Raw genomic sequence first — 57,671 nt, 5'->3', positions numbered from 1 at the left:
TACCTAATTCTATATTCTGTTCTTGACTTCCCTTGAATCTGCTGAGATATGTCGCCCCTAAATCATTATGAATAAAAGCCCATAATTCAGGAAATTCTTCTTGATTACAAATTTGTAGAGCAGTTTGATAACACTCAATCGCTTTCTCAATATTGTCAGCACGATTTTCTATTTTTTGACGGTAAGAATCTCCCATACAAAATTGGATCGTACTCGATTGTTCGGGGAAATCTTCAGGAATATAAACAGTTAAAGCTGCTTGATAACACTCAATTGCTTTTTGGAGATTGTCGTCTCGATTCTCTTCAATTGTAATATAAACATTACCTAAGCTCTCTTGAGTTTCTGCCCACTGTATGGGAAAATCCGTATAAGTACGAACTTCTAAGGCATTGTGAAAAGCGGCGATAGCCCTTTCAATGTTATCTAATTTTTCCCCTTGAATACGATTGTAATAAGCTAGACCCAAATTATTTTGAATTCTTGCCCAATCTGTAGGATTATCCTCTTTTGGATAAACAGCCAAAGCAGCTTGATAATATTTAATTCCTATTTCTATATTTTCCGATTCATCTCCCTTAACACGGTGGAGATAAGCCAAACCTAAATCATGCTGAATTTCCGCCCATTTTAAGGGAGACTCTTGACAATTCCACACTTTCAATGCTAATTCAAAAGCAGATATCGCCATCTCCAGATTTTCTTCTAAATCACCTTCAACTCTGTCAAAATAAACTAAACCTAAGCGATGTTGAATTAAACTCCATAATTCCGGTTCATCGGTATCATTACAACATTGTAAAGCTAATTCATAACACTCAATTGCCCTTTCTAAATTCCTGCTACGGTTCCCAGCAAGGCGAATTTGATAAGCAAACCCCAAATGGTTTTGAGTAATCAACAAATCCTCGTGGTAATCTTCCCGATCGATCGCAGTCGCTACTTGTTGATATCCCGCGATCGCAATTTCAATATTGTTTACACAATCGCCCAGAGTAAATTCTTGAATAAGGCTACTAAAAGTTCTAATTACAGTGGCTATATCGTAAGCTTCTTCAGACTCTAATTTAGCTAAAACGTCAGTTGCCCAACTTCGCAAAAACCAATCAAAATTATCATCTAATTTATCTAGATTTTTCTCTAAAATAGGATACACAACTTCGGCATCTCCTTCACTTGCTTCGATTGCTTCCAAAACATCTAGAAAAAAAATTAATAAGTCTTCAGAATCAGCTAATTCCGACCGAATTTTAATTAAGTCTTTTATCTTCGCGGTAGCACTCCGCAGCCAGTCAGATCCCTCTTCATTTTTATCAATTAATAACTCGTCTGCTACCTCCTCCATCACCTCTAATAAACCTTCATCAAGGAGGTATGAATAGTCATTCAAAACATCTCGTTCTTCCCCATCTGGACAGGTACGTAGTATTTCAATTAGGTGACGATAAGCAGAGTTTAGCTGTTCTTTCATGTTACATTTTTTGGGTTAATATCAGTTTTGTTTTACATCAATTTCGGTTGCACCAGCGACATGATATAGAGGAGACAGCAATCCCGTTTCCCTACCCGGATTAATTTTCGGGAGACGGGGTACTGCGCCGTGTCGAAAGCTGTGGGTAATATTAATTCCGAGGGTAGGGGATTTGAGATCACAGGATTGCAAGTATGTGTATCGTTACAAATATATAGGCAAGCGAGCATGATACTCGCATTCCTAAAAATGCTTTTTACAACATGGGGATGTTCTCAGTTTTTTGAAAAAATATTTAAGCTCTTGTTTCAATATCCCAAATTCCTGCTAGTTTCTTTAGCAGTTTTTGGGCTAATTGTTGGCGGTGTAAATCTGCGGAGATAACTTTTTCTTCTCGACCAATTTCTCCACTCAAAGCCTGTTGTTCAGGAGAATACTCAAGTATTTGATGATGAGGATTAATAGGAATACTAGCGACTAATACATCTGCTCCTGCATACCGCCATTTAATGGGCTTAGTATTTCGGTAAATGCGCTCTAGTTGAGCGATAATTTGTGAAAAATTTTGTGTTTCTAAGAGTTGTCGCACTTCTACGGCTACTGGATCGTCACTTCTCAAAAACTGATTTCCTAATTCCAGACGATAGAGATGATCGATCAGATCATCTAAGTTTTGGAGTTCGGCAATCTGGATCTGGCTGGGAAACGGAGAATTATCCAGTGATGGGGTAAATCCTAGCAGTTTTCCTGAGTCTAATTTTTCCCCAAATTCAACTATTACATAGCCGATTCTGTCTTCTATGGCTGCTGGTGGAACTACGATCGCACTTTCTCCAAACCAAACCGGGCGGCATTCTAATTTACCCATCCCTGGTAACACTAAATCAGCAATATCCCACTGGGCACGGACGACTGGATGCCAACTATCGCCTTGAATTAAATCGGGTTCGTAAGCTTGCCATTTGAGGTAACTATAGACAACATAAACTGCTAAAGTATTCACATAAACTCGTTTGGCAGCCTCATGCTTTGTCAATTCAGGAGCGAGTTGCAGAGTTTCGGCAGCAAATTTTCGAGCGGTGCGGTGAGCATCAGTACCTAGTGGAACTGTCAATAGCGTTGGGTTTGTGCTTTGCATAATTTAATCCTCTCTTGTGTATCCTAGCTCTAATGCGATCGCTTGGAGCAAGGGACGACAGTTCCTTTCCCAGTGTGATTTTAGAGTTTGGTAGTTGATGTTAAATTCTTTGGCGATCGCAGTAAACTTGTCAGGGGTGGTTTTAAACACCACCTTTAATGTGAGAACTTGACAGTTACACTCTGGATGATTTTTAGGATGACAGGAGCGCAATTTCCCATCGGGGTCTTCTTGGACGTATTGTTCTAGCTGTTGAATAATATTATGATAATTTTCTTGCTCTAAAAGTGCGATATAGCCATCCAAACCACTGCGGGTAGGAGTAGAAAAACTTGTTTCTGAAAGCAAATCCAGCAACGCGGTTTCAGTATCTGAGCTTCCTATGGGGGCATCTAAACTGTAGGTGGGCGGTTCAGAAGGTAACTTCAAATCCTTAATTCGCCACTTTAGGTAACTATTTATCCATTGTCGTAGTCGTGTTGAAACATTCGGATCGCTAAGCTTGAAGTTCGAGCAAATGCTTTTGTTCACCCATTGCCAGGTTTTATTTAAGGCTTCTAAATAATCGGGATGTGCAGATCGCAGTAGTCCGGGAAGTTCCTGTAGTTCGGCGAGCAATCGATTCATCGCTTTGCGCCTTTGGGAGCTGTTTAGGGGATACTCGCATACCTCCTCAATTAGTTGGCGCAGCATTTGATCCATAGGTGTTAAATTAATTATTTGAGTTCTAAAATCATTGTTGCACCGCTTGGAGATTCTCTGCTAACCAGAGGATGCTCTGTGTTCTGCGTAGGCCCAAAAGTTAGATTTATATCGTGTCCGGTTGCACTCCTCATGACTGTTAACTGTTAACTGTTGACTGTTGACTGTTGACTGTTGACGGGCGGGTCGAAAAACTGAATGATGGTTGAGTATTGAATATTGACTCGATTGTACGCCCGACGATGAAGCGCGAATATCACAGATTTCAGATTAATTCAAGTGTCGATCGATCGTCACAATCGAAACCGGCCGCAGCGCATCAAAACGAGTTGAATTCCCCCCAGCCACAGAACGCGATAACTGCACTTGCATGATTCGGTAACTCCAGTGCGGTTCCCGGCGCACCCGATCGCCCATCCAGCTCAAAACAGTAGCAATATCCTCAAAAGCATCCACAGCCAACACGATCGAGCCTCCAGGAAGCAGCCGCAGCGCGCAAACGCCCAAAATTTTAGTCAACCCTCCCCCACTACCGCCAATAAAAATCCGGTGCGGAGGACGCAAGCGGTGCAAGATTTCCGGGGCGGTTCCGTTAATCGAAAACACATTTTGCAACCCAAAACGGCCGTAGTTAAACTCGATCGCAGAAGTACCAGAAACCGTTTTTTCGATCGCGTAAACCTCAGATTGCGGGAATAAACGAGCAACTTCGATCGACACAGAACCATTACCAGCACCCACATCCCAGACAACTTGTCCCGATTGCAAAGCCAATTGTGCCAAAACCAAAACCCGCACTTCCCGTTCAACCGTCAAACCAGGCTTGTCGCCACAACCGATAAAAGCTGCATCCGGTATTCCCAACAAAGGCAACTTTTCCAAATCCAAAGGTTCTGCCCTCGGCGGAGGTTCCCGCAGCATCACAACCACGCTCAGCGGTGCAAAAGACTCTCTCAGCAAAGCTTCCAGAGACTTGGGGCTTACCCGTTCCTCGGCCGCCCCCAAATTTTCGCAAACCCAAAACTTATAGCGTGTCGGCAAATCTAGAGCTTTCACCAAACTTGCCAGTACAGCCGGAGTGTGAGCTTCGTCCGCCAGCACCGCAATCTTCTCCACACCGAGCTTCAGCTTCGCCGTCAGCTCCTCAAAATAGCGTCCTTGAGACCCTACACAATGAGCATCTTGCCAAGGGATTCTCAAGCGATTAAAAGCCAACTGCACAGAACTGACATGGGGGTGAAAAGTTAATTTTTCTGGCGGCAATTGGGCAATTAACAACTTTCCCCAGCCGTAGAACAGCGGGTCGCCGGCCACTAAAATTACAATGAGTTGAGAGGAGGGGGTAGAGGGGGGCGAAAAATTCTCTGTATCTGGCTCTAAATTCGCATCAGTCGCCAACCAGCGCTTAATTTCTAGAATTGCCGCCGTCAAATCTGCCAGCACCCAGCGCTCGCAGGAGAGCTGTGGAAAATAGCTCAAATGTCGATCGCTCCCTATTAGCAGAGCGGCCATTTCTACAACCTGCCGCGCCGATTCGCTCAGCCCTGCAGCTCCATCTAAACCTATACCAACAACGTGTACTGCCACTTTTTCAGCAAAGCTGTTTTTTTCTGATTTTTCATAAGTTTTTTGCTTGACTTTGTTGCCAAGCCCAAATAATTAAAGCATTTAATAGGCAATATTCTGAGTGTTGTCACAGGGGAGAGGGGGAGAGGGGGCGAGAGAGTTGGAGAGTGGGAGATGGGGAGAGTCAGATAGGGGAAAAAATCTTCCTTCTTCCCTCTTTTTACCCTGAGCGAAGCCGAAGGGCTTTCTTCCTTCTTCCCTCTTCCTTCTTCCCTCTTCCTTCTTCCCTCTTCGTTCGTTAAAACTCAAAAACAGGCCAGTCCGGTTGCCGGAGGTAGGTGGCCATGTCCTCAAACTTCCGCAGTTCCACTCGGTGTACGGACTGTTCTTGCGGCGTGTCCAGCCATTGCTCGTTTAACTCAGACAGCAAAGTGCACAAGCGATCGCGGTCTAAGTTCGGCCCGGTGTCCCCAAAATAAGCCAGAGTAATGTGTGCCGTAAAATGATATTGCTGTTCGATTCCCAAAGCAATTAAATCGGGATTTTGATAGATCGATCGGCGAAACTCAAGAATTTGCTTGTAAGAGTTTTCGTCCGTCGGTGCCAAACAAACACCCACAGCTCTAGTCATCACCATCAACCCCAGCACTATCCAGCGAATGGGACCGCCGCCCGCCAAGGGTTTGCAGGCGGCAAAACGATCGGCCATGCGCGAGCGCAGTTGCTCCTCAAATTCTGGATTTTTATCAGAGGCATCTCGAAAAGCGCTGCTCCAAATCAAATCGGCTACGGTTAAATGGAAACTATCAGGAGGCAGTGCCACGAGCGCACCCTCCGCTATTTCCTGCAATAGCCGTTGTTGGATCGAGTGCAAATTACTATAAAGTGCAGCATTTTCTGCATCTTCCCCCGCAGGCGGCGTAATCACCGAATAACCCGGAAAAGGTACAGGATATCTGTGACCGGCTTCGTCGGGCTTAAATTTTGGAGATTCCTGAATGTGTTCCACCTGGGACTTGTAGGAGTCCAGCAGCGTCATTCGCGCCACCCGATTTACGTAAGCTTGATAAGTATCATCCAATCTTGATTTCCTCGCGGTGACAAACTCCCACACCAAATTTTATATTATGCTGCGGGCATCCAACAGTCCAATTCAGGATATGTTGGACTTGCGGAACGCGCAACTCTGATTTTTTTGGCTACTGAGCGTTTTTGATGCCAATTTACCTGTTTTGGGGGGAAGACGACTTTGCGATGGCGCAGGCTGTGACAAGTTTGCGCCAAACTGTCCTCGACCCCAACTGGGCTAGTTTTAACTATGACAAGGTTATTGCCGATTCCGCCTTCGCTGTGGTCGAAGGGCTCGATCGAGCCTTAACGCCCCCCTTCGGTACCGGCAGCCGTTTGGTCTGGCTGGCAAATACGACTGTAACGCAGCAGTGTTCTCCAGAACTGTTAGCGCAATTTGAACGGACGCTGCCGGTGATTCCCCCTACCACCGTGTTGCTGCTGACATCGGTCAAAAAACCCGACAGCCGGCTCAAGTCTACCAAGTTAATTTCCCAGTCCGCCGCCGAAGTCCGCGAATTTTCGCCGATTCCGCCTTGGAATGACAAAGAATTAGTCCAGCGGGTGCGCCAAGTCGCGGGCGAAATGAACGTAAAATTGACCGCCACAGCGATCGAACTTTTGGCCGAATCCATTGGCAGCGATACCCGCGGGCTATACAGCGAACTCGAAAAATTGCTGCTGTTTGCGGGCAACCGCAGCCAACCTCTGAACCCGGAGGAAGTTGCCGCACTGGTGCACTGTCACGCCCAGAATACCTTCCAGCTAGCCGATGCGATTCGGGAGGGCAATACCTCCGCCGCTTTGGATTTATTGGCAGGCTTAACTGGCCGCAGCGAGCCTGGTTTGAGGATTGTGGCTGGCTTGACTGGTAAGTTTCGGACTTGGCTTTGGGTAAAGGCGATGATCCAAGCGGGCGATCGCGATGATAAAATAGCTCAAGCTCTAGACCTCGGCAATCCCAAACGAGTATACTACTTTCGCCAAGAAGTCAAGAACGCCAGCTTAGAAAAACTGCAAAAAAGTTTGCCTTTGCTGCTAGACTTAGAAGCTTCTTTAAAGCGGGGCAGGGAAGAAATCTCAACCCTGCAAACCAAAGTTATAGAACTTTCTAGCTTGTTTCGCTGATGTCCGACAGCGCAGCGGGATGGGGTCGTCACTGTAAATTTTTACAACAAATTTCGAGCGCTGGTATGTGCTTGATGCCCGATCGGCGGCCAAAAGGTCTTGAATAGATAGTGACATCCTCCCTCGCCAAATTCGTCACGGCCCTAGCTTTCATCCACGCGCGGAATCGAAGATTATGGTGTGGGGTCTCCCTCCGAGTTAGCTAGAAATACTCTCAGAATGCGACAGTAGAAGTTAATGTGGTAAATACATATTGTCCGCCGCCGAACGCCGATCGGTTAATATTATTTGCCGGCTCTCCACCCCCCCCCAAAAGAGCGCTACCCATGACACAACAGAACCTGCGGGAACTTCTCAAGCAGGGCGATCCAAAAGCGATCGCATCTAGCATCAACCGTACACTCAAACCCAAAGGCATCAACGCCGATGTGACGCGGGACAACGGCTGCCTCCACATAATTCTGGAGTCAGACAAAGTACCGAGTCAAATGGCATTGGTCGATTTCATCCGCAGCGGGATGACGAATTTGGGAGTCGAATCAATTCACACTGTAAAGGTTTACGGGCGTCGAACAGGTGACGGCTCGCCTGCGTGGGAAGATGAAATCGATCTGATGCCCGCAGAGCAAAGGCTTTACGCCTCCGAGAGTGGAATGCCTGACGACTCTGTAGGTTTAGATGATGTCGAGCCCGAAGGCGAAGACTATTATCAAGAAGGAGAATTCGATCGAGATGAGGAAGAGGAAGAGGAAGAGGAAGAGGAAACCCCGCCTCCGAAAAAACAATTCCCCAAATGGGTAATACCTGTGGGTATCTTAGTGCCTCTGGCGGCGATCGCAGGGCTTTTCTTTACTGGCAATTTCCCCTTCGGCTCGAACCCAGAACCGACGGCCCCCGAAGCTGCTTCCCCCTCCCCGAAAGCCCCATCTCCCGCGTCTAAAGCGACCCCATCCTCTCCGGGCGCATCTCCCGCTACCCCACAGGCCGCCTCTGGGGTTCCCGCAGCTACTCCCAATGCTGCAGTACCCGCAAGCCCAGCTCCGGGGACATCTCCAGCACCCAAAGCTGCACCGGCATCTGGGCCGCCCAAGCCAGCCTCTCCTGCACCAAAAGCGGCCGCGCCTAAGCCTGACTCTTGGAGGGAAGCCGTGAACAAAGCTCAGAATGCAGCAATTTTAGCCCAGACGGCTCAGTCTCAAAATGAGTGGATTGCAGTAGCAAGCGAGTGGCAGAAAGCGGTTGGGCTCATGAGAGCAGTGCCGTCAACTAGCCCGAACTATCAAAAGGCTCAGCAAAAAGCGGCAGAGTATCAGGCTAATCTGATTGTTGCCAACCGCAGGGCGGCGGCAGCGCCTTAAGAGTCGGACTTAAGTGCCAAATAGTTTGTTAAACTTATCCACAGTTAGTTACCGAGAGGAGGTTTTATTGTGTTTGCCGTCAAGCGAGCGCTCAAATTGAATAATAGAGAAGCGACCTTGATGGCAAAACACGCAGGATTTCGGCGTGTAGTATTTAACATGGGTTTGAGCTTGCGAGTCCAAATGTACGGTGCAGGTGAGTTTTCCGACTCAAAAGTCATCAACTCCGTCAAGAAAGTTCTTACCAATCACGTCAAGAAACAGCCTGAATGCGCTTGGATGAACCAGTTGTCCAGTCGAGTTTACCAAAACGCTTTGATTGACTTGAAAGAAGCGTTCAGTCGGTATCGCTTGGGGAAAGCAGGCCATCCAAAATTTGCCAGCCGCCGAGACGGGCAATCATTCACGGTTGATTCTTCTAATGGGAAAGTTCTACTAAAAGCTGGCAATACTATCAAGATTCCCACTCTGGGAAATTTTCGGCTTTGCGAACCACTCCCGCACGGGTTTGCATCTCAAACTTTTACCATTTCCAAAGAAGGAAATCGTTGGTTCGTCTCTTTCTGCGTTGATGCCCAACGTTTACCGATTCAACAACCTGAAAGTTCTGTAGGAATTGACGTAGGTATTAAGTCTTTTGTCACCCTATCAAACCGTCAAGTGTTTGATGCGCCGCATCCCTTAAAGCAAGCGAAAACCAAGCTGGCACGGTTGCAGCGCCAGGCGTCAAGGCAAATAAAAGGCTCAAACAATCAGCGCAAAACTTACAACAAGATCGGCAGGCTTCACGCACGGATAGCCTGCATTCGTAAAGACTTCCTTCACAAGTTAACGACTTATTTAGCGAAAACTTTCAATCTAATTAAGATTGAAGACTTGAATGTTAAAGGATTGCTGGCAAATCACAAGTTGGCAGGGGCAATATCGGACTTAGGGTTTTACGAATTCAGGCGACATCTAGAGTATAAGTGCAAAATGTATGGAGCGAGCTTAGTGCTGGTAGATCGATGGTTCCCCAGTTCTAAGATTTGTGCCAATTGCGAGCATAAAAAAGATATGCCTTTGCAAGTGAGGATTTATGATTGTCCTGCTTGCGGCGTGTCAATAGATCGAGATCTCAATGCCAGTTTAAATATTTTGAATTGGGAACCCAAGGCTATTGGGGGATAGCCTGCTTATCTTGGGATGGCCGACCACCCAACAGCGCAGGAAGTGAGTTCTGAATTAGAGCTAAAGATGACTTTAGTTAAGTTTGGGTAAGTTTTACGAAGCAGTTTTGAGTTGAATACTCGATATGTAAAAAGTCAAAAGTAAAAAGTAAAAAATCTTGTTTTTACTGACACCTTTCTTACTTTTGACTTTTTACAAAATTACTAAAAATTTCAAATAATTTAGCGGGTGTCCCGTAGCATCGTTCTTATATGAATAACATTGATTGAAAATCCGTGGCTGACATTCCTGGGAGTGAAAATATCCCCGGTGTCCACTTTACTCCTGCAGGACAGCTCGTAACTACTCCATATGCACAAATATGGGAATAAGTCAAGCGCTTGTGGGAGACGGCAAATTAGTATTGGGTATAGAAAAATCCACAGGAAGCAGCGGAGTGACTGTCCCGTTCGGCTTGCCAGAAGCAGGGTCGGGCTGGTAAAGTTGGATACGATCGCGCCCGAGTCGTTTAGCTTGATACAGCGCTTGGTCGGCTGCGGCAATCAGAATTTCGGGCCCAGATTCAGATGCAGGAACAATACTCGCTACGCCGAAACTTACAGTGACGTAGGGGCTCACCTGACAACCAGCGTGAGGAAGCTGCAAAGCAGCGATTTTGAGCTGTATGTGTTCGGCTACCAGCACCGCCCCTTGAATTGGGGTATTTGGCAAAATAACGGCAAATTCTTCGCCTCCGTAGCGAGCTACTAAATCGGCGGGGCGATCGACTGCATTGCCGATCGCCCCGGCGACTTGCCGCAAACATTCGTCTCCCCCTGGGTGCCCGTAGGTATCGTTGTAACTTTTAAAAGAATCAATATCGCACAGAATCAGGGACAGAGGCGTTTGTTCCCCCGCCTGTCTGCGCCACTCCATTTCTAAATACTGATCGAACCGACGGCGGTTTGCTAGCTGCGTGAGTTCGTCTAAAGTGGCTAAGCGCTCTAACTTGAGGTTGGCCGCTTGCAACTGCTGGTAGAGTTCTGCTTGCTTGATCGCGATCGCCAACTGTGTGGCCAAAGAAGACAGCAACTCTACTTCCAACTGCATCCACTGGCGGGGACTGCACTGGTGGGCCATCAGCAGCCCCCACAACTCGTCTCCTTGCACTAGCGGTACCACCAAATAAGCTTTCACCTCAAATTGTGCGAGCAAGTCAATTTGATTTTGTGGCAAATCGGCGGCGCATACATCGGCGATGGGTCGGATCGCCCGATGTTGGTACGCTTCGAGATAGAACTCGTCAAAACAGAAATTTTCCAGGGTTTCTCCCAGCATCGGCCGGCAGTTGGGAGCTACAGATTCCACCGTCACCGCCCCCGTCGCGGGTGCAGCGCACAGACACCCCGTATAGAAGTTGAATCGGACGATCATCACTCGATCGGCCTGAAGGAACTGGCGCACTTCTGTCACAGTCGTGTTGAGCACTTCGCCCAAATCCAGAGACTCGCGGATGTGCTGAGTTATCGTCGCCATCAGCAGTTCTCGTTCGTTTTGCTGCCGCAGCGCATCCTCTGCCCACTTGTACTCGGTAATATCTTGAGCGGTGCCAAAAATTTGTTTGGGCCGGCCGTCGGCTGTGCGGGCGAACACTTGATCGCGACAGCGAAACCAGCGCCATTCGCTCGAGCGATGTTTCAGTCGGTACTCCAACTCCAAAATATGCCCGTCTTGGGCCGAGGGAAATTTTTGCAGGTGCGCTTCCACCCTCTCCAAATCTTCTGGGTACACCAAACTGGAAAACAAAGCCATTTCCATCTGTAAAATTTCTTGAGGAGTGTAGCCGAGCAATTTAGAAGCTTGACCGTTGACGTAGACGTTGCGCCGTTGGGTCAAATCGTATATGTAGAGCAAGTAAGGGGCCGCGTCAGCAATCTGCTGGATGAAAAGCTGGCTCGACCGCAATTTTTCCTCTACCTGCTGACGCACTTTCACTTCCTCTAAAGCCTGATCCCGCAGAGTCCGGTAAGCTTGGATGCGGTGCGTGAGGTCGGTAACGTCCTGAATCACCAGCAGCGCGTAGAACGATGGGGAATTGACCCCCGGCCATATTGATGACGAAACTGAGGGTCGATATTCCCCAGACAAAAAAGCACTTGTTGGTTCTCCGACTCCGAAAGTACCGTCTGGTTCTAACTCAAGAGTCTGGAGAAGCCAGTCTCTAATCTCCTGTTCTGCAACGCCAGCCTCCAGGGCCGGCACAGCAGTCACAGTAGTTTGCTGAATTCGCTGCTGCCCGTCTTGGCAAGTTGCCGGAATCAGGTGTTTGTGAATTTGAGAAGAAAAAATTGTTGGCGGGCCTCCTGCAAAGATTTGCTTGAAGCGAGTTGCGTACTTTAGCTGACTCAGGTGAGGAAAATGGGTTGTAATCTTTGTTCCCAATATTTTCCTGCGAGGAATTTTTGTCCACTCTTCCAGACAAGTATTCCAAAACAGCACCACAAAATCATCTCGCAGTAAGCAGGCACCGACTGGTACGCTGTCGAGAACCCCAAACTTTTCCTTGATAGTTTTGCTCTCCTCGATCATAGACCCCCGGCAAGTTGATTGATAGCCGTCAACAAGGTGTCAAAGGAATTGACATTGAAAATGAGGATGATATCTCCTTCAATGTGAAGCCTTTCAATAATGAAACGGGTTTGGGCTAATAAAACAACTGTATCAGTAGCTAAACCGCCAGATGTCAGCAAAGTAGCGATCGTCCCTTCCATGTAATTAGGAATTGAGTAGTTCAGGCGTTGCTGAAGTACGTTGCTAATTGCACCCATGACCCCATTGATCACAATATTTCCCACTTCACTTAGCGTACCAATTTTGACTGAATCCAGGTCGTGAGTTCCAACCTCTTCCCCTGTCAGCATGGTAACGAGCATGGCCGCGCTGTTGGTAGGAAAGACTAGCTGAGCAATGCCTCCAAAGGAGCCTGTGAATTTGAGCTGGACGGCGGCGATTTGCTCGCCGTTGAGGTGAATCTCTAACTCTTGTTGCACGTCGGTGGGAGACAGGACTTGGAGCAAGGGGATTTGCAAGCGAATGGGAGACTCGATCATGTCGTTCAAAATCCCTGCTGCTTGACCGATCCCGATGTTGACGAGTTCCTGCAAAGCATCGAGCTGTCGAGCGCTTAATTTCATGGGGTGCTCTCCTCGCTGGCACTGATAGCTTTTTCGATCCACCCGATCAGTTCCTCTGAGTTGGGCATTTTGTGAATGACTGCGACGGCTCCGAGTTCGATGCACTCGGAGCGGGTGGTTGCTTGAATGTCTGCGGTAATTACGATGACTGGAATTTTAGATCCTCGATCGCGCATGGCTTGCAGGACTTCCCGACCTTCCATTTCCGGCATCAGCAAATCTAAGAGCATACAGTTTGGGGTTTTAGTGCCTAGCAGTTCTAGAGCTTCCGGGCCGCTCGATGCTTCCCAAGTCTCGTATCCTTCTGCTCGCAGGATTTTGCAGATTACCCTGCGAGTCAACCACGAATCTTCGACAACGAGAATTGATGTCACTACGTTCTCCTCCTTCAATTGTTTAGGACCGATCGCCGTTGCAGGTACTGCTTTTATTTTGACAGCAGTTTAAACTGCTGGGACGGTCTGCGATCGAGCTTGACTCGGAATTCCTGTTCTTCAAAACTAACGCATTAACGTGTTGGATAGTTTAGTATCTTTGACTATGGGAAGAAAAAACCCGGTTTCGGAATGAAACCAGGTTTGGGGGTATCTGTATTGCTCCTAATACCGATGCTCAATTATAGATTACCAAACGCTTCCGGAGGGACTCTATTCGCTGTTTGGCAGTGGCATTCTCAGGATCGCAGGCGAGAGCTTGTTCGTACATTTCCAAGGCTTGAGCTGTTAATTTCTTGCGCTCGTAAGCGTGACCTAGATTATTGAGAGATGTAACGTATTCGGGCTGCAACTTTAGGGCTTCTTTGTACTGGCGGATCGCAATGTCGTACTGTTCTTGACCGAAGTGTGCAAAACCGAGGGCATTGTAAATAGCTGCTTGATTTTCTTCGCCTTCTAAATCTTTGGCTTTCAGGGCTTTTTGAAACAGTACGATCGCCTGGGAGTAAAGCTTTTTATCTGCATAGATACTTCCTAATTCGTAGTATTCCTGTGCTGTTCCTTTTTCTGCAGTCAGCTTATTTTCTAAGCGTTCCAGAGACATTTCCAGCTTCCTAGTTTTGAGAATCTGGCGCACAATAAACCAGGAAGTGCTGCCGAGTATAGCGAGCAGGACTGACAAGTAAACAATCAGCAAATTACTATCCATGTTTTTTTTTAAATTAGGTAGGTCTGTGGAAGGCTTTATTTATTTTAATCCGCTAGCAATCTTTGATATTTGCCTTTGCAACTGTATAAAAAACACGAAAAGCGCGAGCTACCAGCCCGATCGCCATTTCTGAATCAGCAACAATTCAGAAGTAAGAACAAAGAAGGAAAGTTTGTCTGAATTTCATAGATTTATCAGGAGTTTTCCTTCTCTGGCAGACAGTTAAATCTTTCTTACTTCTGCTTTCTGCCTTCTAAAAATCAAGCGAACTTTCAGGCTCCGGCTCGATTAGCCATTTCCACGACTTTACCGAATGTTGCGGGGTCAATAATCGCCATCTGTGCCAGCATTTTGCGGTTGATTTCGATGTTGGCTTTCTTCATGTTACCGATCAGTCTGCTGTAGCTCGTGCCGTGCTGGCGCGATGCGGCATTGATCCTAGCAATCCACAGGCGGCGGAAATCGCGTTTGCGTTTTTTGCGATCGCGATAACCGTTACGCAGGGCCTGCATCACCCGTTGGTTAGCTGTGCGGAACTGTTTCGACTGTGCGCCTCGGAAACCCTTGGCTAATTTGAGAATTTTTTTGCGGCGCGCTCTGGCGACATTACCGCGTTTTACCCGTGTCATCTTTAATTTCCGTTAAACTTTACAAGTATGGAAGCATTAACCGCACGTTAGCATCGTTGGTCTCGTCAATGACGACCAGCTTAGAGAGACGGCTTTTGCGAGCTGAACTTTTGTGCTGTAGCAAGTGGCTTTTGTAAGCTTTGCGGCGCACAATTTTACCGCTGCCGGTCGCTCTAAAGCGCTTTGCGGCTGCTTTGCGAGTTTTGAGTTTTGGCATGGACTGGTGTTATTTGGACACAAGCTTCAACCGTACCACGTTTTTGGTACTTTCTGCAAGGGAGATTTGCCGGTGGCGGGCGGCATTGCATTTGCTCCGATACACAGGATGCGCGTGAGGCTCATCTTGCGGTTCTTTGCAGCAGTTGACGCCGACACAGAATCTTAGACCGCCGTTGCGGTATAATTAATAGTTATACCCGAGGTAATCGGCAGGGTTTAATATTTAAAAGCTGCTGGTGAGGCACGATAATTAAATTGAAGATGCAACATTAATTATTGGTTATGGCGCTGAGAGAGTCCCTTGAAAAAATCATATTTGAATATCCATTGGTCAGTAGCGACAACTTCAAGGAACATTCGTTTGCTAGTTATGTCAGAAATCTAGTGCCGACATCAATAAGTGCTTCCTTAGAATTACCAGAAATCTATACCGTAAAAGCTTCAGCAGGTAATGGTTCTTGGGCTAAAGTTCCTTGGATAGCAATATTTAACAAGCTTGTAACTAGAGTGTCCAGTCGGGGTTTTACTGTGTTTATTTATTTCGCGCCGACTTCTCTGGCGTTTATCTTTCTCTCAATCAAGGAATAGCAGATAAAAGAAAGAAGTTCGGACTTGGGAAGTCGAGGGACATGGTAAGGGATCAAGCACAACTATTTAAAGATAAGCTTGGTTCTGACAAGCTCAGAGAATTTTCAGAACCTCTCGATCTTCAGCTTGATTCGATCCCCAAGGAAACTACTTCTAGAAGGCTGGGAATTGCGTATGAAGCCGGAAACATAGCCTCGAAGTTTTATTCAAGGGGATCGCTTCCTGACGACAAGGAGCTGGTAGGCGATGTTAGGAAAATGCTTGAAATTTACTTCTCCCTGTTTGAGGATGTTTCTTTGAATGAGGAGGCTGATTCTGATTTGTTCAAGGAGGTTTCTTTGAAGAAGGAGGCTAAGAACAATGAAGCAGAAAGAGAATGGTTTGAAGATGCGACAAAGTATAGACTTCATCGAGTAACAGAACGAAATCAGACGCTATCTAGAAAAGTTAAGCAATTGCAAGGATGTATCTGTAAAGCTTGCGATTTTAATTTTGAGTCTCGATACGGAGAAATAGGCAGAGGATACATAGAAGCTCATCATAATGTTCCAATTTCCAACTTAATTGGGGCAAAGATTAAACTAGATCCGCTTAATGATTTTACTGTCCTATGCTCAAATTGCCATATAGCAATCCTCGCATCATTTGCATAATTATTGTAGGGGCAATCCCACGCCCGGTTGCCCGATAGATAGGGGGTAGGCAAAGAAAGGCACTACCCCTACAAATTTATCTAAATCATTTAGGATTGCTATAGTATGATTCATCGCATTAAACCAACGCCAACCCTAGAGGAGTTTAGGCAAAAATTGAAGATGTAGCATGAGTAAAGGCGTTTATATCAAAAAAAAAAAAAATAGGCTAGCCATATTTCACAGCGCCTATCTCAATCAATATTATGATGGTTCCCCGCAACGCCGTCTTACCTCAGCTTTTGACCTGGTATTTTACCAGGTGGGTACCGTTGGCTCGGACTTAAAGTTTCTGGGTACAAGCCCAGTTTACTGCTGTCCAAACATCTTGATTCCCGAGAGTTAAGAGTTATAGATCAAAAAAACATTATTGGCAGTCACCAACGTCGCAGTAGAACCTTTATTTAATATATACCAACTAACCAGATTTTGGCAAGCTTCGAGCAATTTAACTTGCATACCAGATAGATTCAACGGTTTGAGCGATCGCCAGTGCTTGCGATCGCCCCTGAGCCACCGATTCCCCGTCGAGCACTACAGTAACGTGACCGAGTTTGCGGCCCGGACGCGATACTTTCTTACCATACCAATGTACAAAACCACCGCTAATTTGTGCCAGTTGTTTTCTTTTTGTTAAATAATCGGACTCAGCAGACTCGTAGCCGAGCAAATTTACCATGACAGCACCTGCACATTTCAAATCGGAATTGCCTAAAGGCAGTTGACAAACTGCCCGCAAATGCTGTTCAAATTGTGAAGTTTCGCAAGCATCGATGGTAAAATGTCCCGAGTTGTGGGTGCGGGGTGCAATTTCATTGACTAACAGCTTATTGTCAGCGGTTAAAAATAATTCAATGCCGAATACGCCGACAGCTTCTAAGCTGTTGAGGAGAGTGCGGGCGATCGCACAAGCTTCAGTTTTCACATCTAAACTAATATCAGCGGGCGCAATCACCATATGACAAACCTGATTTTGCTGCTGAGTTTCGACGATCGGATAAATCGCCATTTCGCCAGTTGCCGATCGAGCCGCAATTACTGCCAACTCGCGATCGAACGGCACAAACTCTTCCACTAGCAAAGACTGACCCTTGAGCTTAGCACGAATTGACTCAAAACTTCCCCGATCCTTAACAATAAAAGTACCTTGGCCGTCATAACCGTGGCGGCGAACTTTGACGACAAACGGAAAGTCGATCGATTCAGCATCCGAGTCTCCTGCAATCTGCACGCTGTCAGAAACAGAAATTGCCGGAAAGTCGATCGCCACCGCCTTAAACAATTCGAGGGGCAAATCCGCGCTGCAATCCCATTCCCAAAACCTCGGAGTTGGCAAACCCAAACCTTGTAAATAACAGCGCTGGACGTACTTATCCAACAAAGGAGAAAGCGACGGCAAACTCGGCTGAAATAACACACCTTGCTGTTCTAGCGGCCGCAAACCATCCAAATCCACAAACTCATTTTCAAAAGTAATAACATCGCAGTCATCAGCCAATTGAGCCGTAGCCAAAACATCATCAACAGCAGCCAAAATAGCACCAGCAGCAACAGAAACTGCTGGATCGGTAGCATTAGGAGTTTGCACTACCAATTCAATACCCAGCGCGCTAGCCGCATCCCCCATCATCCAAGCTAGCTGGCCGCCGCCGACAACGCCCACCCGCTTAAATTTGGCAGACGAACTCGCAGCGGTTTGATTTGATTTCATGTGAGTAAAATTCCTGGTGTCAACCTGCCTATTTTATCGCTATTTGTCCCCGGATGAATTACAGTAATTGAACAATTAAAAGCTAGAAAATAGTTTTAATTGCATCGTTAAATCGAGGCAGAACCCAGAAAAATTGGGCGGCGAAAGTCTTTAATTATTGCACGATCCCAGCCGTTGAGAAACAGCGGTAGAGCCCGACCCCTCCAGAAAAGTGCCACATCTAGCAATTCCCTAGCGCCAAGCATGGCATAATTGACAGCACTGCAAAAAGCAGATAGACAGGTACAAACACTGAAAATCAGACATTCAGGGAACAAAATTTATAGGTGAGGATACTGTGAAAGTTTTGGTTGTGGGGAACGGAGGTCGCGAACACGCGATCGCAAAAAAACTGCTAGAATCTACGCGGATTAAACAAGTATTCTGCGTACCGGGCAACGGCGGCACAGCTACCACCAAAGGCTGTCAAAATCTGTCGCTCAACATCGACGACTTCCAAGGCATCGAACGCTTTGTGATGGTCAACAACATCGGATTAGTTATCGTCGGCCCCGAATTGCCCCTATCGCTAGGCATCGCCGACTATTTCCAACAGAAAAAAGTCATGATTTTCGGGCCCACCAAAGCCGGCGCCCAAATTGAATCCAGCAAATCCTGGGCCAAAGAATTGATGCTCGAAGCAGGCATCCCAACACCCAAAGCTGCCGTATTTACAGACGCAGAAGCAGCCAAAGCATACGTTCTGGAACAAGGAACCCCCATAGTCATCAAAGCAGACGGACTCGCATCAGGCAAAGGAGTCACCGTTGCCACCACAGTCAAAATGGCTCACAGCGCCATCAACACCATTTTCCGAGGCGAATTCGGCACCGACAACATCCGAGTCGTCGTCGAAGAATTCTTAACAGGTCAAGAAGTCTCGATTCTCGCCCTCACCGACGGCATCACAGTGGAACCGTTGCTGCCTGCCCAAGACCACAAAGCTATCGGCGAAGGCGACAAGGGAGCCAACACCGGCGGTATGGGGGCCTACGCCCCAGCGCCCATTGTCACCCCGGAACTCATGGAAAGGATTCAAGCAGAAATTCTCGAACCCACCCTCGCAGCACTGCAAAAACGCAACATCGACTACCGGGGTGTACTCTACGCAGGTTTAATGATTACGCCCGAAGGAGAACCCACAGTCTTAGAATTCAACTGCCGTTTCGGAGACCCCGAAACTCAAGCCGTTTTGTCGCTGCTGGAAACTCCTTTGGAAGATTTGGTGCTCGCCTGCTGTCAGCAGCGTCTCGGTGAGTATTCCAACATTCGCTGGAAGTCGGGGGCCTCTGTTTGCGTAGTTTTGGCTTCTGGGGGCTATCCTGGAAGTTATCAAAAAGGCAAAGTTATTACAGGTATTGAGGAGGCTGAAGCCAAAGGAGCAGAAGTGTTTCACGCCGGCACCCAGTTGAAGCAGCAGCAGTTGGTGAGCGAAGGCGGCCGCGTTTTGGGCGTGACAGCAGCGGGCGAAACTTTGGAACAAGCTATTTCCAAAGCTTATGCAGCAGTTGATTGCATCGAATTTGAAGGGGTTTACTGTCGTCGGGACATCGGTCGCCGAGCTTTGGGGGATCGAAATTAGGAGTTGCGACATCGGCCGCCGTCCGAAAGCCAAGCAATCTCAATGTAGAAATGTAACAATGAAGTTTGGTATCTCTGCGGTGGCGGTAGCTGACAAGTCGCAGCAGAAAAGTCGATCGGGAGCCAACGGAATTGATCTTGCTTTTAATATTGAACTGGTGAACTGGTGAAATGCTGGCCATACTAAACAAAATCGGAGAAATTATTGCCCGCTGGTGGTCGGATTTTACCCTCCAGACCCGCCTGATGGCCGGTGCTACCCTCGTAGTGTCGTTAATTATGAGCAGCCTGACATTCTGGGCGGTGAATACTATTCAGCAAGACGCCCGACTTAACGATACTCGCTACGGCCGGGACCTGGGTTTGCTGTTATCGGCAAATGTCGCACCGCTGATTGCCAAAAACGATCGCTCCGAAGTCGCCCGCTTTTCCCGCCAATTTTACAGCAGCACTTCCAGCGTCCGCTATATGCTTTACGCTGACGAAGCGGGCGATATTTTCCTGGGAATACCCTTTTCGGAATCTGAGGTAGAAACTTCTCTGACGCTGCGCCGCCAGATCAAACTTCCCGATAATTTTCTCGCCGACATTGAGGCGAGGAATTTAACTTCTTTGCCTTTAGTGCGGCAGCACTTGACGCCTGACGGAGAAGTTACTGACGTATTTGTGCCGCTAATTCACGAAGACAAATATTTGGGAGTTTTGGCGATCGGCATTAACCCAAATCCCGCCGCAGTTATCTCTTCAAATCTGACTAGGGATGTCACTTTAGCAGTATTTGTAACCATTTGGGTGATGGTAATTTTGGGCGCTGTATTTAATGCCCTGACAATTACTCAGCCCATTAAACAATTAGTCTTCGGGGTCAAAAACATCGCCAGCGGGAATTTTAAGCAGCGAGTTGACCTGCCTTTGGGGGGAGAATTGGGCGAGTTGATTGGCAGTTTTAACGAGATGGCCGAGAAACTAGAAAGTTATGAAGAACAAAATATTGAAGAGCTGACAGCGGAAAAAGCGAAGTTAGAAACTTTGGTTTCAACTATTGCTGACGGGGCGCTGTTGTTGGATGCGAATTTGCAGGTAATTTTAGTCAATCCGACGGGCAGGCGGATTTTTGGATGGGAAGGCAGAAATGCGATCGGAGTCAATGTTCTGAACATTTTGCCTTCCCAAGTGCAGCAAGACTTGGCCAGACCCCTGCACCAAATAGCGGCGGGCGATCGCGAAGGCGGCGAATTTCGCATCTCGATGGGCGAACCAGTCAACCGTACAATTCGGATTGTTTTAACTACTGTCATTCTGCACAAAGCGCCCGGAGCAGAACCGCTGTGCAGAAGCTGCATTCGCGACGAGGAAAATAACTGTAGCGAGTCCGAACGACCGGAAGCTGTAGAGTGTACTTTTTACGAGGAAACCTCGAAAAATCAAGATTCCGGGCAATACCGCGAGAGTCTTAAAGGCATTGCGATGACTGTGCAGGACATCACTCGCGAAGTAGAACTCAATGAGGCTAAAAGCAATTTTATCAGCAATGTTTCTCACGAACTGAGAACACCATTGTTTAATATCAAATCTTTTATTGAAACTCTCTATGAGTACGGAGAAGACCTTCAAGAAAGCGAGCGCAGGGAATTTCTGGAAATTGCCAATCGAGAAACCGATCGACTAACTCGTTTAGTTAACGACGTGTTAGACTTGTCGCGGCTGGAATCCTGCCGAGTTTATCAGTTGGAAGCTGTTGACCTCCCGCAAGCTGTGGAACAAACCCTGCGGACTTATCAGTTGAATGCTAAGGATAAAGGCATCGAATTAGAGCAAGAAGTTGACCCGTATTTGCCGCCTGCTTTAGGTCATTACGATTTGCTGTTGCAAGTATTTGCCAATTTAGTAGGAAATGCCTTAAAATTTACGCAGTCCGGCGGCAAGGTAGCCATTCGAGCGTATTTGCTAGAGTCGGAGGCGCAGACTCACAAAGACGGCGCATCCGGGAACCACAACTTGTCGCCGGATGCCAAACTTTTTCCGGTTGTGCGGATCGAAATTTCGGATACTGGGATTGGCATAGACCCCGAAGACCAACAAGCAATTTTCGATCGCTTTTTCCGGGTAGAAAACCGAGTTCACACTCTCGAAGGAACGGGATTAGGTCTTTCTATTGTCAGAAACATTATTGACAAGCACCACACTAAAATTAATTTAGTTAGCGAAGTTAATGTTGGTACAACTTTTTGGTTCGACTTGGCAGTTTATCAACCGAAAAAAGCACTAGATATAGAAAATGTTTTGCCGGTGGAAGCAAAGGTGGAGACTGAAACAATTTCGAGTCATCTTAAGTAAACAGGACTTATGCACAGCCTTCTACATATAGCGTGTTCTACGGGAAATCCCCCGTGGTTGCCCCTATTCATAGGATGGTTGCGTAAGTTCTGGTAAATTAACCGTATTCAACGTCAAGCGCGATGGCTATTAGAACCCAGACTTCTTTAAGAATTCTGGATTCTAGGCGTTCTGTTTTTTTAGGTGTGTCTGCTGAGTTATCATTAGAATTCAGGCTAAACGGTGCGATCGCACTCAACTCTCCCGATTAATCAGCTTGACAAAATTCTGACATCATCAGTGTTTATTATCCTTAGCTGTCGTATCTAAGCTCAATTTTACCGATAAAACTACATACCAACACCAATAAGTACCAATCGCCAATAATCCCCCTTCTGTCATATTAGTCATTAGCATAAATGTTAATAGATACAAAGGCAAAGCTGACTCTGGAAAATTTTCTTCTATCATGTACTTTATACCTCTAAAGATATTATTAAATAATGAAAAAATAAACAACAACAATCCACCCCAACCCAGTTCGCAAAGTATATCAATAAAACCATTGTGGGAGTGGGGTGGCACAAAACCAGATTTAACATCTATTATTCCGTAAGCTGGGTCTTCTAAGCCCCGCCAAGATTGCCAAAATCCTGCCATTCCATAACCAAATATGGGACTGTTGTGATTAATTCTATCAATAATTAAAGGCCAAAAGTTTGTGCGGCCCGTTAAAGTCATATCTTTTTTCAAACCATCCACAACAATAGCCTCTAAATTATTTAACACCACAATAGCAATACATATACTGCCCACCAAAAACAACAAAAAGCAGAGAAAAGCCCATTTTACAGGTAATCTTTTTAAGACGGACAAATAAACCCAAAAAGTGATTAATATCACTGTCAGAATTCTACTAGCACCGCTACAACCTTTTTGCAATCCTACTAAAGCTATTAGAGTTATAAATAATGATAAGTATCGATATTTTTTTTCTTTTACAGAATATAAAATCCATAAAGAAGCAGTGTTAGCCATTTGAAAAGAAAAAGGATTTTTATGGCTTAAAATTCCCGTCCAACAGCCGTCCGACGATGGATTTGTTTGCACGACTCCCCACAAAGCTAATAAACAACTTAGCCATCTCAATAATCCATAAATTTCCAACCAACTATATTGTTTGCCTACATACATAGAAACCAGTGTTATTGCCCACATACTCAAAATACCCCGATAACTAAGTTCAGGAGTTTGTGACCACAACCCAGATAAAGTCATCATTAACAAAAATAAACAAAAAAAACCGTCTCCTAAAATCCATTTTATAGCTACAGTAACTAGATTTTTTGTGGTTTTACTCAACCGGGGAACTAAAATTATAATCATGCCGGAATAAATGGCAAGTTGACCGATAATAGTTGGCGCTGTAGTTTTTAAGTTAGAGAAAATGTTAGGATGGAGTTTTTGAAAAAGCATCGGCGTGACTCCAGAGCTACTCGTGATAGTAAAAAAAAGTATGCCCACAAAAATTTTTTCTAATCTGGCAGCAAATTTGGGATGGCGGGCGACTAAAATATAAATAGTTACAAAGGCGATCGCCACCAAACAAAAAAGCATCAACGTAAACATCGGAACCCTTAAAATATCTTTCATGGCTTTACCTCGAAGTCAAATTTGTTACTACCTATGAAATGGCTAACCCTTCCTGCTTTACACCTGCCACTGCTAATGCTGGTGTTCGTTTTTTCCTACCCTCAAACCAACCTCGCTCAGTCCCCCTCCCCCACAATTAGCACTAATACTGACTATTATCTAGGTGGTGGAGATAATATTAGAATTGATATCTACGATGTACCCCAGCTTAGTGGGGAGTATCAAATTCCCGCTGGGGGAGCTATTCAAATGCCCATTATTGGTAGTATTTCCCTTGAAGGGTTAACTTTAGAACAGGCAGCCCAAGTTATCACTAGAGCTTATAGCCGGATCGTCAAAAGACCTTTAGTTACCATCAGCTTACAAGCTGCCCGCCCGCTCAATATTTGGTTGTCTGGTGAAATAAGTCGTCCCGGCTCATACTTATTGCCCCTAGCTAATGGAGGTGGAACTAGACCGTCTGTTCAGTTTCCCACGCTGCCTCAAGCTTTAGAAAAAGCTGGGGGTATTCGAGCTAGCGCTGATATCCGCCGAGTAATTGTCCGACGCCGGCTCAATGCTAACCAACAGATAACTATCACTTATAACCTGTGGGATTATTTACAAACTGGTCAAACCACCGAAGACTTAACGTTGCGAGATGGAGATCAAATATTGGTTCCCGCTCAAGAAACAATTAACTTAGCAGAAACAAATCAAGTTAGTGAATCTAATTTTTCTATACCAGCAGAGCAACCCCGTACTGTGTCAGTATTTGGAGAGGTTAAGCGCCCAGGTAGGTATGTAGCGATAGGTGGTGATACCCAAAATGGTCAAAGAACCAACGGACAGCCGACTATCATTCGTGCTCTACAATTAGCTGGTGGCATCACATCAATTGCCGATATTCGCCAAATCCAACTCCAACGTTATACGAGAAATGGCAAACAACAAATCAGCACTATCAACCTTTGGCAATATTTGCAAGAACAAGATGCTTCTCAAGATACTATATTACAAGAAGGGGATATCATCTTTGTCCCGACAGCGACAGCTATCGACCCAGGAGAAGTTTCTGTTCTAGCTACTTCTAGCTTTGCTTCCGCGACTGTGCAAGTGAGTATTATCGGAGAAGTCAATACTCCGGGGGCCTTGAAATTACCTCCTAATACTACCTTAAATCAAGCAATTATGAGTGCTGGTGGTTTCAAACAAAATCGCGCCAACTCTAGATTTGTGGAACTGATTAGGCTGAATCCTAATGGCACTATATCCCGCTCCCAAATACCAATAAATTTGAATCAGGGAATCGATGCTCAAACCAACCCACTTATTCAAGATAATGACATAATTATAGTGGCACGTTCGAGGACTGCTGTCTGGAGAGACAACATTAACACTGTTCTCACACCAGCTAATGATATTATTGGTGGAATTCTCGTTCCCACCAGACTCATAGAGCTACTAAAACTTTTACTTAATTAGGAATGAAATAACATTTGTCTTATGGATAAGAAACTGTTTTCTTCCCTCAAAAATGACCTTGACGGTCAATATCTATCTGTTCCCTCCGCTAATTATTTAGCTAGTAGCTCAGAAGATGATGACCAAGTGCTTGATATGAATTGGGTACTAGCTGTGCTCAAGCGTCGCGCTCTGGTGATGGTCATAGTATCTGCCGCCATAGCTACTTTGAGTGGTAGTTTCATTCTATGGAATGCCAAAAAAACTATTTCTGAATACCAAGGAAAATTTACGGTTTTAGTAGAACCGATTACGTCTGACGATCAGCTTGCAAAGCTCTTTGTCCAAGCTCAAGACAATAGTTTGGGTATCGCAGAACTGAGCAAAGTGAAATCCTCATCCCAAGAAAATTATTCGGTGGACTATCAAAGCTTAACGCGGGTTTTAAAAAGCCCTGAAGTGTTATTACCCTTGTTTAAAAGAGTGCAAAAAAAATATCCACGGTTTGATTATAAAAATCTTCTTAACAGCTTGGATATCCAGCGGATTACTTTTGTACAAGATGGCAAAGAAGCGGGTACTAAACTATTAGAAATTAGTTACCGCGATCGCGACTCTAATCGCATCAAATATGTGTTAGAAGAAACTTTAAAATATTATATGGAATATATGCGCCAAGAGCGCTTAAGAATTAGCACTAAAGGGATTGACTTTATCGAAAAACAAATACCACAACTCCAGCAGAAAGTAGATAAATTACAAAATGAATTACAAGCATTAAGAATTAAGTATAACTTTAATCAGCCAGATGTAGGTAGTCGCCTGCTATCAGATCAGATAAATCACCTGGCTAATATTCGCATAGAAGTGGAAGCACAATCAGCAGAAACTATGCGTCAATATGAAACATACAAACAACGCTCAGCAAAGGGTGATAATCGTTGGATTGTTGATATTAATCCTAAGTCTTATGAAGGTTTAATGGGAAAAGTAAATGAAATAGAGTCGCAATTAGCTTTAAGCTCTACTCAATTTTATGAAAATAGTCTTCCCATTCAATCTTTGCGGGAAAAACAGCAAAGTTTGCGGGATTTAATGCAAAGAGAAGCTACATCTGTTCTGTTTCAGATGAAAGCACAAATACAACAGTTAGAAGCTCGCGAGGGGGTGCTAGCTAATAACCAAAAATCACTGCAAGACAAAATAAATGAAATGCCCCAAGCTCAACGTCGCTATGACGAAATACAATTAGAACTAGAACTAGCTAAAGATAATCTTAAACTGTTCCTAGGTAAACAAAAAACTTTACAACTAGATGCCGGTCAAATTGATAGCGCTTGGAAAATTATAGCTAAACCAGAATTAGTCAGAGATGACAATGGTGCTCTCCATCCAGTAAAAGAAAAACCAACCCGCCGCCACTTAGCGATCTCGATCGTTATTAGCAGTTTACTAGGTATTGCTATAGGTTTCCTAGTAGAAGTTTTAAATACAGTTTTCCATACTCCAGAAGAAATTAAATCAGCAACTAAACGTCCTCTTTTGGGAGTAATTCCGATCGCCAAAGCAATGAAAATTAAATCCCGTAGAGGGGAAAGTGTTTCACCTAAATTCACTAGCGTCAGTTCAAATTCTAACAGTCCAAACTCAAGACGAATAATAGCGTCTAATTACCAAGATTTTCCTTTGATAGAGGCATTTCACTACTTATACACAAATATTCACTTATTGAGTGCTGAACATCCGATAAGTTCTATAACCATCACTTCGACTGTTAGAGGTGAGGGTAAGTCCACTGTAGCAGTTTATTTAGCTAAAACTTCTTCTGCTGTTGGTAAACGAGTATTATTAGTGGATGCTAATCTGCGTTTTCCTCAACTTCACACATACCTTGGCTTATCAAATATTAAAGGTTTAAGTAATACTTTGACTTCTGATTTAAGCTTAAATGAGGCCATCCAGCGATTGCCCGATAACGACAACCTTTTTGTCCTCACTGCTGGTACTATTACCCCCGATCCCATTAAATTACTTTCTTCCAGAAAGATGCACTATTTAATGGAACAATTCCTAGCCTTATTTGATTTAGTAATTTACGATACGCCACCTTTGATTGGTTTAGCTGACGGTCATTTACTAGCTTCTCAAACTGATGGTATAGTGCTGATAGTAAAAATAGAAAAAACCGATCGCGGGATGGTAAGAAAAGCTTTAGATCAACTAAATATAGCCGATTTTAAAGTATTGGGAGTAGTAGCTAATGGGGTTAAAGGACGATAAAATGGAGTTATATAGCCAAAGAAAGAAGTAAAAAGTTGATGTCAAACGCCAGATAAATAAATTAACCTAATTAAACGTCAAACGATCGCGCTGTTACCACCCCCACTTCTTAAAGAAGTCGGGGTGGTAATTATATCAACACTTAAGAAAGAGTCTTTCGTGCGCGTTCCGATCGCTCTTCTGCAGTATCCATAACATCCGCCATTTTATCCACCATTTCCCCTGGATAATTTTCCAGTACCCGAGTAGAAAGCGAAATCCGACCCCTACCTTCATCGAGGTCAACGACCAGCGCTTTTAGGGGTTGACCGGGAGCAAAGAGCTTTCCAAGGTTATCAATATATTTTTGGCTGACTTGCTTGATGTGCAGCAAACCGCTAACTCCTTCTAAGTCCACAAACACGCCAAAAGGCTTGATGCTGCTGACTTTTCCTTCCACCAACTGACCGATTTGCAAATCCTTGAAGGCATTCGATTGAGTGGCCATCCGCTGGGAAAGTACGAGTTTTTCTCGATCGCGATCGACCTCCAAAAAATTAACGCTCAAAGATTGACCGATCAGCGATTCTATGTTATCGCGTTCCACTAAGTGCGATCGGGGAATAAAACCGCGCATTCCCTGAACATCTACAGTCACGCCGCCCTTATTCGCCCCAGAAACCCGCACCTGAAGAACTTTTCCAGTTTCCTGCAATTCAATTAAATCTTCCCAAGCTTGCTGAATTTGTAACTGCCGCAGAGACAAAGTAACTTGGCCATCTGCATCTTGTTCGCGGATAATCAAAAAGTCCCGTTCCTCATCCAGCGGAACCACTTCCGACAAATCAGTTACCGTTCTCAAAGCAGCCTCTTCGATCGGCAAAAAAGCCGAAGACTTGCCGCCGATATCAACATACGCGCCGTTTGAGTCGTACTCGAACACTTTGCCGCGCACTACTTGTCCCTTCTGGAACTCGTAATTGTGCTGTTCGAGGGCTTTAGCAAAATCATCCATTGAAAAGGATGCTTTTGCGCTTTGAGAACCTGTAGATTTGGAATTCATGTCAGTTTAGTTGTCAGTTGTCAGTAATTTAGTTGTCACTTGTCAGTAGAAAAATTTTCCCACTCTCCCCATCTTCCCATCTCCCCATCTCCCCATCTCCCACTCTCTAAGCTGGTTGAAGTTGCTGATGAAATAGCTGCTTCACCTGCTTCCACGAGTCGGCTGCTGCCGTAGCGTCGTAACTGCCGCGGTGGTCGCAGAAGAAGCCGTGATCGGCATTGTAGCGGAAAATTCGGTGAGAAATATGGTGTTTTTGCAATTCGGCGGCGATTTGGTCAACTTGTTCTAAGGGAATGCTGGGGTCTTGAGTACCGAAAAAGGCGTAGAGAGTGCCTTTAATGTCTGCTGTGCGGGCGATCGTCGGGGTTCCACCCCCGGGGGTGAGAGTGGCGATACCTGCGCCGTAGAACGACGCTGTAGCCTTGATTTCGGGCAAAGTAGCGGCGAGGTAGGCGACGTGTCCCCCAAAGCAGAAACCGATGCAGCCAAAACCTTGCTGTTTGACAGAGGGTAGAGTTTTGAGGTAATCGATGGCGGCTTGGATGTCGCCGAGAAGTTCGGAAGCTGTGGTTTTTTCTTTGTATTCTCTGCCGATTTTGATAGCTTCGGGTGTGTAGCCGGTTTCAAAGCCGGGGGCTTGACGCTGATAAATGGCTGGGGCGATCGCCACATATCCTTCTTTTGCTATTCTTTCAGTAACTTCGCGGATGTGCGAGTTGACGCCAAAGATTTCTTGAATCACAATAACTGCGGGAAATTGCCCTTCTGCTGCGGGCTGGGCTAGGTAAGCGGCGATTTGCAAATCTCCGTTGGGAAATGTGACGTTAGCTGTGCGAATTTCTGAGTTGGCCATAGCGAGTTTTAGTGCAAATTTTGCTCTATAGCAATTCTATTTCATTTGTGAATGAGATTTTTTTTTTACCAACCGCGAAGGCGCGTTAGCGAAGCGGTTCGTTACAAAAATCTCTTTTACAATATCGCATTACCAGGAAATCTCTGCTTTAAAACAGGCATTACCGGACAAGGTTTTTGCTCCTGCAAATTCTCCGGTTTGTTCCAAGTAAAAGGCCCTTTTTTCTCCGCCGCCATCCACAGCAAGCTTTTTGCTCGCGTCATCGCCACATACAGCAGTCGAAACTCTTCTGCTGTTTTCAAATAACCTGCTTGTTCCCATGCTTCGCCTAGATTTGGTAAAGGATATTTTTCGTGCAAACTTGCTCGAATTTGCGCTCTCGCTACCTCTGCTAAAGTGAAATCTCCTAAAAATCGGGTTTGCGGCAAAACTCGCAAACTTCCGGGGATGGTTTGTTCGTGCAGAAACGGCAAAAATACGCAATCCCAATCTAATCCTTTAGCTTTGTGCATGGTAATAATTGTTAGTTGACCTTTGCTGGTATAGCGTTCTTCTATTTTGTCGTCTGCATCCACAGGTTCAAATCTTTCGGAACTGACAATTTCGCTAAGTACGTCCAAAATATTACGCATTGAATTGTTGCCGGCTGTTTGGATTGCTACCCGTTCTGCTAACTTGTCGGCGGTGGCTAATTCTGTTTGGTCGTATTGCAGCGCTAACGCTAAGAATGAAATGATTTGGTAGGGCGGCAGTTCTAAGGTAGCTTGCAGCAAACCGCAGCAAAAATAGCGGCATTTGCGAACGGGGTCTGACTGCTGCGGGTCTAGCGGGCCTGGGTAAAGGAATTGCTCAGGGCTGGTAGCAAAAGCATTGTAGTCTTGTTTGGGGATGAGTTGCCGATCGCTCAAAATCTTTAATGCTGCTTTCAGGTAGTCTGGAGAGTGGGGGCGATCGAGAAATTGCAGTAATGTTAAGATTTCCCAAGGCACTTGAGAATGTCTGTCGCGTTCTCCCACATCCTCAATTTTAATCCCGTATTTCCGCAAATCAAAGCTTAATCCGTGCTTTTGAGGATTTTCCAGCACTTCTTTGATAAACTTGCTTTGTTTGTTTTCCCGCACCAAAATAGCCATAGATTTCAGATTTTCTAACGGCAATTTTGCGCTATTTTCCCCCTCGCTAGCTTCCGTGGCTGAATGGATAGATTTTTCATTCCTTGCGAATTCAAAATCGGCAGGTAAAAATTCCTCAACTAACTCAATTACCCGCTTGCCAATCAACTCAACTGTATGGTAAATATCGCGGGGAGTATGCAATTCTAAGCCGCGACCAATGGGGGCAGGATTTGCATTATGCTGCGGGTCATGGCTGGGTACTGGCTTAATAGTTTGGTCGCGAAAAGGCTGTTCAGTTCCCGCTAATTTTGAGCTATTTACCCATTGCAACATAAAGTTAGCTGCATCGATAATTACTTGGGTGCTGCGGCCTGCACCGTCCATTGTCGCTAACTTATTCTCTACTTCGCACAGATCGCAAAATTGGTTAAAATAAATCGGGTCGGCGGGAGTGAAAGTAGAATTAATCGCTTGATTTGGGTCGCCAACTCTGATAAAATTGGGAGGTGAATTAGGACGATCTGGATCGATCGCCAATGTTTCCAAAAGCCGAGTCTGCAAAGGTGTAGAATCCTGCGCTTCGTCCTCAAAAACGGCAAATACTTGCTTTTGCTCGATCGCCCTCGCCCTCGGATTGTCCAACACCCGCAAAGCAGCTAAAATCATTTCGTCGTAATCGATGAATTCCCGACTCCTCAACAAAGCCTGATATTTTTGATATAAACCCCCAGCTACCGCTAAAATCTCATAACCGTCCCCAGTATCAAGAGCGCTCATTTCTAACAACTGTTCGGGCAATAAACCCGAAGATTTTGCCTCGTGAATCACTGTTTTAGCTACCTGCGGCAAAATTTCCGTCCGCAAAACCGATTGTCGCCGCAGCCTCTCCGTTTCTTCTCCGTCGAATTGCTGTCCTTCCAACAAAACTTGATATCTGCGGGGATTTTCCGCAATCCAAAGTTCTACACAGGTGCGAATTAATCGGTGACTTTGAGTGGGAGTAACTAAAGTTGAATTTTCTAAATTTAAACCCGACAAATCGGGATGCCGCATCGCAATATTCAAAGCTAAACCGTGCAAAGTGTGCACCGCAAAGCCCCCTTGAGATAAAGACAATTCTGCCAATCTTTCCCGAATTTTAGCTTTAATATTAGCAGCAGCCGATCGCGTAAATGTCACGACAATTAACTGGCGGCGGCTGTGAAGCTGGTTGCGGGCGATCGCAATTGCCGACGCAGCAGCCATTCCCGTAGACTTCCCGGCCCCCGGAACCGCCGAAACAGCAAGGGGGCCGCCTTGCCAATCCGCCATGTCCTGCTGCCCCGCACGCAAGCTTTCGCGAATTTTAAGGCAAGCTTGTTCTCGCAAAACTGCGGCAAACCCTGATTCGGAAAGCGCTGAGGCTACATCCGGGCGATCGATCTGGGTTGTCGATCGCATAAAATCAGTATCAAATTCATCTGTCATTCGATTTTTGATTTTAGATTTTAGATTTTAGATTAGAAAAATATTTGTCGCGTTCAGCCTTTTCAAACGGTATCAGAAACCGAGTTGCTTTAGTTGCGATCGCCTCTGCCCAGAACCCAAACCGTCAATCGATTTTAGATTTTAGATTTTAGATTTTAGATTGAATAAAGCGACCCCGCTCAGAAATCCGGGCACTGGCGGGAGCGAGGAGCTTTTTTATCGCTCCACGGATAAATGCGGGGACTTGTGACCAAATTGTTTTCGGTCATCACACCGATATTTATTGGCTTTCATCTGCGTTCATCTGCGGTTAAAAATCCCCAAGTATTCAACCTCTACCGTTTCCATTTCGGTATCGGCTAAACTAATGCTATCTATTGAAGCTTAAATTAAAATCCGCGTAAAATTCAATACCCAAGCCTTTTTTAGAGGAGTCACCCCAATGAAAACTCACCTCAAAATCAATTCCCCCCCGCACAAGCCCAACTCAAACCCAGCCAACAGCAGCACAACTCGTTTTGCTGTGGCGGTATTCTTAACTTTATCTTCAGCCATTGCTTTGCCTAGCTGCGGAGGAGCTTCAACCAGCAGCGCTCCACCCGGCGCAGGTTCGTCCAGCAGCCGTGAAAACCAAGTTGCCGCATCGGCTCCACCACCCCCACCCGCACCCGAGCCAGCAGCCCAAAGGCCAAAAGCTCCTGCTGCATCAAAAAAAGCAGCAGAAACGACCGCAACCCGTCCCCAACTGATTAAAAAAGCCCAACTCAGTGTAGTTGTCAAATCTATTGACGCCAGCACTAAATCTGTTACTAATATTGTCGAAAAACAGCAAGGCGATATCTTGGGTTTCCAAAACCAAAAGCCGCCGGATTCGAGTGTCCGCCAAACCGCGTCTGTGGAGATTCGCGTGCCTCAACAACGGTTAGAAACTACTTTAGACGCTTTGGCAAAACTCGGAACTGTAGAGAACCGCGCTCTGACGGCTGAGGATGTTACCAATCAATTAGTTGACAGCGAGGCTAGGCTGCGGAACCTCCGCAAATCCGAGGAAATGGTGTTAAAAATTATGGAGCGATCGGGTTCTGTCGGCGACGTGCTCAAAGCTGCTCAGGAGTTGAGCAATATTCGGGAGTCGATCGAACGCATTGACGCTCAGTTAAAAAGTTTGCGAAATCAAGTAGCCTATTCAACTATTAGCTTAACTCTAGAAGCAGCAGTATCGGCTCAACAAACTCAGGAACCTTCTCTAGGTTTGCGGGTGCAGGAAACTTGGGGGAAAGCGACTCATTCTGTGGGTGAATTGACGCTCGGTTTGTTTGGTTTGGGTATTTGGCTGTTGGCTTACAGCCCTTATTTGCTGTTAATTGCGGCTGCGGTTTACGGCTTTAATCGATTTAAGAAACAGCATTCCGATCCGACAACTCCCGAACCGAAACCGCCCGCTGCGAATTAGTCATTGATGTTAAGAACAGGCAAGATGCCTGTTCCACAAAGAGTCAACTTTCTTATGGAGTGGGCCAGAGAGCCTGCTCCTAAAAAGCTGATATCAAATCCGCCCTTCATCGGAATAATTATTCGTCTCTGTCTTCTCTTCCTCTGCGTTCTCTGCGTTCTCTGCGGTTAAATCATTCCGATGCAACCGGAATTGATATGATTCACAATCATGACTACTAACCAGGGCTGTTTCATTCTCACCAAAAAACTCAAATGATGAGGAGATGGGGGGAGAGGGGGATGGGGAGAAGGGCAGTCGGAGGGATGACTCAAAAGCTCAAAAATTAATCACTCTCTTGATTCGGGCTTTTCTCCCCATCTCCCCCTCTCCCCCTCTCCCCATCTCCCCCTCTCCCCCCATCTCCCCATCTCCCCCTCTCCCCCTCCTGACAGGTGTAGGTTTTTTACAACGGGGTAGTATAAAGTCAATTAAACCAGGCGACAATAAGGGTGATGAGCAGGAAATACAGGGCTGGGGGAAAACCTAAATGCTGAAAAATAAGCATCTCAAAGATTGGTCATGTATTGTATCCAAACAAATGCCTCACCTGTCCATACCTCAAGCGATTGGGTTAGCAACCTGGAGTTTTGGTGTAGTGATGACCAAATCTAGCAGCTTGACCCAAGTTTCGCACTCTCTGGCTCAGATCAACGGAGAAAAGCCAAATACAGTTCGTCAGCGATTAAAAGAATGGTATCAAGAAGCCAAGGCCAAAAAAGGAAAAAAGCGTCGTGAGTTGGATGTGAGTAGTTGTTTTGCTCCATTACTGTTGTGGGTTCTGAGTTTACTACCGGAAAATGTTGAGGACATTGCCTTGGCATTGGATGCCACTAGCATCGGGGATAAATTTACAGTTCTGTCGATGAACATCTTATTGGGTGGGTCGGGAATTCCTGTAGCGTGGTGTATTGTCGGAGCGACAGAGCCAGGAAGTTGGAAACCCCATTGGCAAAAACTGATTTCTCAAGTTGAAGGTGTGATTCCCGCTAACTTTAGGGTGATAGTTGCCGCTGACCGAGGACTATATGCTGATTGGCTTTATCAATTGATTAAAAGTGTGGGCTGGCATCCATTTCTACGTATTAATCATCAAGGAACCTATCGTCTGCCATCGAACCAGACATGGGAGCCACTGGCACATCTGGTTCGTCAAGGCGGACAATCAATATCCCAGCAAGTCGTCTGTTTTAAAACTAACCCTCTTGATTGTACACTCCTAGCTCATTGGGATCTAGGCTACAAAGACCCGTGGTTGATTTTGACTGACCTCAAACCGGAGGAAGCAAACGTTCTTTGGTATGGACTACGTTCTTGTACCGAATGCGTTTACCGCGATCTCAAATCTGATGGCTGGCAATGGCATAATACCCGTTTACTTGATCCACAACGAGCTGAACGAATGTGGTTAGTGCTGGCTGTTGCCACGCAAGTGGATGGTGAGCCTTGGTGGCACTCACGAAAATCAATCACTAGCCTCAAATTTTCAACAACTTCCCCCTCGACATATTGCTTTAAATCAGCCGATGGGCCTCAAAAAACAGCGTCATTTGTCTTGCTTTCTTCTCGGCTTTGTGACTTTGATGGCTAATCTACTCAACAATCAAACCATTCATCTTGAGCGTTGGATCTCCTTCCCTCACACTCCTGTAGATGCCTTCTATACTTGTAACTCCTCCTAGTTGTAAAAAACCTACACCTGTCAGCTCTCCCCCTCTCCCCATCTCCCCATCTCCCCCTCTCCCCCTCTCCCCATCTCCCCCTCTCCCCATCTCCCCATCTCCCCCTCTCCCCCTCTCCCCATCTCCCCATCAACCGAGAATGAAACAGCCCTGGACTACTAACTAATGACTAATCATCAATTTGCCATCCATCTTTGGTATAGTCTTCATCCACAATCTTTTTGGGACGCATCACCAGAACAACTCGCCCCAAAATAGGAATATCTGGGGATTGTTCAAACCAGTACAATTCTAAATTGCCAGCGTTATCGGAGAGGAAATAACTGTCAGCGTCCCACTGTCTTTGCGCTCGATCGGCAATAATCAAAACTTCTTCTACTTTGCCTTGCAGCGGTACCGGCAATCTATCGCTCATTTCCAAAACCGCCACCGGATCTTCAGCGTTCAAAATTACCTGCCATCCGGGAATCGCCACCCAAGCTCCGGCTCCGGAAAATTTTACCATTCGGAACGGCTCGATTTCCTCCGGCAAAGGCACTGCCAGCAAATCTGTCGTAGAAAGTGGCAATTTGCCCACAACCGGGACAATTCGGGGCAATTGTTCCTCGGTATCGAGCCGGTAGACTGGCAAGCGGGGCGCTTCCCGTCTCGGAACTACGGTAAAATCGACGAGCAACTGCTCGATTTGCGCCCTAGCGGTTTGGCTGCTAGCTAATTTTAAACCGCGAGCAATGAGGCGCGATCGCTCTTGCAAATCGCTTTTCTGTCTCGCCAATTGCCAGCACTGGTAAGCTACAGCATCCCCTGGAGTGTCTGTGAACCCCTGGGGGAGACTCCCGAAGTGCGAAAACTCCTTGATCGCTTTAGCAACTTGGCGAGCATCGTCAACATCCAAATTGTGTGCTAGCATCAAAGCCGCCGCCCCAGCCCGCTCTACTTGAGAGAGAATCCGAAACTCGTACAAAATATCACTACCTTTGCGGAGGAAGTGCGATCGAACTTCTTCTGAAGCCCCAGCATTTACCATGCTGGTGTAAACTTGGGCTGCGACGCTTACTTGATTTTGCTGAATTGGCTCAAAACCAGTTTCTTCAAAAATCCTTTGAGAGTTGTAGCCAGCTTTTAGCAGTGCTGTGCACGCCTGTCCCCACTCTACCCAAGTGCCTTCTTTTCGGCGGAGCGATCGAATTAACTTTTCGGCATCCACAGCAGTTGTGGAGGATGCAGATGCAGGAGGGGATGAATCTTGCGGTGTATCAGTCATAATTGAATCAAAAACTAGCGCTAAGTTATGTGTGATTGGATACCGGCAAGGCTCGTGTCGCGGCAGAGCGATAGATTAATAGTAAGTGAGTTATGAGACTATTGTTACAGAATAGTTGCTCGCCTAAATTTACAAAGGGGAGTTTATCGTATTGTTATGGATAATGCCTTTTCAGAGCTAGATCAAATTAAACGCCAGCTCATGACCCTACACAGACCGAAAAAGCCCAAAATGCTGGTAGTAGACGACGAACCAGACAATCTGGATTTACTCTACCGCACTTTCCGACGAGATTTTAACGTGCTCAAAGCTGAGAGCGGAATTCGCGCCTTGGAAGTCCTCGGCATCGAAGGCGAGGTCGCCGTCATCATTTCCGACCAGCGGATGCCCGAAATGAAGGGAACGGAGTTTTTGAGCAAAACCGTGCCCCAGTTTCCGAATACGGTCAGAATTATCTTGACTGGTTTTACGGACATTGAAGACTTGGTGGATGCGATTAACTCAGGACAGGTTTACAAGTATATCACCAAGCCTTGGGACCCGAACGAATTGAAAATGGTGGTGCAAAAGGCGGCCGAGACTTATGAAGTTCTCAAGCAGCGGACTGAGGAATTAGATCGCGCCCAAAATCAAATACAACTGTTAGCAACAATCATGCAAACGGCTGGGGATTATCCGAGTTTGGAAGCAAGTTTAGACCCAATTGCTACTGCTATAAGTGATAATTTTTTGGCGGATGCTTGCATTTTGCAACTGGTAGAAGGAAATGTTTTAATACCAGTCCAAGGCAGTCACACCACTGGTTCAACTGTGGAAAATTGGCTGGCAGATGACCCTCTGGTTCGAGAAGCAATTACCTCTCAAACTATTCAGGGTGCTGTGAATATTGGGCTAGACACAGGCTTAGCGAGCCTGCCGCACTATCAGAAATCCGGCATTCAAGCTCACCTGACCATCCCGGTGATTCACAAAGGTCGATCGATCGCCCTGATTTCCATGCAGTGGAAGCAACCTTGTTCCCTTCGCCCCGACGAACTCACAACAGTTCACCTCGCAGCTCAAGAAGTTGCTTTGGTATTGACGAGTTTTCAGGGTCATTAGTCATCAGTCAGTCGATTTGAGATTTGAGATTTGAGATTTGAGATTTGAGATTTACTTGCAGCGCAGTGAATCTTGGAGCTTGAACAAAAGTCTAAAATTTGGGAATCTCCACGACGATTGTCGGGAGCTTGTACCTGTTTTTGGGCGGGATAGTCAGTCATTAGTTGTCATATCAAATCCCTTAGCATCGGAATAGTAAATTCGAGTTCACTGTTGACGGTTGACTGTTGAAGCCGTGAACAGTGAACAGTCAACATTATAAGGAGTGTAACCGGAAATGATATCAGTCATTAGTTATTAGTCGGCTGTCTGTCTTGACTTTAAAATAATAGCAAACGAAGGATTCAAGAAGACAAAATCTCGCGGATAGCTAACACTAAAAAGCATTAATGACTGGCGACAGCATGACATGAATGGACGGATTAATTATTTTTACGTGATGACAAACTAGCAGTTACCAGTTACCAATCACAAATTACAAATTACAAATTACCAACCACTAATGACTAATGACTAATAACGCAGAACAAATTAAAACTATATTTAATCGAATTGCACCAGTTTACAACCAATTGAACGACTGGTTGAGCTTTGGGCAACACCGGATTTGGAAGCAAATGGCGGTGAAATGGAGCAGTGCGGGCCCCGGAAATACTTGTTTAGATTTGTGCTGCGGCAGCGGGGATCTAGCTTTGCTGCTGGCAAAACAAGCAGGGCCGACCGGTTGCGTATTTGGAGTAGATTTTTCCGCCGAACAATTGGCCGTTGCCGCCAGGCGCGATCGACCTTTTCTTACCCCTGCCAGTCCCATTTCCTGGGTAGAAGCTGACGCCCTAGACTTGCCTTTTGCTGACAATTACTTCGACTGCGCCACAATGGGTTACGGCCTGCGTAACGTGACTGACATCCCCCGCAGTCTTCAGGAATTGCACCGCGTGCTCAAACCCGGTGCCAAAGCGGCTATTCTCGACCTCCACCGCCCCAGCAATTCCCTAATGCGGAGCTTTCAGCAGTTTTATCTAGACACTCTCGTAGTGCCCATTGCTCAGCAATTTGGCATGACTCAAGAATATGCCTACATTAATCCTAGTTTAGAAAAATTCCCGATCGGCCAGCAGCAAGTCGCGATCGCCAACAAAGCCGGATTTGCCAACGCCACCCACTACCCGATTGCTGGAGCTATGATGGGAGTATTGGTATTAGTCAAAGCAATTGAAAATTAAAAGTGGTTGCAGTTTCGGTCGATCGAATACCCCCGATCAAAATTTTAGACCAAGGTTCAACCCCCCAGATTCATCTGTGGAGTAAATCTAAAATCTAAAATCTCAAATCTCAAATCTTATGAATCCCTCTGACATTTGGTTGTTGTTGGCCCCACCTGTAGTGGGAGGAATTATTGGCTATTTCACTAACGATATAGCTATCAAAATGCTGTTCCGCCCCTATCGACCTATTTACATCAAAGGGCGGCAGTTGCCTTTCACTCCCGGCTTGATCCCCCGCAACCAAGAGCGCTTGGCAAAGCGAATTTCCGACACAATTATGGGTTCGCTGCTGACGCCGGAGGAACTGCAAAACTTGGCGCGCCGCCTCCTGCAAACTGAGCGGATGCAGTCGATAATTCTCTGGCTGTTGCAGTTGGCGCTGGATCAGGTAAAAGCAGACGCCGAGCAAAAAACCGCTAAAATTCTCGCTAACATTCTGCGAGATTTGCTGGGGGAATCTGTGCCGCGAATTCTCAAAGTTTTGGCGCGCCGGGAAGATTTTTTAGAAGCTCAACTAAATCAAATTTTTGACCAAGTTTTGCTGGAGATTCAGCTAACTGAAGCTCAGGCGGCTCAGCTTGCTGAGTGGTTGTTGCAGGTAGTAATACCCCCGGAAGTGCTGCGGCAGGCTTTAATTGACTTTTTGACGGATCGCAATATTTCGATCATCGATGAAGGGTTTCGAGAAAAAACCAGTGGCACTTATTGGGTAGTAGCAAATTTGTTTGGTTTGCGGAACACTTTAACTCGGCTGCGGACTTTTTGTCTGGATGACAGAGAAGCGACAAATCAGCGGTTAGCAGAGTTAACTGTTTCTTTGGGAATTCGCGGGCGAATTCAGGAATGGCTGCAAAATTTGTCGATGCAAAATTTACCTGTTTCGACTGTGAGACAGTTGCGAAAAACTATGCGCGACAGCGTTCGCAGCTACGTTCAGCAGCGGGGTACAGAGGTACTTGAGGGGTTGAGCAAATCTATTGATTGGGAAAATATTTCGCGGTTGATTCTCAATCGCTTGCAAACTTCTGCGGTGATGAGCGCTTCCCTGGAAATTGTCAGCAAAGAACTGGCTTTGGTTTTAGAGCGCTATCTAGAGCGGGATTTAGAAAATATTGTAGCTCAGGCTATCCCGATTTTGAATATCGACCAGGTGATTGTCGATCGAGTAAAAGGTACTTCTCCTGAAGAGTTGGAGTTAGCAATTCAGGGAATTGTCCAAAGCGAGTTGCAGGGAATTGTAAATTTAGGAGGTCTTTTAGGCGTTTTTGTCGGCTGTTTGCAGACAATTGTGCTTTGGATTCAGCGGTGATTTATTTCGGCAGTTGTGAGATATTTGTTCTAGTCTAATATTCACTCGATTTGCGCCCACAGTACCAAAAACCAGGTTGTTCGACCGTATTGGCCACCTCAGCCAGAGGGTTTTTGGTAGAAACTGGGTTTTTGTAGCCCCATCCTAATTTACCTATTTCCTAAATCTATGCCAGCCCCCAATTCGGACGATCGCACATACATCCCCAAAAACCCGCGCAACCTCAGCCGCCAACAATACGAGCGTTTAACCGCAGAAATGTCAACTCCCTACCGACCTCTGCGACAGTTTGTTTACGTAGCTTGTGGCGCTTCGGGCTTTATCGGCGGCTTGGTTTTCCTCGCTAAAATTGCCTCTGGCCGGGAAATTGGTTCTGCTTTGCCCAATTTTGCCCTCCAAGTCGGAGTTGTCGCCCTGATGGTGTTCCTGTTTCGCTGGGAACAGCGTGCCGAGGGCCGATCCCCGAAGTCGAAGTAACAAAAGTTTACAAATCGAGACAAAAATCTATATGAGGCAAGGAAAAGTTAGAAATATAAAGAAATTATTATGAAATCCTGGTTTGTCAGCGATCCCTGTAATGATACAGATGTGGCTTCAATTGGGGTCAGCAAATTTAAAGGCCCTAATCATAAACCGCTCGTAGTTCGTTCAATTGGGGTCAGCTTTCATAAAGACCCTAAATATATAAAATCAATTTAAGCTCCGCGCCAGCCTTCACTGATAGAAGAGCTGGCGTTCGGCATTTGGCGAGGATCGGGAGATTCAGAGATAGAATCAGTAGGGTGCGCACCGCGCAGTGAGAAGCCCGTACCAGCGCCGTGAACCGAGTTTTTTGCCTAGCATCCGGTATAGGTAATACCTGTTCCCAAAAATCATGCAACTCTAGGCCCATACTCGAAACCACGACGATCGGTCATTATACAAATCTAAAATCTAAAATCTAAAATCTAAAATCTAAAATGGTATGAGTGCTGGGGCGATCGAATAATTTGGCATTTCCCGAAGACCTTAGCCCGTGCAGTAACTGATGAGATGTGTCAAAGTCGAAGTAGAAAAAGATGTTGGGAGGTTTAACTATGGATCGATCGTTTTTCCAAGGGCGGTGGACGTTATTTTTAGCAGCGGGGGCGGGAATTGTATTTTACAGCAATGCTGTGGCTGCTGCTGAAAAGGTAGTGCTCAAATACAGTGCGATCCGAATGACTTTACCCGTCAGCGAATTAGAAATTTTTGCAGAAACTGGGAAAATGTCGCCCGCGTTAGAAATGTTGCTGGGAAAGGCAAAAAAAGAGCCGGAAGCTGTTCGCAGCAGTCTGACGAGACCGGTAAAAGTCAGTCAAAGGTTTTTGGATCAAACCCTCAACAGCAAGGTTGGGGAAATAATTCTCGATGAAGTGGGTCAGGTAATTCGCACTCCTTCTGGGAATGCAAATCGAGAAGCTTTGAGATCGGCCTTGGTGCTGTCTGCAACTAATGATAACGAGATTACGCTGCTGGAAGCGATGAAGAATTATCCTACTCCAGAAGTTTATGTTGAGGGCGATCGCTTAGTTGAAGCTTACGGAAAACTTGTAGCTTTGTCAGAACAATTGGGCGGCGTTTCAGAACGGCTGCAAGATATTTTGAACAAGATTCGTCTGCCTAGATTGTAGTGGATTTTGTCCAGCGGGGTTGATTGCTTCGACCTAGCACAAAATGTTATTGAACCTGCATAAATTACAGTGGAGTCACATTTTATTTGTGCAAAATTTGTCTGAGCTTAACTTGGCTGTAAAAGAAGTTTCGCGATCGATGTTCGATGTTTACAAAAAGTTTAAATAAAACTACTATAGCAATCCTAAATGATTCAGATAAATTTGTAGGGGTAGTGCCTTTCTTTGCCTACCCCCCTATCTATCGGGCAACCGGGCGTGGGATTGCCCCTACAATAATTATGCAAATGATGCGAGGATTGCTATATATATTTAGTAAGAAAACTCTTTCAGACAAAAATGCAGGCCACAGCTTCTGTATCCCGCATAAACTGAAATATGATTGGGTGGACATTGCAGATTATGTATTTTAAAATAGAGAAACGCTGTCAGAGTCAGGCGCTTGCGGAAAAACTGCCCGTCATGAGTAATCTCGTGCTATAACAGACGCCATGACGCAACCTATTCGCCAAAACTATTGACTAAAAAAAATTGAAAAAAAAAAGGTGAGAGACTGCATTAATTATCAGCACCTCGAATTCAAATAAAACCGTACCTGTCAGGGTAGTACACTTTCACTCTATCAACCCTATTTACTGGGTAACACTAGCAACATGAACAACAATCCTATTCGTTCAAAAGACCGTTTCTTGGTTTTCGGCGCTCCGGCAATCGAAGATGCTGAAATTCAAGAAGTGGTATCAACCATGAAAACAGGTTGGTTGGGTACAGGCCCGAAAGTCATGAATTTTGAAAATGACTTCAAAGCTTACAAGGGTTCCCAGTACGCGATTGCAGTCAATTCCTGTACGGCGGCACTGCACTTGAGCATTCTCGCTGCTTCTTTAAAACCGGGGGATGAAGTCATTACTACTCCGATGACTTTTTGCGCTACAGTTAACGCGATCGTTCACGCAGGCGCAACACCGGTACTGGCGGATGTAGATCCGGTGACAATGAATATTGACCCGGCTCAAGTTGAAGCTAAAATAACTTCAAAAACTAAAGCAATTTTGCCGGTTCACTTCGCGGGTCGTCCCTGCGATATGGATGCGCTTTGCGAGATTGCTCGCCGTCACAACTTGAAGTTAATTGAAGACTGCGCTCACGCGATAGAAACAGAGTACAAGGGACGTAAAGCAGGCACATTTGGCGACTTCGGATGCTTCAGCTTTTATGTTACCAAAAACATTACGACCGGCGAAGGAGGAATGATTCTGGCGGCCAGTAAAGAAGACGCAGACAGGCTCAAAATTTTAGCGCTGCACGGTATGAGCAAAGATGCTTGGAAGCGCTTCGGAGACTCGGGTTACAAGCACTACCAAGTGGTGGAAGTCGGTTTTAAATACAATATGATGGATCTGCAAGCTGCGATCGGCATTCATCAAATGAAACGAGTTGCCCCTTATTGGCAGCGGCGGGAGCAGATTTGGCAGCGCTACAACGAAGCATTTGCGGATTTGCCAATTACTTTGCCCGCCAACCCAGAACCGGATACAATTCATGCTTATCACCTGTACACTATTCTGGTAGATGAAGCCAAAGCAGGAATCAGCCGCGACGAGTTTCTCAACGCAATCAATGCTGAAAATATCGGTGTCGGCGTACATTACATGAGTATGCCGGAACATCCTATCTATCAACAAATGTTTGGATGGCAGCCGGAAGACTATCCGAATGCTAGCTACATCGGACTGCATACAATTAGCTTGCCGATTTCGGCAAAATTAACAGATGCAGATGTGGAAGATGTGATTGCTGCTGTTAAAAAATGTTTGGCTATCGGCAAAACTAAGAATCCAGTTTTGGCAACAGCAGACTAAAGTCCTGAAATAGGTTGTCATTAAAAAATCCTAGCTGTTTTTTAACAAAAGCAGCTAGGATCTTTTTTGGCTCCACAAGGCCCTTTGCAAGGTAATGATACCAAATCTGGGTTGAATACCCGGTCAATGGAGTGGAGATTTTAAATTTTAGATTTTAATAAGTGATAACTGGTGGCGTCGTGAAAACCCAGCGGTAAACTCATACAGGACTTACGCAGCGAGTCGCAGAAACCGGTTTTTTTACCTTGGGTGCGGTCAACAACCCGTCTTTTCGTAAAAAAACTGGTTTCTAAACCGTGCGTCCAGGACTATCAGACATGGCTAATCTTTGACCGACTTGTGTGAAAAAAAGATAGGTCAGCGCCAAATTTACACGCTTACCTATACAAAAAAATGTTACCTAAATTCTCTCAGAATCACTTCCTCACGACAAGTAACTCGCTCTCTGTTTTTACTCATAGAAATTGTGTTCCACGGAGTCGAGCGGGCAGCAACCAGGCGAGCAGCATGATTTCTAGCTATATTTGTCACCCGCCCAAGCGCTGACATTGAATTTTTAGGGTGCAGCAAGCACCTTACTGCGCACTTACATTTAATTGGTAGGGTACTTGCTGCACCGTACGCTGAGAGAATTGCGCGCTTACATTTAATTGGTAGGATGCTTGCTAAGCGCACTTTACAGATGACCTTTAAGCCCGATCGCATTTACAATCGTCCACGCATCTACCAACAGCAACAGCAGCGTACATAAAAGTAAAATAAGATACATCCAAGGCTGCGACAAAGGGCGGACATCTCTAGTATCAATACCTGTTTTTGCTTCCACCAAACCGACTAATTTAGCAAATCCAGCCACCCGCACCGGTAGCAAATAACCTTCACCCGAATGACTCAAAAAATAGTAAACTAAGCCTCCTTGACCGGTCGATCGAGGTTTGAGAGCTTTTACCTCAGTCCAAGGTAGCGACCAACCCTTGCGAAACAAACGCGGAAACCAGTTGGGATATCTGACTTCAATCCCTTCTTCGCTGACAATTACCCTTTCACCGAGCACGCCGTATAGGCCCAAAGCGCCGACAAAAATTCCCGCCCAGATTGCGGCGGGAGGAACCGGTGCTTTGGTTACTTCCGACAAAAACGGCAACGGAATTGTCAGGGCTGTGTACAAGCTCAACAGCGTGATTCTAATCAGGGGAGAAAGCCGGAATACCGCCGGCTCAAATACTTGGGCAGAAGATGGGGAAGAAGCGATCGGTTGTGCTGACATAGCTGAAATTCGAGAAGCTGTTTAATGATATTTTTGCACAGTTGTCGAACCCGCCAACAAAACTCAGGGAAATATGAAAAACCGGACAATCTTTGCAGTCGGAAGTTTTGATCTAAAATTCATTTCACAAACTTTGATTCTTAAGTGTTGAGTTTTTAACGCTTTGCTGAAGTTGGAATTTTGAGCGCGGAGTTATCAATTAACTGACAATTTATAACTCAAAACTCACAACTTCGATTAATCGACGGCTGTGAGGGCCGGTACAGTCAAAGGTTCTGAGATTTCTCGGGATTTGGGGCGGCCGGCAGTTGCTGTTCGACGGCCCTGAACTTCCCCTAGGGATCTGCTAGGATTGAGGTTTGAATAAGGGCCTTCGTTAATCTGCAAGCGATCGCAAGGGATTTTATCCGACAAAATTGCACTGGCCATCATCCCGGTGTGAATTTCCAATGCGGAGGTCCGTATCGCTTCAAACACTAAGCGCTGTCCGGGAAAAACTACTCGTTCAAAGTACCAGTTAGGAATGTTGGTGATGCGAGCAATTTGAATTTGACTGGTGGCGTTGACGTAGCAGCACAGAATCTTGCTGTCGCTGTCTAAGGGTACGGGGTCAAGAATTTGAGCCATAAATGCTGAGGGAGCCTTGCCTAAAAGTTTTACTTATCTTATTAGGCTAACACTAGGCGATCCCACCTACTGTAAAGCCGACTACCAACTCCCTAATACATTAGAGACCGATCGTACCAAAATTTCAATTTAACCGGGAAAAAATATCGTTTTTGACTCCCAGCTTGGATTTTCAGTCAAAATACGCTGCATTTACTTAAAAATTAGCTTTTTTCTGCTGCTGTCGCCGATCGACGCTAACAAGCTCGGCCTTGAGCCAAATAGAAAAATTTAAGAATATTTAATGTCAAATTGCGAAAATTAGACAGATTGTAAAGTTATATTAAAAGAATATTAACATAGCGGAAAAAGTTCCACTTTAGGATATGGCAATCATGGAAAACCGAGAAAACCGAGTCCTGTACGTTCGCCTCCCTTGCAATCCTATTTTCCCGATCGGAGTTGTGTATCTTTCGGATCACGTACACAAGCTGTTTCCCGATGTCGAACAGCGCATTTTCGATTTAGGTGCCGTACCCCCCCTGGATTTCGCTAAAGCTTTAGATGCCAGCATAGACGAGTTTAAGCCGACTCTGCTGGTTTTCTCTTGGCGGGACATTCAAATTTACGCGCCCGTGGGCGGCAGGGGCGGCAATCCGCTGCAAAATGCCTTCGAGTTTTACTACGCCAAAAATCTGCTAATCAAGTTCCGGGGAGCCCTTGGAGGACTGCGTTTGGCCGCGTCTTACTATACCGAACTCTGGCGCAATTTGGGATTGATTAAACGCGGATTGAAGCGGGCCCGGAAATACCGCCCCGAAGCTCGTGCAGTGGTCGGCGGCGGTGCTGTGAGCGTGTTTTACGAGCAGTTGGGCCGCAGTTTGCCGGCGGGAACTGTGGTTTCGGTGGGGGAAGGCGAAGCTTTGCTGGAGAAGTTGATTAAAGGCGAAGATTTAGCCGAGGAAAGGTGTTATGTGGTGGGCGAAACTGTGCCGCGCGCGAAGCTAATTCACGAAAAGCCAGCCAACATCGAGAAAACGGCCTGCGATTATAACTACATCGAAACGATTTGGCCGGAATTTTCCTATTATCTACAAGATATGGACTTCTACGTCGGAGTCCAAACCAAGCGCGGCTGTCCTCACAATTGCTGTTACTGCATTTATACGGTGATTGAAGGGAAACAAGTGCGGATCAATCCGGCGGATGAGGTGGTAGCGGAGATGCGGCAATTGTACGATCGAGGTATCCGCAATTTCTGGTTTACCGACGCTCAATTTATCCCAGCACGCAAATTCATCGACGATGCAGTTGAATTATTGCAAAAAATCATCGCCGCCGGCATGGACGATATCCACTGGGCCGCTTACATCCGTGCGGACAATCTCACACCCGAGTTGTGCGATTTGATGGTAAAAACGGGGATGAATTACTTTGAAATCGGCATCACCAGCGGTTCCCAAGAACTGGTTCGCAAAATGCGGATGGGCTACAACTTGCGAGTAGTTTTAGAGAATTGCCGCGATTTAAAAGCAGCCGGTTACAACGATGTGGTTTCCGTGAATTACTCGTTTAACGTCATTGATGAAACCTTTGAAACCATCAGGCAAACTATTGCTTATCACCGAGAATTAGAGCGGATTTTTGGAGCAGATAAAGTAGAACCAGCGATTTTCTTTATCGGGTTGCAGCCGCACACTATTTTAGAAGAATACGCCTTTAAGAAGGATATTCTGCAACCTGGTTACGATCCCATGAGTTTGATGCCTTGGACAGCGCGCAAGTTGCTGTGGAATCCCGAGCCTTTGGGTTCGTTTTTCGGGCAAATTTGTTTAGAAGCTTGGCAGCGTAATTCCAATGATTTCGGCCGCGAAGTGATGGCTATTTTGGAGGAAAAACTCGGCCGTGCGGATTTGGAAGAGGCATTAACCGCGCCTGTGGAAACCAAAGACAAACAGTTGGCAGCCGTTAATTAATACCGGGTTCGCAGTCAGGAATTATGTCTTAAAAAAGGGGGAACGGGAAAGAAAATGTATCTTTCCTTTCCCTTTTTATTTTTCAATAAATAGGTAAGCGCAAATAAACAATTACGGTGTAACAGACTCAGTTCGCGCTCGGGGGTCGAGAAACCCGGTTGCTACGAAAATAACAGTATGAAGAAACCCGGTTTCTCCGATCGGCGTTTACAAGTCATAAGAGCGTAAAACTGTCATAAATACAAGCGCTTGCTTCCCTTCATCGCATAGAGATACTTATGTATTTTCACTGGTGTAGGGGGCTCCACGCCCACCTTACTTAAACCTAGGGTGTACCGTACTCTCTGCGCACCTCACCTCTGACATTAAATATTATTAATCTCAAACAAATATGCCTTAAGATGTAATTATATAGGTAAAACCAGGAGTGACAAGATGTTTTGTAAAGATAGAGTTAAGGGCATTAAAGGATTAGGTCTAGTTATGGCTGGCATTAGTGCGATTCCCTTGGGGATAGCTTCGCTTCACGGCTTTTTGACCGCCTCAGCAGAAGCAACGGCACTAAATCAACCCATTGGCAAAGTTCGGGCGATCGCGCCGAACACTTTGGGCAATTATCAACCGCTGCAAATTGCTCAAGTAGAGGGATGTCCGAGGGCAGAAATGGTGCAGTCTTTCGCAACAGCCAACTTTTCTATATACATTTGCAAAACCCAGGAAGGGGATATTTTTTACCGCGGACTCAGCAAAATAAATGGCAGCCAAATCAATGTCATGCAAGTAACAACAGGTGACGACGGAACTTATGAAGCGACTAACGGCAATATTACCTATTCGATTAACCCCGAACGCCTGCAAGTCCGGCAGAATGGTAAGGTCATTTTGACCGAAGGTGTTATCAAGTAGCACTAATTGTGATTCAACGATCGCTCCTCTAAATTTAGGGTGTATTTTATTTAAGTGAAAAATTCAAGACCAGCAAAAATATATTGATTCTTTAACAATCAAAGAGAATCAGTGGTAACGGTTATAAAATTGACTAACTTTTATTCAAATACCTCTCAATCAGGACGATCGCCACAATATCGTCCACCGGTCTCGGCGGCGTCCGCATTCCCTTCGGAATCAAGCGGTCGAGTCCCGTTGGAGGGTACATTTGCCAGTAGCGTTCCCTCGCTTCTAAACTGCTGTACCTCTCGTCAACCTGAACAATTTTGAGCGCAGGCGACAAACTCTGCGTCAGTTTTTGTTTCCAACTCTTAGAGGTCGTTTGATCTCCGAGCACCAATACCTCAATTGAAAACTGTTCGCACAGAGATTGAATAGTCGAAATTGCACTCTCGGACGGTACAACTTGATGGTAGGAGACATTGTTGTCTGTACCCATGACGGCGATACCGCACTTGTCTTTACCTGGATCGAAACCTAAAATCATATTTATTAGTTCTGAGTTAATAAGTTTGTAGTTGCGCTGTTGTAGTCGAGGAAACCCATCACCAACCTATATCTAATCTGACACTTGCATTCTTGAATGTCGCAAAATCTTTGCGGGCGATCGCACTTATTTTGCTTGACTTTTTTGCAGGATTGACATATTATATCATCATGGGAATCCGTGCGGCCATATAATGCCTAAAATCAGAAACCAAGTTTTTGCCATAATCTTTACTTCCCGTTTTAATTTATCGAAAAAACCAGGTTTCTTTGACCCCCCACAGCAATCAGAAACCGGGTTTTTGCCACAATCTTTGCTTTCCCGTTTTAATTTATCGAAAAAACCAGGTTTCTTTGACTCCCCGCGCAAAAGCCGGGTTTCTCTCACCCCTGTGCAGGCGGTGCGTCGCTGTGAGATTGTCGATTTGATTTGCAAATTGCTGATGGCGACGCACCCTACTATCTTGAATCGCGTGCAAAGATGAGTGCAAAAAAAATTAAAGCGCGCTGACGCACGCAAAAGGGGAAAGATGAAATAGTACAAAGGGAAAAAGGGAAACAGGATAAAGGGCAAAGAAGAGTCCTCACAGGGAAGAGGAGAAAACCGGAATCCGCAGCAAAGCAGCAACGCGAAAACCCAAATTCCTGTTCGAGTCGGCCCCAAGAGTGTAGGAGCGGTTGGCAGCACGGCAATCGACCGCATCGTAGTCCCACGAACCTCCGCGACGCACTTGATTAGGAGAACCGCTTGTGTCCCAAGCGCTGCCGAAAGAGGGTGCGCCATTGTAGTTATCATGCCAGTAATCCTGACACAATTCCCAAACATTGCCGTGCATATCGTACAAGCCAAACCCATTTGGGGGAAAACTTCCCACCGAAGTAGTTTCTCGGCGGTCAATTCCTTTCGGCGCCGAAGCGTAAGGATAATAGCCCTGATAATTAACTAAATCTGGAGTAATAGTTTCCCCGAAGTGAAAAGCTGTTGTCGTACCGGCCCGACAAGCATATTCCCATTCGGCCTCACTCGGCAAGTTATAGTTTTTCCCTGTTTTCTCCGACAACTTCTGACAGAAAGATTCCACACCCCCCCAAGTTACTTTTTCTACAGGTCGTTTCGCACCTTTAAATTTCGATGGGTTATGTCCCATCACTGCTTGCCACTGTTCTTGAGTGATGGGGTATTTTCCTACATAAAAAGTTGGTACAGTTACTTGATGCTGCGGACGTTCGTGATGCCGGCTACCTGCCTCTGTGGGGGGCGAACCCATCATAAATGTGCCTCCGGGAATGTAAACCATTTCGAGCACAACTCCATTACCTAAGTCTTCTCTGAGGTAATGAGCAGAAGACTTTCTACGACTGTTTTCTTTTCCACAGGCATCGACTGTGATGACATCAAATTCAAATATAGGGAGATAGTCTTGAAACCGAGGTTTAATCTTTAAGTCATCTCTATCTTTCAGCAGTAAATAGGCAGCGAATTTCACCTGCATCGATTCATCTTGCAATGCTTGAATTACCAAATCCAAGCCAGCTTCTCCATATTTTAACGCTTCGGAGAGTGCGGCGATTCTCACTTCGACAATGGGTGATGCTAATCGGCTTTTAACGCCCGGTATGCCTCCGAGTACCGCAGCATCTATGGGAGGAGGATTTTGACCGCCAAGGATGGCATCGTATTCTCTGGGTTCATTTTGATTCTCTGACATTACACCGCACGCTCCTGCATTTTAATTGAGCAAAATTTTGTTCTGTGATGTCAATATCTCAGGGATCGATTCTTAGTTTCTCTCTTTGCCCTCTTAGCGGTGCGGTGCGTCGCTGTGAGATTATTGGTCGTGCTTCCAGATTTTTGGTGGCGACACACCCTACTAATTGGGTGCGGTGCGTCGCTGTGAGATTGTTGGTCGTGCTTCCAGATTTTTGGTGGCGGCGCACCTACGAATGATGTTATATGACGGCACGGATTCCCATTATTTAATGATATGTCAAGGGCGCGAAAAAGTCAAGCAAAATAGCGATTCTATCGCCCAAAATTTTTGCTCAAATTCGATATGTCGATCGCACTTATTATTTAAGTTTCAAATCTCCTGGGCCTTGTTTTTGTTGTCCGGTGCGAAAAACAACGGCTCCGTTTTCAAGAGCAACTAAATCTATTTTAAGCGGGCCGGCGATGTAAGTGACATCTGCGGCGATCGCCTGAACGTCGAGCGGTTTCTCGTACTGCTGCAATCGCTCGATAAAACCAGCCAAAGTTTCAATCTGACTGTCGGCAACTTGGACTCTACCGCCGACAACGCCGATCAGGCGAGCGCGAAATTGACAAGCTTCTATCAATTGCAGCAACTGCTGCCGCACCTGTTCGTCGGTCAAAATCACCGGATCGACAGCAACCCCTGCAATCACATCTCCAGCGCGGAACACAACTCGATTGATTTCTGCTTCTGCAAATACCTTAATTACCTTTTCTTCCCGCAGGTAATTAGCGCCGGCGACAATTCGCACCACGTAGTCTTGACCGTCTTTAATCTGACTAATTAGTTGATCGATTTCCGCTTTAGTAATTTGAATAACCTGGTCTCTAACCTTAGTATTTGGTGGCTGCATCAGTTCGACGGTGGTTTTATTTGCTTCTTGCAAGAGCCGATCGATCGCGCGACTGGCCATACCGGGTTCAATAATGCGAACCACGCCAGCAGCTAAAATTTGACCGCGCCTGATGGCAACTGTACCCTCGCGGATTGCCTGAAAATCGCGTTCCAAAACTTGCACTTGCTGCTGCAATAAAGTTTGTTGCTGTTCGAGTTGAGATTGTTGCTGTGCCAAGGTTTCTAGGAGTGCTTCCCTCTCGGCAATTACTTTGTCGCGCTCGACAATAGTTCGATCTCGCTCGGCCAGATTTTGCGCCCGCTGGGCAATTTCCTTGTCCCGCTGGGCAATTAGTTCGTTGCGATCGACAATTTCTGCGTCTCGCTTGGCAATTTCTGCGTCTCGCTTAGCAATTTCTGCGTCTCGCTGGGCAATTTGAGCTTTTACCTGCTCTCGCTGCTCGATTAACTGTTGGCGTTCCTCTTGGAGTTGGGCGATTTCCGAGCCTAAAGTCGTTTTTTGAGCAGAAACTGTTTTCAATTGGTTCTCGGTGCGATCGAGCTGAGCTTTTGTAGTCGATCGGATCGTTTCAACCAGTTTCAATTGTTCTTCGGTGCGGGATTTAGCTGCTTGCACGCTGCTGAGCTGTTCTTCTGTCTCGGATTTAGCCGCTTCTACCTGACTTAACTGCTGTTCAGTTTTAGACTTGGCTGCTTGCACGCTGTTGAGCTGAGCCCGCAGCGAGTTTAATTTTGTTTGCGTTCGAGCTTGCTCGGCATTAGCTGCTTGGAGGGATTGATTAATTTGCTCTAAATTGGCTCTAGCTTGCGCTTGAGCGGCTCTGGCTTGAGCTAATTCACTTTCAACTCGATTTTTTTCTTGAGTAGCCTGGTTGATTTCTCTGCGGGCGTTGTTGAGCCTTTTTTGAATCTCGTCTATTCTAAAAACTCCCGTTCGCAGCGGCTTGCTAGTAGCAAACAATATGCCCAGAGTGAGTGCTGACAGGATGCTGCCAGCCATTACTGTCACAACAACAGCAGTATCGCGGGGGCGAAGTTTGAACAAGCTCAACCTTGCCTTGCCGACTTTCGTCCCAAGGCGATCGCTGACAGTGGCGATCACACCCCCCAACACTAAAATTACAAATACCAGGATGTATCCAGCAGTCATTCCGATTTTAGATTTTGGGTTTTGGATTTTGGATTGAATCTAAAATCCAAAATCCAAAATCCCATACTTTCTCGGCATCAAGTGAATTGCTGGCTTAAAGCCACCGGGTTGTGGACTGTGATCTTTTTCTTGTGGATCGAGATCATGGTTTCTTGTCTGAGATCCCCGAGCAAACGAGTCACAGTTACCCGCGTCGAGCCGATCGCTTCGGCGATCGCCTGGTGGGACAGCTTCAAATCTATCGTAATCCCCTCTGTACCTGGCACGCCAAAATCCCGGCACAGAATCAGCAAAAAGCTGACGAGTCTCGAACCCATATCTCGGTGGGCCAGCGTTTCGATCATCATCTCGGTTTGCAAAATCCGAGACGACAGTCCCCGCAGCATCACCATCGACAGTTCCGGGTCTTCCTTGAGCGCTTTCTCTACTTGTTCGATCGGCAGCGATATCAACTCTACCGGGGTAAAGGCTACCGCGTGGTAAAACCTGTCCGATCGGTGTCCCGTAATCAGAGACAGCACCCCAAATACGCTATTTTCGCGCAGGAGGGCGACTGTAATTTCTTCCCCTGCTTCGTACACCCTGGACAGCTTCACAGCACCTCTAATGAGAACGTAGACGCGCTCAGCCGGGTCTCCAGGGAAAAAAATTGTCTTGCCCCGTTCAAAGGTTTCCACAATGGGTGGAAACGCCCCGCCGCTGATTTGGCGGAACACGGCTGCTAGCGGTCTATCATGCGTCACGACTCGATCCTTTGTACTAATCAATACTTTGTAACTTGCCGATTAACCTTATTGAGTAAATATACTTCCCAACCTCCAATATCCAAGGATTCTGTTACTTCCATCTAATGTTAAGGTAAAGACACGCTGTATGATTAAATCTAACCCTTCTCTTAACTTTTTCAATTCCGCCCCCATGTAGCTCCACAGCAAAATTAATATCAATTGTGTCTCAATTGTGTCTCAATTGTGTCTCAATTGTGTCTGAATCAGTTAAATCTGAATCAGTTGTGTCTAAACTGGCGGGGTTGTCGCATAGAGCCAATGAGAACGGTGCAAGTTGCTTCTAGAAGAAATACAGATGATAGATTTGACCGGAAAAAATGCTCTTGTTACGGGCATTGCCAACAATCGCTCGATCGCCTGGGGCATTGCTCAGCAGCTCCACAAAGCTGGGGCCAATCTCGGCATAACTTATTTGAAGGACGAGAAAGGCAAGCACGAGCGCAAAGTCGCTGAACTGGTGGAACCGCTCAATCCCAGTCTGTATTTGCCCTGCAATGTCCAAGACGAGAGCGAAATTGAGTCTACTTTTCAAACCATCGCCGACAAGTGGGGCAAGTTAGATGTCCTGATCCACTGTCTGGCTTTTGCCGGCAAGGACGAGTTGTCGGGAGATTTCACCAACACTTCGCGCCAAGGTTTCTCCAATGCTTTGGATATTAGCGCTTACTCGCTGGTGCGGCTTTGTGCAGCAGCTAAACCCCTGATGGCAAGCGGCGGCAGTATAGTGACCCTGACTTATTTGGGCGGCGTCCGGGTAGTTCCTAATTATAATGTGATGGGAATTGCTAAAGCAGCTTTGGAAATGAATGTTCGCTATCTGGCTGCTGAACTGGGCCCGTTAAATATTCGGGTAAATGCCATTTCTTCTGGCCCGATTCGGACTCTGGCTTCGTCAGCAGTTGGCGGTATTCTGGACATGATCCACCACGTTGAGGAAGTGGCCCCGCTGCGGCGGACGGTGACTCAGCAGGAAGTGGGAAATGCTGCGGCTTTTCTGTGCAGCAATCTCGCTAGCGGGATTACAGGTCAAGTTTTGTATGTCGATGCCGGTTACGAAATCATGGGAATGTAACAGTTGTCGAGAATTTTGAGTTATGGAGGGGCGGGTTGAGACAATAAACTTTAACTTTAACAAGTAAGTTTTATCTCGCATCTTCTTGCACCATTTTCAAGAACTTGTAGGGGCGGGTTCACCAAAAACTTTCTCCGGTGACAGACAGGTTAAATAAACCCGCCCCCACCCAGCCAAAATCCCTTGATTGACATTGGTGTCTGATGTCAGTTGCATACAGAACCAGCCCCTCGCTTGAGACTCAACACTAAAAAAATCCCGTTCTCAAATTACTAATTATCTATAACTAATGAATGACCAATTGCGAATTATGGAGATAATCGATCGCCCTTCTGTGCCTCCTGCAACTTCAGTTCAACCAGCTAGGGCCGCCTTGGTGAAACGCACGACACTGGAAACGGATGTCACTGCCAGCCTCAATCTCGACGGTGTGGGAACTTGCAAGGCGTCTACGGGGATTCCGTTTTTAGACCATATGTTGCACCAGATTGCTTCTCACGGATTGATCGATTTGGACGTGCAGGCGATCGGGGATTTGGAGATTGACGACCACCACACGAACGAAGATGTGGGAATTACCTTGGGCCAAGCGCTGGCAAAAGCTGTCGGGGATCGATCGGGCATTTCTCGCTTCGGACATTTCATCGCACCTTTGGATGAAGCTTTAATTGAAGTAGTGCTAGATTTTTCGGGGCGGCCTCACTTAAGCTACAATTTGCAGATTCCCAACCAGCGGATCGGCACTTACGATACTGAATTAGTGAGAGAGTTTTTTTCGGCCGTTGTGAACCACACTCAGATGACACTGCACATTAGACAGTTGCAGGGCGGCAATTCTCATCACATTGTGGAAGCGGCGTTCAAGGCATTTGCGCGAGCTCTGCGGATGGCGGTAGAAATCGATCCGCGGCGCGCCACTCGAATTCCGAGTTCTAAAGGAGTTTTGTAGTATGGGGTTTGTAGTAGCGTTTGGGCGCTACTACGAATTAAGTAGGTAGGTGCAAATAAACTTTGGTATGTTACAGAAGGTAAAGCTCTCATAACCCCTGCCATTGTTGAGTTTCACAGAGTGACCCTCGCTGCCCACATTTGTGTATTTTCCAGCCAATCTACTTATCTGTCGCGATTTCCTGCAATTGTTTGCAGCGTAAGTCAGTCAACTCCAAAAACTCGATGTTATCTGCGGCTTAATACCCTTTAAACCGTTACCATATAATATTTTTTATATGAATACAATTATTATTTTTACTGCTATTCGTCGTCACCTATGGGGTATTTTACTCGCTTTAATAACAGTATTTGCACTAATTAAATTTAGCTCACTTCATATCAAAACCAAAGTAGTATCAGTCTCTCAAATCGTTATCAGCAGTCCTGCAATCCCCAAAACCTTTAACCCAGCTCTAATTCAGGAGGCCCCCTACACTTCAGACTACACTCACGAAGGGCTAATTAGCGAAAATTACCAAGGGAAAATTGAACCGGCCCTTGCCGAGTCTTGGAAAATATCTGAAGACAAGAAACGGATAATTTTTCGTCTTAGGAAAGGACTTAAATGGTCAGATGGACAGCCAATTACTACAGATGATGTGGTTTTTACATATAACGATATTTACCTGGGTAAAGATATGCCTAATAATGCAAAAGACTTATTTATAGTTGGTAAAAATAGCGTTTTTCCTACTGTACGAAAAATCGATCGACTGCGATTTGAATTTATTACCCCTCAACCATTTGCCCCATTACTCGGGCTGGCAAATCTACCAATATTACCAGTCCACGCATTGCGAGAAGCAGTCAACACAAAAGATCCAGAAGGTAAGCCTAAATTTCTATCAACTTGGGGTACTAATACTCCACCCAAAGAAATTATTGCGAATGGTCCCTATACGATAGAAGCTTATACTCCAGGTGAGAGGGTTATTTTCCGAAAGAATCCTTATTACTGGCGAAAAGACGCTCAAGGTAACACCCAGCCTTATATCGAGCGTGTGATTTTGCAAATTGTTGACAATAGTGATACCTCTTTAATACAATTCCGGTCTGGAGGATTGGCTTACATTAATGTTTCTCCTCAAAATTTTTCACTATTGAAACGGGAAGAAAAGCGAGGGCAATTTACCATTTACAACGGTGGTTCTTCTAGGGAAACTACGTATATTAGTTTTAATCTCAACAAAGGAATCAGAAATGGTGAACCTTTGGTCAATCCAATCAAGTCTCGCTGGTTTAATACAGTGGAATTTAGACAAGCTGTTGCCTATGGGATTGACCGCAGGGGATTGCTCAATAACATATATAGAGGATTGGGTGAATTGGCAACTTCATCTCTACCTAAACAAAGCCCTTATTATCTTGCTTCTAAAGAAGCTTTAAAAGATTATGAATACAATCCTCTAAAAGCGAAACAATTACTGGTAAAAGCCGGATTTGAATACAATAATCAAGGACAGTTATTAGATTTTCAGGGGAATTTGGTGCAGTTTACCCTCCTGACAAATTCTAGTAATAAATTCCTCGAGACAATCGCAGTACAAATTAAAGAAAATTTAAACAAAATTGGCATTCAAGTTGATTTGAATCCTGTAAGTTATAACCTTTTTATAGACAAAATTCTTAACTCTTTTAATTGGGAGTGTCGTTTGGGGACGATTACTCTTAGTGTAGAACCAAATGACAATGCTAGTTTGTTCTTGCCTGAAGGTAGTTACCATGTATATAATCAGGAACCTCAGAAAGGTCAGACTCCGATAACAGGACGGGAGGTGGCAGACTGGGAACGGAAGGTGGGCAACCTTTATCGTCAGGGAGTAGAAGAATTTGATGAAGCAAAGCGCAAAGCTATCTATGCAGAAGCTCAACGCATCGATCAGGAGTATCTGCCATATATTTATTTAACTAAGCCTTTCACGATGGCAGCAGTGCGAAATTATATCCAAGGTATTAAGTACTCTGCCTTAAGAGGAGTATTTTGGAACATTTACGAACTGAAACTGAGTGATCGGAAATAGTGCGATCGCCCTCGCCACAAAATTAGAGACTTGATGGCAGATAAAAACATGCCCCTAATTAACGAATTACCGATCCAAGCCAGTAAAAACATTCAAAACATCCCATCAAGCATTTCAGTAACGTCTTGTTGGTCGCGCCCCCGCTTGTCGTCATATATCATTAACGTATTCAAGTTCCTATGCCTGCTGAGTTTCTGAACCTTCCGCACATCCCCGTCTGTTGCGTCCAGTGCCGCCGTGATAGCTGAGTGTCGGATGCGGTGAGGAGACATCTGTTTTTTGATACCAGCATTTTTGCTATGGCGAACAACAATCTTGGGGATACCGTCGCCGATTAACCGATGTCCCGGTTAGAAAAATAAAGCGCTGTGAATAAGGGGTCAGTTTCCCCGGCTCGAATTGGTTTAACTTCCAGCCAATCGGCGATCCCTTGAACATTCACGGCCCCCAAGTCCACTACTTCGGACGCTCGTGCTGCGTCCCTTACCCTAAATCCCCAAAGTCTTACTGCCCACATTCCGCAGATATTTAGACAAATTTAATAGTTTTAAATTGGGAGGCATAAAGCCATGTAATCAATATATAG

At 45.8% G+C, this 57,671-nt stretch carries 45 protein-coding genes, 1 other RNA gene and 1 pseudogene (1 of these 47 running past the window's edge); 21 read left to right on the top strand and 26 right to left on the bottom strand.

The features are described from left to right. The 5 genes from QUA99_RS19310 to QUA99_RS19290 all read right to left on the bottom strand — a co-directional run. On the bottom strand, window positions 1-1,471 hold the 5' portion of the coding sequence (locus QUA99_RS19310; RefSeq protein WP_333239759.1) for a hypothetical protein. The gene continues 1,154 nt to the left of window position 1, outside the view; 1,471 of the gene's 2,625 nt are visible here — the first part of the coding sequence; its start codon is at window positions 1,469-1,471; the stop codon falls past the left edge of the window. A 295-nt stretch (window positions 1,472-1,766) separates the two neighbouring features. Next, window positions 1,767-2,609, bottom strand: coding sequence for a DUF1822 family protein (locus QUA99_RS19305; protein ID WP_333239761.1), 843 nt, complete (start codon window positions 2,607-2,609; stop codon window positions 1,767-1,769). 3 nt (window positions 2,610-2,612) lie between these two features. Continuing rightward, window positions 2,613-3,236 carry a hypothetical protein gene (locus QUA99_RS19300; protein ID WP_333411456.1) on the bottom strand — a complete coding sequence of 208 codons (624 nt, stop codon included), beginning with the start codon at window positions 3,234-3,236 and terminating at the stop codon, window positions 2,613-2,615. A gap of 345 nt (window positions 3,237-3,581) precedes the next feature. Beyond that, window positions 3,582-4,898 (bottom strand): precorrin-6y C5,15-methyltransferase (decarboxylating) subunit CbiE, encoded by a 1,317-nt coding sequence (gene cbiE / locus QUA99_RS19295; protein WP_333239765.1) that lies wholly within the window; start codon window positions 4,896-4,898, stop codon window positions 3,582-3,584. A gap of 277 nt (window positions 4,899-5,175) precedes the next feature. After that, window positions 5,176-5,916: a DUF1868 domain-containing protein gene (locus QUA99_RS19290; protein WP_333239836.1), complete on the bottom strand. Its 741-nt coding sequence runs from the start codon at window positions 5,914-5,916 to the stop codon at window positions 5,176-5,178. Between the two features lie 176 nt (window positions 5,917-6,092). Here QUA99_RS19290 and holA point away from each other — a divergent pair, with 176 nt between their 5' ends. From holA to QUA99_RS19275, 3 genes are all read left to right on the top strand, one after another. After that, a complete protein-coding gene (gene holA, locus QUA99_RS19285) occupies window positions 6,093-7,073 on the top strand; it encodes a DNA polymerase III subunit delta (RefSeq protein WP_333239766.1) in 981 nt (326 codons plus the stop codon). A 326-nt stretch (window positions 7,074-7,399) separates the two neighbouring features. After that, a complete protein-coding gene (locus QUA99_RS19280) occupies window positions 7,400-8,431 on the top strand; it encodes a hypothetical protein (RefSeq protein ID WP_333239768.1) in 1,032 nt (343 codons plus the stop codon). Between the two features lie 69 nt (window positions 8,432-8,500). Continuing rightward, complete coding sequence (locus tag QUA99_RS19275; RefSeq protein WP_333239770.1) at window positions 8,501-9,601, top strand: RNA-guided endonuclease TnpB family protein; 1,101 nt, start codon at window positions 8,501-8,503, stop codon at window positions 9,599-9,601. Window positions 9,602-9,973: 372 nt separating this feature from the next. Here the strand turns inward: QUA99_RS19275 and QUA99_RS19270 are convergent, their stop codons facing one another. The 6 genes from QUA99_RS19270 to rpmI all read right to left on the bottom strand — a co-directional run bounded on the left by QUA99_RS19270 (window position 9,974) and on the right by rpmI (window position 14,763). Then, window positions 9,974-12,169, bottom strand: a complete 2,196-nt coding sequence (locus tag QUA99_RS19270) for a diguanylate cyclase domain-containing protein (protein ID WP_333239772.1) — start codon at window positions 12,167-12,169, stop codon at window positions 9,974-9,976. Beyond that, complete coding sequence (locus tag QUA99_RS19265; protein WP_333239774.1) at window positions 12,166-12,774, bottom strand: chemotaxis protein CheC; 609 nt, start codon at window positions 12,772-12,774, stop codon at window positions 12,166-12,168. Before QUA99_RS19265 ends, QUA99_RS19270 begins: the two co-directional genes overlap by 4 nt. After that, a complete protein-coding gene (locus tag QUA99_RS19260; protein WP_333239776.1) occupies window positions 12,771-13,148 on the bottom strand; it encodes a response regulator in 378 nt (125 codons plus the stop codon). Before QUA99_RS19260 ends, QUA99_RS19265 begins: the two co-directional genes overlap by 4 nt. 238 nt (window positions 13,149-13,386) lie before the next feature. Next, window positions 13,387-13,917 carry a tetratricopeptide repeat protein gene (locus QUA99_RS19255; protein ID WP_333239778.1) on the bottom strand — a complete coding sequence of 177 codons (531 nt, stop codon included), beginning with the start codon at window positions 13,915-13,917 and terminating at the stop codon, window positions 13,387-13,389. A 272-nt stretch (window positions 13,918-14,189) separates the two neighbouring features. Continuing rightward, window positions 14,190-14,546, bottom strand: coding sequence for a 50S ribosomal protein L20 (rplT, locus tag QUA99_RS19250; protein WP_006634165.1), 357 nt, complete (start codon window positions 14,544-14,546; stop codon window positions 14,190-14,192). Between the two features lie 19 nt (window positions 14,547-14,565). Continuing rightward, entirely contained in the window at window positions 14,566-14,763 is a 198-nt protein-coding gene (gene rpmI, locus QUA99_RS19245; RefSeq protein WP_006634164.1) for a 50S ribosomal protein L35, read from the bottom strand. A gap of 284 nt (window positions 14,764-15,047) precedes the next feature. On the opposite strand from rpmI, the pseudogene QUA99_RS19235 reads away from it, so the two are divergent. Continuing rightward, a pseudogene (locus QUA99_RS19235) lies at window positions 15,048-16,006 on the top strand (MrcB family domain-containing protein). A gap of 249 nt (window positions 16,007-16,255) precedes the next feature. On the opposite strand, the gene ssrS reads toward QUA99_RS19235, so the two are convergent. Continuing rightward, window positions 16,256-16,443, bottom strand: a non-coding RNA gene (gene ssrS, locus QUA99_RS19230) — 6S RNA. Between the two features lie 50 nt (window positions 16,444-16,493). Further along, window positions 16,494-17,756 carry a 5-(carboxyamino)imidazole ribonucleotide synthase gene (locus tag QUA99_RS19225; RefSeq protein ID WP_333239780.1) on the bottom strand — a complete coding sequence of 421 codons (1,263 nt, stop codon included), beginning with the start codon at window positions 17,754-17,756 and terminating at the stop codon, window positions 16,494-16,496. 337 nt (window positions 17,757-18,093) lie between these two features. Between QUA99_RS19225 and purD the strand changes: the two genes are divergently transcribed. Next, window positions 18,094-19,377, top strand: a complete 1,284-nt coding sequence (gene purD, locus QUA99_RS19220; protein ID WP_333239782.1) for a phosphoribosylamine--glycine ligase — start codon at window positions 18,094-18,096, stop codon at window positions 19,375-19,377. A gap of 170 nt (window positions 19,378-19,547) precedes the next feature. Continuing rightward, window positions 19,548-21,713, top strand: a complete 2,166-nt coding sequence (locus tag QUA99_RS19215; protein ID WP_333239784.1) for an ATP-binding protein — start codon at window positions 19,548-19,550, stop codon at window positions 21,711-21,713. A gap of 276 nt (window positions 21,714-21,989) precedes the next feature. On the opposite strand, the gene QUA99_RS19210 is transcribed toward QUA99_RS19215, so the two are convergent. Continuing rightward, window positions 21,990-23,345: an O-antigen ligase family protein gene (locus QUA99_RS19210; RefSeq protein ID WP_333239786.1), complete on the bottom strand. Its 1,356-nt coding sequence runs from the start codon at window positions 23,343-23,345 to the stop codon at window positions 21,990-21,992. Between the two features lie 33 nt (window positions 23,346-23,378). On the opposite strand from QUA99_RS19210, the gene QUA99_RS19205 reads away from it, so the two are divergent. Together QUA99_RS19205 and QUA99_RS19200 are read left to right on the top strand one after the other, a co-directional pair. After that, entirely contained in the window at window positions 23,379-24,809 is a 1,431-nt protein-coding gene (locus tag QUA99_RS19205) for an SLBB domain-containing protein (RefSeq protein WP_333239788.1), read from the top strand. A gap of 21 nt (window positions 24,810-24,830) precedes the next feature. Then, the gene (locus QUA99_RS19200; RefSeq protein WP_333239790.1) at window positions 24,831-27,068 is read left to right on the top strand and encodes a polysaccharide biosynthesis tyrosine autokinase; all 2,238 of its coding nucleotides are present in this window, start codon (window positions 24,831-24,833) and stop codon (window positions 27,066-27,068) included. A gap of 142 nt (window positions 27,069-27,210) precedes the next feature. On the opposite strand, the gene QUA99_RS19195 is transcribed toward QUA99_RS19200, so the two are convergent. The 3 genes from QUA99_RS19195 to QUA99_RS19185 form a co-directional block, all read right to left on the bottom strand. Next, window positions 27,211-28,110, bottom strand: coding sequence for a S1 RNA-binding domain-containing protein (locus QUA99_RS19195; RefSeq protein WP_333239792.1), 900 nt, complete (start codon window positions 28,108-28,110; stop codon window positions 27,211-27,213). 106 nt (window positions 28,111-28,216) lie between these two features. Further along, complete coding sequence (locus QUA99_RS19190) at window positions 28,217-28,963, bottom strand: dienelactone hydrolase family protein (protein WP_333239794.1); 747 nt, start codon at window positions 28,961-28,963, stop codon at window positions 28,217-28,219. Window positions 28,964-29,079: 116 nt separating this feature from the next. Further along, entirely contained in the window at window positions 29,080-31,545 is a 2,466-nt protein-coding gene (locus QUA99_RS19185; RefSeq protein ID WP_333239796.1) for an ATP-dependent helicase, read from the bottom strand. Window positions 31,546-31,987: 442 nt separating this feature from the next. On the opposite strand from QUA99_RS19185, the gene QUA99_RS19180 reads away from it, so the two are divergent. Both QUA99_RS19180 and QUA99_RS19175 read left to right on the top strand, forming a co-directional pair. Further along, the gene (locus QUA99_RS19180; RefSeq protein WP_333239798.1) at window positions 31,988-32,998 is read left to right on the top strand and encodes a DUF4349 domain-containing protein; all 1,011 of its coding nucleotides are present in this window, start codon (window positions 31,988-31,990) and stop codon (window positions 32,996-32,998) included. A gap of 529 nt (window positions 32,999-33,527) precedes the next feature. Then, window positions 33,528-34,628: a transposase gene (locus QUA99_RS19175; protein ID WP_333239800.1), complete on the top strand. Its 1,101-nt coding sequence runs from the start codon at window positions 33,528-33,530 to the stop codon at window positions 34,626-34,628. A gap of 260 nt (window positions 34,629-34,888) precedes the next feature. On the opposite strand, the gene QUA99_RS19170 is transcribed toward QUA99_RS19175, so the two are convergent. After that, complete coding sequence (locus tag QUA99_RS19170; protein WP_333239802.1) at window positions 34,889-35,983, bottom strand: RuBisCO accumulation factor 1; 1,095 nt, start codon at window positions 35,981-35,983, stop codon at window positions 34,889-34,891. A 156-nt stretch (window positions 35,984-36,139) separates the two neighbouring features. Here QUA99_RS19170 and QUA99_RS19165 point away from each other — a divergent pair, with 156 nt between their 5' ends. The 6 genes from QUA99_RS19165 (at window position 36,140) to QUA99_RS19140 (ending at window position 43,172) form a co-directional block, all read left to right on the top strand. Further along, the gene (locus tag QUA99_RS19165) at window positions 36,140-37,084 is read left to right on the top strand and encodes a response regulator (RefSeq protein ID WP_333239804.1); all 945 of its coding nucleotides are present in this window, start codon (window positions 36,140-36,142) and stop codon (window positions 37,082-37,084) included. A 509-nt stretch (window positions 37,085-37,593) separates the two neighbouring features. Continuing rightward, on the top strand, window positions 37,594-38,307 hold the full coding sequence (gene ubiE / locus QUA99_RS19160; protein WP_333239806.1) for a bifunctional demethylmenaquinone methyltransferase/2-methoxy-6-polyprenyl-1,4-benzoquinol methylase UbiE: 714 nt from the start codon (window positions 37,594-37,596) through the stop codon (window positions 38,305-38,307). Between the two features lie 118 nt (window positions 38,308-38,425). Next, window positions 38,426-39,658, top strand: coding sequence for a DUF445 family protein (locus tag QUA99_RS19155; protein WP_333239808.1), 1,233 nt, complete (start codon window positions 38,426-38,428; stop codon window positions 39,656-39,658). A 168-nt stretch (window positions 39,659-39,826) separates the two neighbouring features. Then, on the top strand, window positions 39,827-40,135 hold the full coding sequence (locus QUA99_RS19150; protein ID WP_015178998.1) for a DUF3493 domain-containing protein: 309 nt from the start codon (window positions 39,827-39,829) through the stop codon (window positions 40,133-40,135). A 599-nt stretch (window positions 40,136-40,734) separates the two neighbouring features. After that, a complete protein-coding gene (locus tag QUA99_RS19145; protein ID WP_333239810.1) occupies window positions 40,735-41,310 on the top strand; it encodes an alpha/beta hydrolase in 576 nt (191 codons plus the stop codon). 653 nt (window positions 41,311-41,963) lie between these two features. After that, window positions 41,964-43,172 carry a DegT/DnrJ/EryC1/StrS family aminotransferase gene (locus QUA99_RS19140; protein ID WP_333239812.1) on the top strand — a complete coding sequence of 403 codons (1,209 nt, stop codon included), beginning with the start codon at window positions 41,964-41,966 and terminating at the stop codon, window positions 43,170-43,172. A 676-nt stretch (window positions 43,173-43,848) separates the two neighbouring features. On the opposite strand, the gene QUA99_RS19135 is transcribed toward QUA99_RS19140, so the two are convergent. After that, window positions 43,849-44,439 (bottom strand): hypothetical protein, encoded by a 591-nt coding sequence (locus tag QUA99_RS19135; RefSeq protein WP_333239814.1) that lies wholly within the window; start codon window positions 44,437-44,439, stop codon window positions 43,849-43,851. Between the two features lie 237 nt (window positions 44,440-44,676). Beyond that, on the bottom strand, window positions 44,677-45,066 hold the full coding sequence (locus tag QUA99_RS19130) for a DUF1830 domain-containing protein (protein WP_333239816.1): 390 nt from the start codon (window positions 45,064-45,066) through the stop codon (window positions 44,677-44,679). Between the two features lie 374 nt (window positions 45,067-45,440). Here QUA99_RS19130 and QUA99_RS19125 point away from each other — a divergent pair, with 374 nt between their 5' ends. Together QUA99_RS19125 and QUA99_RS19120 are read left to right on the top strand one after the other, a co-directional pair. After that, a complete protein-coding gene (locus QUA99_RS19125; protein ID WP_333239837.1) occupies window positions 45,441-47,021 on the top strand; it encodes a photosystem II high light acclimation radical SAM protein in 1,581 nt (526 codons plus the stop codon). Between the two features lie 435 nt (window positions 47,022-47,456). Further along, window positions 47,457-47,927: a hypothetical protein gene (locus QUA99_RS19120; RefSeq protein ID WP_333239818.1), complete on the top strand. Its 471-nt coding sequence runs from the start codon at window positions 47,457-47,459 to the stop codon at window positions 47,925-47,927. Window positions 47,928-48,060: 133 nt separating this feature from the next. On the opposite strand, the gene QUA99_RS19115 is transcribed toward QUA99_RS19120, so the two are convergent. From QUA99_RS19115 to ntcA, 4 genes are all read right to left on the bottom strand, one after another. After that, entirely contained in the window at window positions 48,061-48,456 is a 396-nt protein-coding gene (locus QUA99_RS19115; RefSeq protein ID WP_333239820.1) for a pre-16S rRNA-processing nuclease YqgF, read from the bottom strand. 583 nt (window positions 48,457-49,039) lie between these two features. Further along, on the bottom strand, window positions 49,040-50,164 hold the full coding sequence (locus tag QUA99_RS19110; RefSeq protein WP_333239822.1) for a formylglycine-generating enzyme family protein: 1,125 nt from the start codon (window positions 50,162-50,164) through the stop codon (window positions 49,040-49,042). A 361-nt stretch (window positions 50,165-50,525) separates the two neighbouring features. After that, window positions 50,526-52,214, bottom strand: a complete 1,689-nt coding sequence (locus tag QUA99_RS19105) for a DUF3084 domain-containing protein (protein ID WP_333239825.1) — start codon at window positions 52,212-52,214, stop codon at window positions 50,526-50,528. A gap of 77 nt (window positions 52,215-52,291) precedes the next feature. Next, entirely contained in the window at window positions 52,292-52,957 is a 666-nt protein-coding gene (gene ntcA, locus QUA99_RS19100; protein WP_006634020.1) for a global nitrogen regulator NtcA, read from the bottom strand. A 340-nt stretch (window positions 52,958-53,297) separates the two neighbouring features. Between ntcA and fabI the strand changes: the two genes are divergently transcribed. The 3 genes from fabI (at window position 53,298) to QUA99_RS19085 (ending at window position 57,085) form a co-directional block, all read left to right on the top strand. Further along, window positions 53,298-54,074, top strand: a complete 777-nt coding sequence (fabI, locus tag QUA99_RS19095) for an enoyl-ACP reductase FabI (protein WP_333239827.1) — start codon at window positions 53,298-53,300, stop codon at window positions 54,072-54,074. Window positions 54,075-54,384: 310 nt separating this feature from the next. Then, window positions 54,385-55,023, top strand: a complete 639-nt coding sequence (hisB, locus tag QUA99_RS19090; protein WP_445251030.1) for an imidazoleglycerol-phosphate dehydratase HisB — start codon at window positions 54,385-54,387, stop codon at window positions 55,021-55,023. Between the two features lie 277 nt (window positions 55,024-55,300). Next, window positions 55,301-57,085, top strand: a complete 1,785-nt coding sequence (locus QUA99_RS19085) for an ABC transporter substrate-binding protein (RefSeq protein WP_333239830.1) — start codon at window positions 55,301-55,303, stop codon at window positions 57,083-57,085. Window positions 57,086-57,177: 92 nt separating this feature from the next. Here QUA99_RS19085 and QUA99_RS19080 read toward each other — a convergent pair whose 3' ends face one another. Beyond that, window positions 57,178-57,369, bottom strand: coding sequence for a tyrosine-type recombinase/integrase (locus QUA99_RS19080; protein WP_445251029.1), 192 nt, complete (start codon window positions 57,367-57,369; stop codon window positions 57,178-57,180). Between the two features lie 50 nt (window positions 57,370-57,419). Continuing rightward, window positions 57,420-57,602, bottom strand: coding sequence for a hypothetical protein (locus QUA99_RS19075; protein ID WP_333239834.1), 183 nt, complete (start codon window positions 57,600-57,602; stop codon window positions 57,420-57,422). Window positions 57,603-57,671: the final 69 nt, after the last annotated feature.

The organism is Microcoleus sp. F10-B2, from assembly GCF_036704965.1.
In the GTDB taxonomy this organism is placed as follows: Bacteria; Cyanobacteriota; Cyanobacteriia; order Cyanobacteriales; family Microcoleaceae; genus Microcoleus.
Note: the sequence above shows the minus strand (reverse complement) of the source record. Positions and strands in the feature narration are given on the sequence as shown.

Coding starts and splice junctions, on each gene's coding strand:
- QUA99_RS19305 (WP_333239761.1), bottom strand. CDS start 2,609: ATGCAAAGCACAAACCCAACGCTATTGACAGTTCCACTAGGTACTGAT.
- QUA99_RS19300 (WP_333411456.1), bottom strand. CDS start 3,236: ATGAATCGATTGCTCGCCGAACTACAGGAACTTCCCGGACTACTGCGA.
- QUA99_RS19290 (WP_333239836.1), bottom strand. CDS start 5,916: ATGACGCTGCTGGACTCCTACAAGTCCCAGGTGGAACACATTCAGGAA.
- holA (WP_333239766.1), top strand. CDS start 6,093: ATGCCAATTTACCTGTTTTGGGGGGAAGACGACTTTGCGATGGCGCAG.
- QUA99_RS19280 (WP_333239768.1), top strand. CDS start 7,400: ATGACACAACAGAACCTGCGGGAACTTCTCAAGCAGGGCGATCCAAAA.
- QUA99_RS19270 (WP_333239772.1), bottom strand. CDS start 12,169: ATGATCGAGGAGAGCAAAACTATCAAGGAAAAGTTTGGGGTTCTCGAC.
- QUA99_RS19265 (WP_333239774.1), bottom strand. CDS start 12,774: ATGAAATTAAGCGCTCGACAGCTCGATGCTTTGCAGGAACTCGTCAAC.
- QUA99_RS19255 (WP_333239778.1), bottom strand. CDS start 13,917: ATGGATAGTAATTTGCTGATTGTTTACTTGTCAGTCCTGCTCGCTATA.
- rplT (WP_006634165.1), bottom strand. CDS start 14,546: ATGACACGGGTAAAACGCGGTAATGTCGCCAGAGCGCGCCGCAAAAAA.
- rpmI (WP_006634164.1), bottom strand. CDS start 14,763: ATGCCAAAACTCAAAACTCGCAAAGCAGCCGCAAAGCGCTTTAGAGCG.
- QUA99_RS19225 (WP_333239780.1), bottom strand. CDS start 17,756: ATGAAATCAAATCAAACCGCTGCGAGTTCGTCTGCCAAATTTAAGCGG.
- QUA99_RS19215 (WP_333239784.1), top strand. CDS start 19,548: ATGCTGGCCATACTAAACAAAATCGGAGAAATTATTGCCCGCTGGTGG.
- QUA99_RS19210 (WP_333239786.1), bottom strand. CDS start 23,345: ATGAAAGATATTTTAAGGGTTCCGATGTTTACGTTGATGCTTTTTTGT.
- QUA99_RS19205 (WP_333239788.1), top strand. CDS start 23,379: ATGAAATGGCTAACCCTTCCTGCTTTACACCTGCCACTGCTAATGCTG.
- QUA99_RS19200 (WP_333239790.1), top strand. CDS start 24,831: ATGGATAAGAAACTGTTTTCTTCCCTCAAAAATGACCTTGACGGTCAA.
- QUA99_RS19195 (WP_333239792.1), bottom strand. CDS start 28,110: ATGAATTCCAAATCTACAGGTTCTCAAAGCGCAAAAGCATCCTTTTCA.
- QUA99_RS19190 (WP_333239794.1), bottom strand. CDS start 28,963: ATGGCCAACTCAGAAATTCGCACAGCTAACGTCACATTTCCCAACGGA.
- QUA99_RS19185 (WP_333239796.1), bottom strand. CDS start 31,545: ATGACAGATGAATTTGATACTGATTTTATGCGATCGACAACCCAGATC.
- QUA99_RS19180 (WP_333239798.1), top strand. CDS start 31,988: ATGAAAACTCACCTCAAAATCAATTCCCCCCCGCACAAGCCCAACTCA.
- QUA99_RS19175 (WP_333239800.1), top strand. CDS start 33,528: ATGCTGAAAAATAAGCATCTCAAAGATTGGTCATGTATTGTATCCAAA.
- QUA99_RS19170 (WP_333239802.1), bottom strand. CDS start 35,983: ATGACTGATACACCGCAAGATTCATCCCCTCCTGCATCTGCATCCTCC.
- QUA99_RS19165 (WP_333239804.1), top strand. CDS start 36,140: ATGGATAATGCCTTTTCAGAGCTAGATCAAATTAAACGCCAGCTCATG.
- ubiE (WP_333239806.1), top strand. CDS start 37,594: ATGACTAATAACGCAGAACAAATTAAAACTATATTTAATCGAATTGCA.
- QUA99_RS19155 (WP_333239808.1), top strand. CDS start 38,426: ATGAATCCCTCTGACATTTGGTTGTTGTTGGCCCCACCTGTAGTGGGA.
- QUA99_RS19150 (WP_015178998.1), top strand. CDS start 39,827: ATGCCAGCCCCCAATTCGGACGATCGCACATACATCCCCAAAAACCCG.
- QUA99_RS19145 (WP_333239810.1), top strand. CDS start 40,735: ATGGATCGATCGTTTTTCCAAGGGCGGTGGACGTTATTTTTAGCAGCG.
- QUA99_RS19140 (WP_333239812.1), top strand. CDS start 41,964: ATGAACAACAATCCTATTCGTTCAAAAGACCGTTTCTTGGTTTTCGGC.
- QUA99_RS19135 (WP_333239814.1), bottom strand. CDS start 44,439: ATGTCAGCACAACCGATCGCTTCTTCCCCATCTTCTGCCCAAGTATTT.
- QUA99_RS19130 (WP_333239816.1), bottom strand. CDS start 45,066: ATGGCTCAAATTCTTGACCCCGTACCCTTAGACAGCGACAGCAAGATT.
- QUA99_RS19125 (WP_333239837.1), top strand. CDS start 45,441: ATGGAAAACCGAGAAAACCGAGTCCTGTACGTTCGCCTCCCTTGCAAT.
- QUA99_RS19120 (WP_333239818.1), top strand. CDS start 47,457: ATGTTTTGTAAAGATAGAGTTAAGGGCATTAAAGGATTAGGTCTAGTT.
- QUA99_RS19115 (WP_333239820.1), bottom strand. CDS start 48,456: ATGATTTTAGGTTTCGATCCAGGTAAAGACAAGTGCGGTATCGCCGTC.
- QUA99_RS19110 (WP_333239822.1), bottom strand. CDS start 50,164: ATGTCAGAGAATCAAAATGAACCCAGAGAATACGATGCCATCCTTGGC.
- QUA99_RS19105 (WP_333239825.1), bottom strand. CDS start 52,214: ATGACTGCTGGATACATCCTGGTATTTGTAATTTTAGTGTTGGGGGGT.
- fabI (WP_333239827.1), top strand. CDS start 53,298: ATGATAGATTTGACCGGAAAAAATGCTCTTGTTACGGGCATTGCCAAC.
- hisB (WP_445251030.1), top strand. CDS start 54,385: ATGGAGATAATCGATCGCCCTTCTGTGCCTCCTGCAACTTCAGTTCAA.
- QUA99_RS19085 (WP_333239830.1), top strand. CDS start 55,301: ATGAATACAATTATTATTTTTACTGCTATTCGTCGTCACCTATGGGGT.
- QUA99_RS19075 (WP_333239834.1), bottom strand. CDS start 57,602: ATGTGGGCAGTAAGACTTTGGGGATTTAGGGTAAGGGACGCAGCACGA.